The organism is Pseudenemella bisphenolivorans, from assembly GCF_051133435.1.
GTDB lineage: Bacteria > Actinomycetota > Actinomycetes > Propionibacteriales > Propionibacteriaceae > JAAYAO01.
This window is the reverse complement of record NZ_JBPGNY010000002.1, coordinates 228,988-285,686: the sequence shown is the minus strand read 5'-3', so window position 1 is coordinate 285,686 and position 56,699 is coordinate 228,988. Positions and strand designations below refer to the sequence as shown.

55 protein-coding genes (2 of these 55 only partly in view) are annotated in these 56,699 nt (G+C 67.8%); 30 read left to right on the top strand and 25 right to left on the bottom strand.

Annotated elements, in window-relative coordinates:
- The 6 genes from ACR4XW_RS06195 to ACR4XW_RS06170 all read left to right on the top strand — a co-directional run.
- Window positions 1-272: the end of a serine hydrolase domain-containing protein gene (locus ACR4XW_RS06195; RefSeq protein WP_434759662.1), read on the top strand. Its footprint begins 1,057 nt before the window's first position; 272 of the gene's 1,329 nt are visible here — the last part of the coding sequence; the start codon falls outside the window, past its left edge; the stop codon is at window positions 270-272.
- Window positions 273-302: 30 nt separating this feature from the next.
- Window positions 303-1,256 carry a glutaminase A gene (gene glsA / locus ACR4XW_RS06190; protein WP_434759661.1) on the top strand — a complete coding sequence of 318 codons (954 nt, stop codon included), beginning with the start codon at window positions 303-305 and terminating at the stop codon, window positions 1,254-1,256.
- A gap of 1 nt (window position 1,257) precedes the next feature.
- A complete protein-coding gene (locus ACR4XW_RS06185; RefSeq protein ID WP_434759660.1) occupies window positions 1,258-2,562 on the top strand; it encodes a DUF2254 domain-containing protein in 1,305 nt (434 codons plus the stop codon).
- A gap of 53 nt (window positions 2,563-2,615) precedes the next feature.
- Entirely contained in the window at window positions 2,616-2,999 is a 384-nt protein-coding gene (locus ACR4XW_RS06180; RefSeq protein WP_434759659.1) for a DUF3224 domain-containing protein, read from the top strand.
- A gap of 7 nt (window positions 3,000-3,006) precedes the next feature.
- Entirely contained in the window at window positions 3,007-3,369 is a 363-nt protein-coding gene (locus ACR4XW_RS06175) for an RNA-binding S4 domain-containing protein (protein ID WP_434759658.1), read from the top strand.
- Window positions 3,370-3,485: 116 nt separating this feature from the next.
- Window positions 3,486-4,361 (top strand): CPBP family intramembrane glutamic endopeptidase, encoded by an 876-nt coding sequence (locus ACR4XW_RS06170; RefSeq protein ID WP_434759657.1) that lies wholly within the window; start codon window positions 3,486-3,488, stop codon window positions 4,359-4,361.
- On the opposite strand, the gene ACR4XW_RS06165 is transcribed toward ACR4XW_RS06170, so the two are convergent.
- Window positions 4,310-5,116, bottom strand: a complete 807-nt coding sequence (locus tag ACR4XW_RS06165) for an SDR family NAD(P)-dependent oxidoreductase (RefSeq protein WP_434759656.1) — start codon at window positions 5,114-5,116, stop codon at window positions 4,310-4,312. The two genes, ACR4XW_RS06170 and ACR4XW_RS06165, sit on opposite strands and share 52 nt — an antisense overlap.
- A 104-nt stretch (window positions 5,117-5,220) precedes the next feature.
- Complete coding sequence (locus tag ACR4XW_RS06160) at window positions 5,221-6,156, bottom strand: aldo/keto reductase (protein WP_434759655.1); 936 nt, start codon at window positions 6,154-6,156, stop codon at window positions 5,221-5,223.
- An 83-nt stretch (window positions 6,157-6,239) separates the two neighbouring features.
- On the opposite strand from ACR4XW_RS06160, the gene ACR4XW_RS06155 reads away from it, so the two are divergent.
- Window positions 6,240-6,812, top strand: coding sequence for a TetR/AcrR family transcriptional regulator (locus tag ACR4XW_RS06155; RefSeq protein WP_434759654.1), 573 nt, complete (start codon window positions 6,240-6,242; stop codon window positions 6,810-6,812).
- A gap of 30 nt (window positions 6,813-6,842) precedes the next feature.
- Here ACR4XW_RS06155 and ACR4XW_RS06150 read toward each other — a convergent pair whose 3' ends face one another.
- Genes ACR4XW_RS06150 through ACR4XW_RS06135 form a run of 4 tightly spaced genes read right to left on the bottom strand, consistent with a single transcriptional unit; the run spans window position 6,843 to window position 10,315 of the window.
- Window positions 6,843-7,463: a response regulator transcription factor gene (locus tag ACR4XW_RS06150; protein ID WP_434759653.1), complete on the bottom strand. Its 621-nt coding sequence runs from the start codon at window positions 7,461-7,463 to the stop codon at window positions 6,843-6,845.
- Complete coding sequence (locus tag ACR4XW_RS06145; RefSeq protein ID WP_434759652.1) at window positions 7,460-8,605, bottom strand: sensor histidine kinase; 1,146 nt, start codon at window positions 8,603-8,605, stop codon at window positions 7,460-7,462. The genes ACR4XW_RS06150 and ACR4XW_RS06145 overlap by 4 nt, the downstream gene beginning before the upstream one ends.
- Before the next feature lie 23 nt (window positions 8,606-8,628).
- Entirely contained in the window at window positions 8,629-9,423 is a 795-nt protein-coding gene (locus ACR4XW_RS06140; protein ID WP_434759651.1) for an ABC transporter permease, read from the bottom strand.
- A 19-nt stretch (window positions 9,424-9,442) separates the two neighbouring features.
- Window positions 9,443-10,315: an ABC transporter ATP-binding protein gene (locus ACR4XW_RS06135; protein WP_434759650.1), complete on the bottom strand. Its 873-nt coding sequence runs from the start codon at window positions 10,313-10,315 to the stop codon at window positions 9,443-9,445.
- Window positions 10,316-10,422: 107 nt separating this feature from the next.
- On the opposite strand from ACR4XW_RS06135, the gene ACR4XW_RS06130 reads away from it, so the two are divergent.
- From ACR4XW_RS06130 to ACR4XW_RS06110, 5 genes are all read left to right on the top strand, one after another.
- The gene (locus ACR4XW_RS06130; protein WP_434759649.1) at window positions 10,423-11,664 is read left to right on the top strand and encodes an MFS transporter; all 1,242 of its coding nucleotides are present in this window, start codon (window positions 10,423-10,425) and stop codon (window positions 11,662-11,664) included.
- Window positions 11,665-12,144: 480 nt separating this feature from the next.
- Window positions 12,145-12,915 carry an SDR family NAD(P)-dependent oxidoreductase gene (locus ACR4XW_RS06125; protein ID WP_434759648.1) on the top strand — a complete coding sequence of 257 codons (771 nt, stop codon included), beginning with the start codon at window positions 12,145-12,147 and terminating at the stop codon, window positions 12,913-12,915.
- A gap of 4 nt (window positions 12,916-12,919) precedes the next feature.
- Window positions 12,920-14,173, top strand: a complete 1,254-nt coding sequence (locus ACR4XW_RS06120; RefSeq protein ID WP_434759647.1) for a sulfotransferase family protein — start codon at window positions 12,920-12,922, stop codon at window positions 14,171-14,173.
- A complete protein-coding gene (locus ACR4XW_RS06115; protein ID WP_434759646.1) occupies window positions 14,170-15,441 on the top strand; it encodes an alkyl sulfatase dimerization domain-containing protein in 1,272 nt (423 codons plus the stop codon). The genes ACR4XW_RS06120 and ACR4XW_RS06115 overlap by 4 nt, the downstream gene beginning before the upstream one ends.
- 6 nt (window positions 15,442-15,447) lie before the next feature.
- Entirely contained in the window at window positions 15,448-16,050 is a 603-nt protein-coding gene (locus ACR4XW_RS06110) for a TetR/AcrR family transcriptional regulator (RefSeq protein WP_434759645.1), read from the top strand.
- Here ACR4XW_RS06110 and ACR4XW_RS06105 read toward each other — a convergent pair.
- Together ACR4XW_RS06105 and ACR4XW_RS06100 are read right to left on the bottom strand one after the other, a co-directional pair.
- Complete coding sequence (locus tag ACR4XW_RS06105; RefSeq protein WP_434759644.1) at window positions 16,047-16,949, bottom strand: RNase H family protein; 903 nt, start codon at window positions 16,947-16,949, stop codon at window positions 16,047-16,049. The genes ACR4XW_RS06110 and ACR4XW_RS06105 overlap by 4 nt on opposite strands.
- Before the next feature lie 22 nt (window positions 16,950-16,971).
- Entirely contained in the window at window positions 16,972-17,409 is a 438-nt protein-coding gene (locus ACR4XW_RS06100) for a MarR family winged helix-turn-helix transcriptional regulator (RefSeq protein ID WP_434759643.1), read from the bottom strand.
- Window positions 17,410-17,493: 84 nt separating this feature from the next.
- On the opposite strand from ACR4XW_RS06100, the gene ACR4XW_RS06095 reads away from it, so the two are divergent.
- From ACR4XW_RS06095 to ACR4XW_RS06075, 5 genes are all read left to right on the top strand, one after another.
- Window positions 17,494-17,814, top strand: coding sequence for a hypothetical protein (locus ACR4XW_RS06095; protein ID WP_434759642.1), 321 nt, complete (start codon window positions 17,494-17,496; stop codon window positions 17,812-17,814).
- 48 nt (window positions 17,815-17,862) lie between these two features.
- Entirely contained in the window at window positions 17,863-19,071 is a 1,209-nt protein-coding gene (locus ACR4XW_RS06090) for a cutinase family protein (RefSeq protein ID WP_434759641.1), read from the top strand.
- Between the two features lie 56 nt (window positions 19,072-19,127).
- Window positions 19,128-19,949: an oxidoreductase gene (locus ACR4XW_RS06085; RefSeq protein ID WP_434759640.1), complete on the top strand. Its 822-nt coding sequence runs from the start codon at window positions 19,128-19,130 to the stop codon at window positions 19,947-19,949.
- A gap of 4 nt (window positions 19,950-19,953) precedes the next feature.
- A complete protein-coding gene (locus tag ACR4XW_RS06080) occupies window positions 19,954-20,808 on the top strand; it encodes a PfkB family carbohydrate kinase (RefSeq protein ID WP_434759639.1) in 855 nt (284 codons plus the stop codon).
- Window positions 20,809-20,945: 137 nt separating this feature from the next.
- Complete coding sequence (locus ACR4XW_RS06075) at window positions 20,946-21,455, top strand: 2,4'-dihydroxyacetophenone dioxygenase family protein (RefSeq protein WP_434759638.1); 510 nt, start codon at window positions 20,946-20,948, stop codon at window positions 21,453-21,455.
- A gap of 1 nt (window position 21,456) precedes the next feature.
- On the opposite strand, the gene ACR4XW_RS06070 is transcribed toward ACR4XW_RS06075, so the two are convergent.
- From ACR4XW_RS06070 to ACR4XW_RS06050, 5 genes are all read right to left on the bottom strand, one after another.
- A complete protein-coding gene (locus ACR4XW_RS06070; protein WP_434759637.1) occupies window positions 21,457-22,413 on the bottom strand; it encodes an AraC family transcriptional regulator in 957 nt (318 codons plus the stop codon).
- A 99-nt stretch (window positions 22,414-22,512) separates the two neighbouring features.
- Window positions 22,513-23,709, bottom strand: a complete 1,197-nt coding sequence (locus ACR4XW_RS06065; RefSeq protein WP_434759636.1) for an NAD(P)/FAD-dependent oxidoreductase — start codon at window positions 23,707-23,709, stop codon at window positions 22,513-22,515.
- The gene (locus tag ACR4XW_RS06060) at window positions 23,709-25,331 is read right to left on the bottom strand and encodes an ABC transporter substrate-binding protein (protein ID WP_434759635.1); all 1,623 of its coding nucleotides are present in this window, start codon (window positions 25,329-25,331) and stop codon (window positions 23,709-23,711) included. Before ACR4XW_RS06060 ends, ACR4XW_RS06065 begins: the two co-directional genes overlap by 1 nt.
- Window positions 25,332-25,453: 122 nt before the next feature.
- Window positions 25,454-26,278 carry a TauD/TfdA dioxygenase family protein gene (locus tag ACR4XW_RS06055; RefSeq protein ID WP_434759634.1) on the bottom strand — a complete coding sequence of 275 codons (825 nt, stop codon included), beginning with the start codon at window positions 26,276-26,278 and terminating at the stop codon, window positions 25,454-25,456.
- Between the two features lie 7 nt (window positions 26,279-26,285).
- A complete protein-coding gene (locus ACR4XW_RS06050; RefSeq protein ID WP_434759633.1) occupies window positions 26,286-28,613 on the bottom strand; it encodes an arylsulfatase in 2,328 nt (775 codons plus the stop codon).
- A gap of 176 nt (window positions 28,614-28,789) precedes the next feature.
- Here ACR4XW_RS06050 and ACR4XW_RS06045 point away from each other — a divergent pair, with 176 nt between their 5' ends.
- Window positions 28,790-29,395, top strand: a complete 606-nt coding sequence (locus ACR4XW_RS06045; RefSeq protein ID WP_434759632.1) for a TetR/AcrR family transcriptional regulator — start codon at window positions 28,790-28,792, stop codon at window positions 29,393-29,395.
- A 67-nt stretch (window positions 29,396-29,462) separates the two neighbouring features.
- Here ACR4XW_RS06045 and ACR4XW_RS06040 read toward each other — a convergent pair whose 3' ends face one another.
- From ACR4XW_RS06040 to ACR4XW_RS06030, 3 genes are all read right to left on the bottom strand, one after another.
- Window positions 29,463-31,076, bottom strand: a complete 1,614-nt coding sequence (locus ACR4XW_RS06040; RefSeq protein WP_434759631.1) for an ABC transporter substrate-binding protein — start codon at window positions 31,074-31,076, stop codon at window positions 29,463-29,465.
- Window positions 31,077-31,258: 182 nt separating this feature from the next.
- A complete protein-coding gene (locus ACR4XW_RS06035) occupies window positions 31,259-32,875 on the bottom strand; it encodes an ABC transporter substrate-binding protein (protein WP_434759630.1) in 1,617 nt (538 codons plus the stop codon).
- Between the two features lie 116 nt (window positions 32,876-32,991).
- Window positions 32,992-33,663: a hypothetical protein gene (locus tag ACR4XW_RS06030; RefSeq protein WP_434759629.1), complete on the bottom strand. Its 672-nt coding sequence runs from the start codon at window positions 33,661-33,663 to the stop codon at window positions 32,992-32,994.
- A gap of 78 nt (window positions 33,664-33,741) precedes the next feature.
- Between ACR4XW_RS06030 and aat the strand changes: the two genes are divergently transcribed.
- Window positions 33,742-34,416 (top strand): leucyl/phenylalanyl-tRNA--protein transferase, encoded by a 675-nt coding sequence (gene aat, locus ACR4XW_RS06025; RefSeq protein WP_434759628.1) that lies wholly within the window; start codon window positions 33,742-33,744, stop codon window positions 34,414-34,416.
- A 12-nt stretch (window positions 34,417-34,428) separates the two neighbouring features.
- Complete coding sequence (locus ACR4XW_RS06020) at window positions 34,429-35,304, top strand: Fpg/Nei family DNA glycosylase (protein WP_434759627.1); 876 nt, start codon at window positions 34,429-34,431, stop codon at window positions 35,302-35,304.
- Between the two features lie 60 nt (window positions 35,305-35,364).
- Here the strand turns inward: ACR4XW_RS06020 and ACR4XW_RS06015 are convergent, their stop codons facing one another.
- From ACR4XW_RS06015 to eccB, 5 genes are all read right to left on the bottom strand, one after another.
- Window positions 35,365-37,005, bottom strand: a complete 1,641-nt coding sequence (locus tag ACR4XW_RS06015) for a WXG100 family type VII secretion target (protein WP_434759626.1) — start codon at window positions 37,003-37,005, stop codon at window positions 35,365-35,367.
- Window positions 37,005-37,370 (bottom strand): hypothetical protein, encoded by a 366-nt coding sequence (locus tag ACR4XW_RS06010; protein ID WP_434759625.1) that lies wholly within the window; start codon window positions 37,368-37,370, stop codon window positions 37,005-37,007. Before ACR4XW_RS06010 ends, ACR4XW_RS06015 begins: the two co-directional genes overlap by 1 nt.
- Before the next feature lie 137 nt (window positions 37,371-37,507).
- The gene (locus tag ACR4XW_RS06005; RefSeq protein ID WP_434759624.1) at window positions 37,508-37,801 is read right to left on the bottom strand and encodes a WXG100 family type VII secretion target; all 294 of its coding nucleotides are present in this window, start codon (window positions 37,799-37,801) and stop codon (window positions 37,508-37,510) included.
- A 42-nt stretch (window positions 37,802-37,843) separates the two neighbouring features.
- The gene (locus ACR4XW_RS06000) at window positions 37,844-38,161 is read right to left on the bottom strand and encodes a WXG100 family type VII secretion target (RefSeq protein WP_434759623.1); all 318 of its coding nucleotides are present in this window, start codon (window positions 38,159-38,161) and stop codon (window positions 37,844-37,846) included.
- A gap of 174 nt (window positions 38,162-38,335) precedes the next feature.
- Window positions 38,336-39,691 (bottom strand): type VII secretion protein EccB, encoded by a 1,356-nt coding sequence (eccB, locus tag ACR4XW_RS05995; RefSeq protein ID WP_434759622.1) that lies wholly within the window; start codon window positions 39,689-39,691, stop codon window positions 38,336-38,338.
- Between the two features lie 106 nt (window positions 39,692-39,797).
- On the opposite strand from eccB, the gene eccE reads away from it, so the two are divergent.
- Both eccE and ACR4XW_RS05985 read left to right on the top strand, forming a co-directional pair.
- On the top strand, window positions 39,798-40,964 hold the full coding sequence (gene eccE, locus ACR4XW_RS05990) for a type VII secretion protein EccE (protein WP_434759621.1): 1,167 nt from the start codon (window positions 39,798-39,800) through the stop codon (window positions 40,962-40,964).
- The gene (locus ACR4XW_RS05985; protein WP_434759620.1) at window positions 40,961-41,668 is read left to right on the top strand and encodes a hypothetical protein; all 708 of its coding nucleotides are present in this window, start codon (window positions 40,961-40,963) and stop codon (window positions 41,666-41,668) included. The genes eccE and ACR4XW_RS05985 overlap by 4 nt, the downstream gene beginning before the upstream one ends.
- Window positions 41,669-41,670: 2 nt before the next feature.
- Here ACR4XW_RS05985 and eccD read toward each other — a convergent pair whose 3' ends face one another.
- Window positions 41,671-43,041, bottom strand: coding sequence for a type VII secretion integral membrane protein EccD (gene eccD / locus ACR4XW_RS05980; RefSeq protein WP_434759619.1), 1,371 nt, complete (start codon window positions 43,039-43,041; stop codon window positions 41,671-41,673).
- A gap of 42 nt (window positions 43,042-43,083) precedes the next feature.
- On the opposite strand from eccD, the gene eccCa reads away from it, so the two are divergent.
- From eccCa to ACR4XW_RS05940, 8 genes are all read left to right on the top strand, one after another.
- Entirely contained in the window at window positions 43,084-47,160 is a 4,077-nt protein-coding gene (gene eccCa, locus ACR4XW_RS05975) for a type VII secretion protein EccCa (RefSeq protein WP_434759618.1), read from the top strand.
- A 4-nt stretch (window positions 47,161-47,164) separates the two neighbouring features.
- Window positions 47,165-48,439 (top strand): S8 family serine peptidase, encoded by a 1,275-nt coding sequence (locus tag ACR4XW_RS05970; protein WP_434759617.1) that lies wholly within the window; start codon window positions 47,165-47,167, stop codon window positions 48,437-48,439.
- A 37-nt stretch (window positions 48,440-48,476) separates the two neighbouring features.
- Window positions 48,477-49,238: a hypothetical protein gene (locus ACR4XW_RS05965; protein WP_434759616.1), complete on the top strand. Its 762-nt coding sequence runs from the start codon at window positions 48,477-48,479 to the stop codon at window positions 49,236-49,238.
- A complete protein-coding gene (gene mptB / locus ACR4XW_RS05960; RefSeq protein ID WP_434759615.1) occupies window positions 49,235-50,812 on the top strand; it encodes a polyprenol phosphomannose-dependent alpha 1,6 mannosyltransferase MptB in 1,578 nt (525 codons plus the stop codon). The genes ACR4XW_RS05965 and mptB overlap by 4 nt, the downstream gene beginning before the upstream one ends.
- The gene (locus ACR4XW_RS05955) at window positions 50,805-51,659 is read left to right on the top strand and encodes a DUF2510 domain-containing protein (RefSeq protein WP_434759614.1); all 855 of its coding nucleotides are present in this window, start codon (window positions 50,805-50,807) and stop codon (window positions 51,657-51,659) included. Before mptB ends, ACR4XW_RS05955 begins: the two co-directional genes overlap by 8 nt.
- A gap of 9 nt (window positions 51,660-51,668) precedes the next feature.
- Complete coding sequence (pheA, locus tag ACR4XW_RS05950; RefSeq protein ID WP_434759613.1) at window positions 51,669-52,601, top strand: prephenate dehydratase; 933 nt, start codon at window positions 51,669-51,671, stop codon at window positions 52,599-52,601.
- A complete protein-coding gene (locus ACR4XW_RS05945) occupies window positions 52,601-53,596 on the top strand; it encodes a serine hydrolase (protein ID WP_434759612.1) in 996 nt (331 codons plus the stop codon). Before pheA ends, ACR4XW_RS05945 begins: the two co-directional genes overlap by 1 nt.
- Window positions 53,597-53,883: 287 nt before the next feature.
- A complete protein-coding gene (locus ACR4XW_RS05940) occupies window positions 53,884-54,399 on the top strand; it encodes a hypothetical protein (RefSeq protein WP_434759611.1) in 516 nt (171 codons plus the stop codon).
- A gap of 91 nt (window positions 54,400-54,490) precedes the next feature.
- On the opposite strand, the gene ACR4XW_RS05935 is transcribed toward ACR4XW_RS05940, so the two are convergent.
- The 3 genes from ACR4XW_RS05935 to ACR4XW_RS05925 all read right to left on the bottom strand — a co-directional run.
- Window positions 54,491-55,126, bottom strand: coding sequence for an LON peptidase substrate-binding domain-containing protein (locus tag ACR4XW_RS05935; protein ID WP_434759610.1), 636 nt, complete (start codon window positions 55,124-55,126; stop codon window positions 54,491-54,493).
- A 281-nt stretch (window positions 55,127-55,407) separates the two neighbouring features.
- A complete protein-coding gene (locus ACR4XW_RS05930; RefSeq protein WP_434759609.1) occupies window positions 55,408-56,310 on the bottom strand; it encodes a ketopantoate reductase family protein in 903 nt (300 codons plus the stop codon).
- A gap of 73 nt (window positions 56,311-56,383) precedes the next feature.
- On the bottom strand, window positions 56,384-56,699 hold the final stretch of the coding sequence (locus tag ACR4XW_RS05925; protein WP_434759608.1) for a bifunctional phosphatase PAP2/diacylglycerol kinase family protein. The gene runs 1,268 nt beyond the window's last position; 316 of the gene's 1,584 nt are visible here — the last part of the coding sequence; its start codon lies beyond the right edge, outside the window; its stop codon occupies window positions 56,384-56,386.

The following is a 56,699-nucleotide window of genomic DNA, read 5'->3' as shown; positions in this document are numbered from 1 at the left end:
TGGCCGAATCCGCCACCGCCCATGAGGTCACCGAAACCGAGGACCCCGGCTACGCCTCGGGCTGGTGGGCCAACAAGCTCCCCGACGGTTCGCTGGTCAACCCCGAACTGCCGGACGATGCCTACTGGGCCAGCGGTCACGACGGCCAGCGGATGTACATCGTGCCCTCGTCCGATCTGGTGGTGGTGCGGCTCGGGTTCAGCCCCGAACTCGAGGGCGACCAGATCCGCACCGATGAGTTGCTCGCCGAGGTGGTTGAGGCGGTCAAGTAGGCCGCGGCCACCGTCCGACATAATGCCGATATGACGACTCTCACCGCGGACCTGCTGAACGAGATCCTGGCCGAGGTGCGCGACGATCGGTCGGGCGAACTCGGTGCCCACCTGGCCGACTACGACCACCCGTGCCCGGACGCGTTGGCGATGGCGGTGTGTGACCTTGATGGCAACATCGTCTCCGCCGGTGACGACGACCGCCGCTTCGACCTGCAATCGGCGAGCAAACCCTTCGTCTACGCCCTGGCCCTGGGGATGCAGGGTGTCGCGGAGGTGCGCAAACGGATCGGGGTCGAGCCCTCCGGGGAGGCCTACAACGAGATCTCCCTCGAACCGGGTACCGGACGCCCCGCCAACGCGATGATCAACGCCGGGGCGCTGGTTGCACACTCCCTGGTCGGCGACCCGAAGGGGGACGGGTCGAAACGCTTCGAGAGCATCCGCCGGCTGATCAGTGAACTGGCCGGACGCGAGGTGCAGATCGACGAGGAGATCGCCGGCATCGAATCGCGCCTGGCACATCGCAACCTGGCGATCGCCCACCTGCTCGCCGAGGAGGGGGTGCTGGTCGACGACCCCCACGAAGTGGTCGAGGGCTACGGCAAACAGTGCGCGCTGGCGGTCGATGTGTGCGAACTCGCCACAATGGCCGCCGTGTTGGCGGGCGGTGGCATCCACCCGACCAGCGGGGAACGACTGATCGATCGCCAGGCCGTCCGCTATGCCACCAGCGTGATGTTCACCTGCGGCATGTACGACGATGCGGGTGACTGGGTCTACGAGGTGGGCCTGCCGGCCAAGAGCGGGGTGTCGGGCTGCCTGATGGCGGTTGTGCCCGGACGTTTCGGGGTCGCGGCTTATTCACCACGGCTGGACGAGCACGGCAACAGCGTGCGGGCCTCCCGGGCGATCGGGCAGTTGTCGCAACGGCTGCGCCTGCACGTCCTGGATTCGCGTGGTGACCTGATCGAGGAGCGTTGAGATGGGCCGGCTCAGCGCCTTTCTGAAGCGGATCCCGCAGCGGTTCTGGTTCATTCCCGCGGTCTACATCGCCGGGGCGGTGGTGTTGGCCCAACTGCTGGTGGGCCTGGACCGCAGCAGCCTGCCGGTGCCCGCCCCGGTGAAGGGCTTCCTGACCGATGTCGGTGTGGACGGCGCTCGCGCCCTGCTGTCGTCGGTGGCGACCTTCCTGGGGGTGGCCGGCACCGCCTTCTCGATCACCATCTCGGTGGTCAGTACCGCGTCCACCACATACGGGCCCCGGCTGGTGCGCAACTTCATGCGCGACCGCAAGAACCAGACCGTGCTGGGTGTGTTGGTGGCCACCTTCGTCTACACCCTGTTGGTGTTGCGCACGATCCACTCCGCGACCGACGACGGATCGGCCTTCGTGCCGCACCTGGCGGTGAACTTCGCGATCGTGCTGGGCGTGATCGACGTGATCCTGTTCGTCTGGTTCATTCACCACATCGCCGAATCGGTGCAGGTCGAAACCCTGTCCAGCAACGCCAAATACGACTTCGAACGGGCACTGTCGCAGAACTGGATCGACCCCGACGACGACCGCGCCGACCGCCGCGAACCACCGGTGGACGGCGGTACGCCGCTGACCCTGGGCCGCGCCGGCTACCTGGTGATGATCGACCGCCAGGCCCTGGCCCGCGACCTGGCCGCCTGCGGGGCACAGTTGCGGGTGCTGAAACGTCCCGGCGATCAGGTGATGGCCGAGGAACCGGTGGCTCTGGCCTGGCCCGAATCTGCCGCCGAGGACGCCCAACGCCAGATGCGCGACCACATTCATGTCGCCCAATCGCGCACCACCGATCAAGACCTGCGCTTCGCCGAACAGCAGGTCGTCGAACTCGCGGTGCGGGCCCTGTCCAGCGGCACCAACGACCCCTACACCGCGATCAACGCGATCGAGCAGGTCACCGCCGGCATCCTCACCGCCGTGTCCAGGTCGGAGTCGGCCAATGCGCTGTTGGACGACGACGGTGAGCCCCGGCTGTACCTGCGTCCGATACCGGTGCACGAGATCGTCAGCACGCCCTTCGACCACATCCGGCCCTATGCCACCGGGAACGCCCTGGTGCTCACCGCCCTGGTCGATCTGGCCGCCCGGGTGCGCGCCGCCGCGGTCGACCCGTCGGTGGCCGCGATCGCCGACCGTCAGGTCGACACCCTGCTCGAGGTCGCCGACCTCGACCCCCGCGAACACGAGGCGCTGACCGCACACATCAAGCTCAGCCGCGACCGCTCGATGTACGCGCCCCCGAGCCAACCCTGAGAGGTGGTGGAATGACCACACGCCACCGTCGAGACCACCGAAGGGTGACACCCATGACCACAGCCACCGGAACCTTCACCGTCGAGATGGCCGGGGCGGAGTCGCCCCTGACCGGCGCGATCCGGGCCGACCTGACCAAGACCTGGACGGGAGAGTTGGCCGGAACCAGCACCGGGGTGATGCTCTCGGCCGGGGACGCGAGCACCGGATCGGCAGGTTATGTGGCGATCGAGGTCTTCACCGGTTCGGTGCACGGAGTCGAGGGCGGCTTCGCCTTCCTGCAACTGGCCACGATGGACGGCGGCGTCCCGCAGATGTCGTACGTGATCTCGCCCGGTTCGGGAACCGGCGGCCTGACCGGAATCACCGGCACCCTCGACCTGGATGTGATCGACGGCGAACACCGCGTCAGCCTGGATTACCGGCTGGGCGGATAATGGGCGGATGGCCCGGTTGGACGTGTGGTTGTGGTCGGTGCGGTTGTTCAAGACCCGCACCATGGCCACCGATGCAGTGCGCGGCGGCCACATCCGGGTGAACGGCAAGCCGTCCAAACCGGCCCAGCAACTCAAACCCGGTGACCTGGTGACCGTGCGCCAGCCCGGCTGGGAACGCAAGTTCGAGGTGCGTCAACTGCTCACCAAGCGGGTGGGCGCGAAGATCGCCGAAGAGGCCTACCTCGACCACTCCCCGGAACGGCCCGCCCACCTGTCCACGCCGGTTGCCCGCCGCGACCGGGGTACGGGACGGCCGACCAAGCGCGAACGCCGCGAGATCGACCGGCTGCGCGGACGATCCTCGCGCTGAGGCCGACCCCGAGCGACCATGCGGGGTGACCCCCGGTCACGTCCGGGGTCAGGTCAGTGCCGCCGAAGGGAAACCATCGATAGTCCTGCGAGGCCCCGGCCGATGAGGCTGGAACCATGAACACTCAGCGCACCGCCACTCCCGCTACCGCCGGCACTCCCGCCACCGCCGGCACGCTCGCCGCAGCCACCAAGCTTGCCATCGGCCTCGCCTTCATCATGACAGGCACCCTTTGCGCGCTCTTCTTCGTCACCAACACCGAGGTGCCCACCTGGGTGATCCTGCTCGGACGCTGGATTCCGGCACTCGCCTCCCTGGCCGCCCTACTGATCGTCGGTCACCGCAAGGTCGCCGAGACCTGGCGGCTGCGACCAGTGTCGTTCCGCAACATCGCCACGTCCTACGGTCTCGCCCTGGCAGTGATGCTCGTGGTGCTCGCCGTCCCGGTGCTGGCCTCCTTGGCAGTCGGCGCCGACCCGATCGGGGCAGACCAACTGCTGTTCGCTCTGCCCCTGTTGCTGCTCGGCCCCCTGCTGTTCGGGCTGAGCACCCTGGGGGAGGAGGTGTTGTGGCGCGGACACCTGCTCTCGGCGTGGCGGCACTGGGGGTTCTGGCCGATGTCGTTGGCGATCGCCGGAATCTGGATGGCTTGGCATCTTCCGCTGCACGGTCTGATGTGGCATCAGGGCCTGCTCAGCACCACCGAGGCGCTCACCAGCACGATCGGCATCGCCTTCTGGTCACCCCTGCTGACCGCCCTGGTACTGCGCATGGGCACGGTCTGGCCGGCGGTCTTCGCGCACGCGGTGCCGGCCTCGTCACTGAACCTGATCACCGAAGCCGGAAGGGCCCACCCCCCGGCCTATTGGACGGTGGTGGTCGCCTCCTGGTTGGTGATGTTGCTGGCCACCGTGGCGATTCGCCGGCTGAGCAACCCGGTTCAGAAGCCGCCGCGCGCGGTGGTGAACCCGCCGTCCACCGCGATCGACTGACCGGTCACCCACTCCGATTCCGCAGACAACAGCATCACCGCCATACTCGCGATGTCGTCGGGCCGCCCCAACCGGCCCAGCGGGTAGTCGCGGGCATGAGCCTCGAGGTTCTGCCGGGCCGTGGCCGAGACATCGTCGGCTCCGGCCTTGCGGGCGTGCCGCTCGGCGGCCGAGACCAGCATCGGGGTCGGTACCTCGCCGGGGCAGATCGCATTGACCCGAATCCCGTCCGGCCCGTAATCCACCGCCAACTGACGGGTAAGCGACACCACCCCGCCCTTGGCGGCCGCATAGTGCGGAATCCCCGGCAACCCGACCAGCCCGGCGACGCTGGCGATGTTCACGATCGAGCCGCCGCCGAGTTGCTGCATTCCCTCGATCAAGAACTTCGAGGCCAGCCACACACCCTTGAGGTTGACCGCGATCATCTGGTCCCACTGTTCCTCCGGCATCTGCGCCGACGGGTTCCAACTCGAGATACCGGCCGAGGCCACCACGCCGTGCATCGGGCCGAGGGCCTCGGTGGCCTGCTCCGCGGCCCGGGCCATCTGCGCGAAGTTGGTGACATCGGCCTCCACCGCGAAGGCCTCGGAGCCGAGTTCCTGCACCCGCGCGGCGGTGTGCTCGGCCACCTCGAGGCGCTGGTCGAGGCAGGCCACCTTGGCCCTCTCGCGGGCACCCAGTTCGGCGGTTGCCGCTCCCAGACCGGAGCCCGCCCCGGTGATGAAGATCGCTTGTCCGTCGAGTCGAGCCATGTTTCCTCCCGGTGCTTGTGAGGGCGCACTGCGTCCCGGCACGGCCATTATGGTCACGCCGGTACGCACAGCGACCTCTTCGGCGACCCACCGGGACGGCCGGCTCACCAGGCCCGGCTGCCCACCCCGCCGTCCGGAGCGATCTCGGCGATCCGCTGCAGATCCTCGGCGGTGAGCTGCACCGCTGCCGCCGCGACGTTCTGGGCGACTCGGTCGGGGTTGCGCGAGCCCGGAATCGGGACGATGTCGGGGCGTTGGGCGAGCAGCCAGGCCAGCGCCACCTGGGCCAGGGAAGCGCCCTTCTCGGCGGCGAGACCGGTGAGCCCGGCGACGATCTCGAGGTTGGCGTCGAAGTTCTCCGGGGCCCACCAGCCGATGTGTTGGCGGAAATCATCGGCCCCGTACTCACTGCGCGGACGCACCGCACCCGACAAGAAGCCGCGCGCCAGCGGTGAGTAGGCCACCAGCCCGATGTCGAGCTCGTCCAGCACCCGCCAGAAAGACTCGGTCTCGCGGGCGAAGATCGAATACTCCGCCTGCAGCACCGAGATCGGGTGCACCGCATGGGCCTTGCGGATCTGCTCGGGGCCGGTGTTCGACAGGCCGAGGTGGCGCACCTTGCCCGCGGTGACGAACTCGGCCATCACCCCGACCACCTCTTCGACCGGCACCTGCGGGTCGTGCACGTGCTGGTACAGCAGGTCGATGTGATCGGTGCCGAGGTTGCGCAGGCTCGCCTCGACCACCTCGCGAATGTGCTCGGGCCGCGAATCGGGGGCGAAGGACGGGGTGAAGCCGAACTTGGTCGCGATCGTCACTTCGTCCCGAATCGGCGCCAGAGCCGTGCCGAGCAGTTTCTCGCCCGTGCCCCAGCCGTACATCTCGGCGGTGTCGAAGTGGGTCACACCGAGTTCGTGGGCCTTGCGGATCGCGGCGATCGACTCGCTGTCGTCGGCCGGGCCGTAGCCGACCGCGGTGCCCATCGAGCCGTAGCCGATGGCGCTCACCACGAGTCCTTGGCCGAGGGTGCGCTGTTCCATGATCATCTCCTGAGTCATACCAAACGGTTTGGTTTGACTCTAGTTGTTCCCGGGCCCGGACGGAACCCCCGTATCCTTCGGTCATGGCCACCGAACCCACTCGCGACCGCATCGTCGCCGCAGCGACCGCGGAGTTCGCCGAGCACGGCATCGCCGGTGCCCGGGTGGAACGGATCGCCGACACCGCCCGCACCAGCAAGGAACGGGTGTACGCCTACTTCCGCGGCAAGGGTGAGCTCTACCGCTTCGTCGTCGCCCGGGAACTCGCCGCGATGGGTGAAGCCGTGCCCCTGGACGCCGCCGACCTGCCCGGCTACGCGGTGCGGGTGCACGATCATCTGGTTGCCCATCCCGAGCGGCTGCGATTGATGCGCTGGGGTGAACTCGAACCGACCGCCACCCAGGATCCGGACGACCCCTACCGGGCGTTGATCACCGGCAAGGTCGAACAGATCCGCGCCGCCCAGGAAGCCGGCGTCCTCAACCAGGATTGGGATCCGTGGGATGTGTTGGTCTTCGTCAGCCAGCTCGCGACCGCTTGGGCAGGACAGGCCGGCACCTTCACCGCGAAGAAGCAGCGGGACGCCTTCCTGGCTGCCCGGCGCGCGGCAATCGAGACCGCGGTGCAGAGACTCTTCCCCCGCACGTCCGCCTGAAAAGACCGGATGAGACCCCGGATAAGGACCTCAGACCCAGCCGTTGTCGGTGGCGGTGCGCAGGGCCTCGGCCCGGTTGCGGGCACCGAGTTTGCCGATCGCGGCGCTCAAATAGTTGCGGACGGTGCCCTCCGACAGGTGCACCCGGGCGGCGATCTGCTCGGTGGAGGCCCCACCGGCCGAGGCCGCCAACACCAGCGCCTCGCGCTCCGACAACGGGCTCGACCCGATCGACAGGGAAGCCACCGCCAGTTCCGGATCGACCACGTGCATCCCCGTGGCGACCCCGCGGATGCCTTGGATCAACCGCTCCACCGGAGCGTCCTTGACCAGAAAACCGACCGCCCCGTTCGCCATCGAACGTTGCAGATAGCCGGGACGACCGAAGGTGGTCACCACGATCACCCGCGCTTCGGGGGCGGCCTGCAACAGGGCCGGAATCGCGTCGATCCCGTCCTCGGCGTCGAGACCGCCGTCGGGCATCTGCACGTCCAGCAACACCACATCGGGTTGGGTTTCGGCGCAGACCCGCACCACCTCGGCGCAGGTCGCGGCGCGGCCGACCACCGTCAGGTCGTCCTCCAGGTCCAGCGTCGTGGCCAGCGCCGACCGGATCAGCCCCTGGTCGTCGGCGATCACCACCCGGATCATGCCGTCACCTCCGCCCAACCGGCCTCGACATTGTCGTGCAGCACCGCCCGGATGGTGGTGCCACCCGAACCCGAATCCACCTCAAGGGTGCCACCGGCCTGTTCGATGCGCTCGGTCAGCCCGCGCAATCCCGTGCGGCGTTTGGTCCTTGCGAAGCCGTGTCCGTCATCAATCACCGCCACGCAGTCGTCGGCCACCTCGATGGTGCAGGTCGCGGCGCCGGAGTGCCGCACCACATTGGTCACCCCTTCGCGCACCACATAACCGAAGGCCTCCGAGCGAACGTCGTCCAGCACCGGCAGCGCGGACGGTACCCGGCATTCGATGCCGGCAGCCTGCAGCACCGAGCGGGCCGAGGCGATCTCGCTGGCCAATCGCACCTCGTGCATGCCCGAGGCGGTCGACCGCACGTCCGCCAAGGCCTGCCGGGCGACCTCGGCGACCTGCTCGATCTCGCTGCGGGCGTCCTCGTCGGAGCGACCGACCAGTCGGGAGGCCAGGTCGGCCTTCACCGCGATCGTGGTGAGCGAGTGACCCAGGATGTCGTGCAGATCGCGTCCGATCCGTTCGCGTTCGGCCGCCACCGCCAACACCGCGGTACGTTCCTCGGCCAGGGCCAGGGCCCGTTTCACCCGTTCGGATTCCAGCCCCGAGCCCAACCCCCAGCCCAGTGTGATCGCCATCAGGGCCATCACCACGCCGAACATGTCCATCCGCAGCACCGACAGTCCCACCGTCATCGACGAGGTGGCGATGATCACCATCCGGGCATGCCGCCAGGTGATCAGGTAGGCGGATATCGACGTGACGAAGGGTGCGAAGTAGTAGAACCGCGAGTGCGGGTCGATAAAGCCCATCGACATGATGGTCAAGCACAGTCCGAGCAGCCACAGCCAGCGCCGGGTCTCCGGCCAATGTGCCACCAGGGGTGACCCCAGATAGAACACCAGGATCGCCCCCGCACACAGGAACATCAGCGTCCAGGTGAGCGGGGTGTAGTCCTGGGCGAACAGCATCGGGACGAACACGAACAGCGAACTCGGCAGGATGTAGCCGGCTCCCTGGGCCAGTGCCCGGCGCCACCACGGCAGCCCGACGGCGTCGGGGTTGAAGGCCGGGGCGGTGGTGTCGGTCTGGATCACGATCACGTTCTTCGGCAGCAGGGTCAGCGGCGCGAGGTGCGCACTGCCTGACGGTATCCCAGCGTCGCGATCAACAGCAGCCCCAGCAGCCAGATGCCGATCACGAGCACCCCGCGCCAGGGGAAGTCGCCACCCAGCACCGGCCACAGGCCGATCTGCCCGGCCCAGTGGGTCGGCAACAGCTTGCCGATGAACTGCATCGTGGACGGCATCATGTCCAGCGGGAACCACAGCCCTCCGAGCATCGACAGGGCGAGCATGGTCAAGGTGGTGGCCGCCCCGGCCGCGGCCGGCTTCAGCCACAGGCCGAGCACCAGACCCAGCAACACCATCGGCAACAGGGTGACCACGATCAGCACCAGGGACGACGCCCACACCTGGGCGTCCAGCCGCACCCCGCGCAGGGCACCGGCCAGGTAGACGATGCCGATCGCCGGCACCACCACCCCGACCGCGGTGGTGATCTTGCCGATCAGGAATTGGGTGGGGGTCAGGGAGGTGAGCATCAACTGGCGGAACCAACCACTGCTGCGTTCGACTTGGATCTGGTTGCCCGCGCTCATCGCCGCGCCGAGTCCGCCGTAGGTGGCCATCGTGATCATCATCGCCGCGGCCACGCTGACCCCGCCGGCGGCCTCCTGGTCGCCGTAGATGCCGGAGAAGAACAGGTACATCGTGGTGGGCATCGCCACCACGAAGGCGATGAAGGTCCAATCCCGCAGGGTTTGCAGCAGGCTCTGGACGATGTAGTGCGCGAACGGGTTGGTGCCGCGGCGGGGTGCCTCGGGGCGGGTGATGGCGGTGTCCATGGCAGACATGGGGTGGTCCTTTCGGTGGTCAGGCGACCAGTTCGACGAAAGCGTCTTCGAGGCTGGGGGAGGTGATGTCGACGTCACGGACCTCCGGGTCGGTGAGCAGGGCCCGCAGGGCGGCATCGGAATCGGAGCAGTTCAGCACCCAGCCACCGTTCTCGGCGGCGACCGAGACCACGCCGGGCAGCTCGTCCCAGTTCCGGGCGGGCCCGTGGAAGCGGATGTGGCGGCCACCCACGATCGACTTGATCTCGTCCCCGGTGCCGTCGGCCACCACTCGTCCGGCGTTCATCACCACGATCCGGTCGGCGAAGTCGTCGGCCTCCTCGAGGTAATGGGTGGCGAACATGATGGTGCGGCCGCCGTCGGCGAGATCGTCCATCGTGGCCCAGAACCGGCGGCGGGCGTCGACGTCCATGCCCACGGTCGGCTCGTCGAGGATCAACAGCCGCGGGTCGGACATGATCGCCAGGGCGAAGCGGAGCCGCTGGGCCTGGCCGCCGGACAGCTTGCCCACACCGGAGCGCAGGATCGGCCCCAACTCGGCCCGTTCGATCACCTCGTCCATCGGCAATGGGTGGCGGTGCAAGCCGTGCATCAGGCGCAGCAGATTGCGCACCGAGGTTTCGGCCAGCAGGGTGCCGTTCTGCAACATCGCGCCGGTGTCGCCGCTGCGCACCGCGGCGATCGGCGAACTGCCGAAGACCTCGATCCGGCCGCTCTCAACCCCGGTGAGGCCGATCACCGCTTCGGTGGTGGTCGACTTGCCCGCCCCATTGGGGCCGAGCAGGGCCAGGATCTGGCCCGCCGGGACGTGCAGATCGAGGTCGTCGACGGCCACCAGGTCGCCGAAGCGCTTGGTGAATCCGGTGATGGAAATCGCAGGGGTGTCGTTCATAAGTCCAGTTTCGAACTTCGGCGGTATGCCGCGGTATCCCGCAACGTCACCAATCGGCGCTGACAACTGTCATGACCGCGGCGGCGAACGCTCTAGGCTGTCGGCTCATGACAAGTTCTTCCGCGCGCCCGGTGGCGGTGCTGATGGCCGGCAATGTGCTCGGCGGCATCGGCGTCGCCTCCGGTATCGCGGTCGGTGCCCTGCTGGTCGCCAGCGTCGGCGGCACCGCACTGGCCGGGGTGGGTCAGGCGGTCAGCGTGCTGGGCAGTGCGATCGCCGCGGTACCCCTGGCCCGGGTCGCCGCCACCCACAGCCGCCGCACCGCCCTGACCGGCGGCTACCTGATCGCGGTCATCGGCGCGATCGTGGTGATCTTCTCGGCCCTGGCCCAGGCGTTGATTCCGCTGTTGCTGGGGCTGGTGCTGTTCGGGGTGGCCACCGCCACCGGATTGCAGACCCGTTATGCCGCCGCCGACCTGGCCGAACCCGAAAAGCGCGGACGCACCCTGTCCCTGGTGGTGTGGGGCACCACGATCGGTTCGGTACTCGGCCCGAACCTGTCCACCGTCGGGGCCCGCCTCGGTGACCGCGTCGGGGTGCCGGAGTTGGCCGGACCGTACCTGTTCTCGCTGGTCGCCTTCGGTGCGGCGGCGTTGGTGATTCGCACCCTGCTGCCGCTGCCCCCGGTCGAGGAGCAGCCGACCGCCGACCACCACCACCACGGCCGGGGCGGCCCGTCCCGTCCGGTACCGGCCTGGGCCGCGCTCGGCTGGGCCCTGCGGCACCGGGTGGCCCGCTTCGCGCTGTTGCTGATCGCGATCGCGCATGCGGTGATGGTCGGGGTGATGTCGATGACCCCACTGCACATCGAGCACCACGGCCACGGCCTGAAACTGGTGGGCCTGGTGATCAGCCTGCACATCCTGGGCATGTACGCACTCAGCCCGGTGTTCGGTCTGCTCGCCGACCGCTGGGGTGCGATGCCGGTCGCCTTCGCGGCCCTGGCCACCCTGGCACTGTCCCTGATTCTCGGTGCTGTGGCCGGCCCCACCGGCAACATGACCCTGACCACGATCGCCCTGATCACCCTCGGGCTGGGCTGGTCGATGGCCCTGATCGCGTCGTCGGCATTGTTCGCCGGCGTCGATTCCGGTGAGGTGCGGGTGCCGCTGCAGGGCGCCACCGACGCGCTGATGAGTTACGCCGGCGCTGCCGCGGCGGTGATCGGCGGACCTTTGCTGGCCCTGCTGGGGTATGCCGGGCTGAACCTGGTGGCGATGGTGCTGTTGATACCGGCCACCGTCCTGGGCTTCCTGGCCCTGCGCACCCGTCCGCGAACCCGAAACTGAGACGGCGGGCCGCCGAGCCGGAGGTTTGTCGCAGTGGCGGGCGCGCAAACCAGCCACTCGGGTACCCAAATCCCCAACTCACACCCCGGATTCGGGCTGACAGCCGCAAATTGGCGAGGTGAGTTGGGGGTTTTGGTACCCGGAGTCGGGCTCGGAGCCGGGGGTGAATTCCGGATTCACCCGTGCGGGCCCGCTCGAATCCGTGACCCGGAAATCCTGACCCCGGCTCCTGCTGCCGAACTCTGCTGTGGCCCGGCTGCTGCAACTGGCCCGATTCTTGGCAGCAAAGCTGTATGCGGTGACGGCGGGCCAAGATCAGGCGGTTTGCAGCAGCAGTGGTGGGGTTTTGGTGTGAGGTTGCGCGACGCAGGCCCGGGCCGAGGTGAGCTGGAGGTTTGGGTGCCGCAGGCGCTCGCACCTTGTTTCCGCTCACCGGGAACGATGCTGAACGGCGTTCACTTTGTGGTGAGGCTGTAGAGCATGAGCGAAGCAGCCAACCCTGACCTGCGTCCCACTGTTGCCTACGACTTCACCGGGCGACAGGTGCTGGTGACCGGCGGTAGTAACGGAATCGGACTCGAAATTGCCCGAGCCTTCGCCGATGCCGGCGCCACGGTGACCATCACCGGACGCAAGGCGTCCGCCGACGAATACGACCACGACCTGTCGGCCTTCCGTTATGCGCAGTGCGACATGTCCGACAACGACCAGATCGACGCGCTGGCGGCCGGTCTCGACGCCCTCGACGTGCTGGTCAACAACGCCGGACAGAACCTCGCCCGCGAGAACGAGTGGGAGCCGGAGAACTTCGACCGGATCCTGCAGATCAACCTGTCCAGCGTGTTCCGCCTGACCAACGCGGTACTGCCGCTGCTCAAAGCCAGTGACCTGCCCGGCGGCGGCAATGTGATCAACACCGGCTCGATGACCTCCTACTTCGCGATCAGCGTCACCCCCGCCTACGGGGCGACCAAGGCCGCGATCGTGCAGCTCACCAAGACCATGGCGGTCACCTGGGGTGCCGACGGGGTGCGCGCCAACGCGGTGGCCCCCGGCCTGGTCGAGACCAACATGACCCGCCCGATGATCACCCGGGGGATGAGCGAACCGACCGTGGACCGCACCCCGCTCGGCCGGGTCGGAGCCCCCGACGACCTGAGCGGCGTGGTGCTCTTCCTGGCCAGCTCGGCCGCCAAGTTCGTCACCGGCCAGACGCTGCTGGTCGACGGCGGCTTCAGCGTGCAGGGCTGAGGCGATGAGCAACCGGATTCGCATCGACGACCTGCGCGATCCCGTCCTCACCGAGGAACAGAAGGCCATGGAGGCGCATCTCCAGCAGAAGCCGGTCGAACTCAGCGTGGACGCGGTGCTCGCCGCAGCCCGGGAGCAGACCGGGCTGGACGACTTCGGCCCGATGGACTTCACCGAGCGGCTCGCGGTGATTCTGGCCGGGGTGGACGGCGACCCGAACCGCACCGCGGTCTCCCGCGCCTCACTGTTCGGCAACTGCGTCAACTACGCGGCCAACCGGCTGAAGGTGATGGACCTGCTGAAGCGGCATCCGGAGATTCACGATGTGCAGATCACCGCCCCGGTGATCGTCGTCGGACTGCCGCGCTCGGGCACCACCCACCTGGTGAACCTGCTGGCCGCCGACAGCCGCTTCCGCTCGCTGCAACTGTGGGAATCCCAGGAGCCGGTGCCGGTACCCGGCGAAGAGCCGGTGGACGGGGTCGACCCGCGCTACCTGCGCAGCGCCAAACGCTGGGAGCACCTGCAGGCCCGCAGCCCCCTGGTGGCGGCGATGCACCCGATGAACCCCGACCACATCCACGAAGAACTCGAGCTCACCAGCATCGACTTCGCGAGCTACAACTTCGAGTGGCTGACCAGCCTGCACCCGACCTGGCGCGACTACCAGCTCAGTCACGACCAGCGTCCGCACTACGAGTTCACCAAGCTGATGTTGAAGGTGTTGCAGTGGCAGCGCGGCCCGGAACGCTGGGTGCTCAAATGCCCCCAGCACCTGGAACTGCTCGGCCCGTTGATGGACACCTATCCCGACGCCACGGTGGTGATGACCCACCGTGACCCGGTCTCGGTGGTGCAGTCGGCGGTCACCATGAACGGTTACGGCGCCCGGATGCAGTTCAAGAAGGTCGACATCGACGCCCTCTTCGAATACTGGGCCGACCGGGTCGACCGGCTGCTCACCGCCGGCACCCGCGACCTGACCACGATCCCGCCCGAGAAGCGGATCGACGTCCACTTCGGCGCGTTGATGGACGACGACTGGGGCACCGTCGAGGAGATCTACCGCCGCATCGGTCTGGAGTTCACCGAACAGGCCCAAGCCGAGATCCGGCACTACCTCGACACCCACCCGCGCGGTAAGCACGGCCAGGTCGTCTACGACCTGCGGGGCGACTTCCACGTCGAACCCGCCGACCTGCGGGCCCGCTACCGCCATTACCTCGAAGCCTTCGACGTGCAGGAGGAAGTCACGTGATCACCGAAGCCGACATCCGGGCCGCGATCGATGCCCGCACCAAGGAACTGCTGACCCCCGAGTACCTCGACGAGCCGATCGAGGTCTCCGAGGGCCTGTACATGTCCCCGGGCAACACCGCGGCCTACCTGCTGGCCACCGACAACGGACGGGTGATCATCAACACCGGCCTGGGCTACGAGGCACCCTTCCACAAGCACGTCTTCGACAAGATCTCGGACGCCCCGACCCGCTACATCATCACCACCCAGGGGCACACCGACCACGTCGGTGGGGTCGCGACCTTCCGCGAACCCGGCACCCGATACGTCGCCCACGAGAACAACCCCGCCGCCCAGGACGACGACAAGCGGGTGTTCGGACGGATGCGGCAGTGGGCGCCCACCTGGTTCACCCCCTCGGCCGAGCACATGAAGAAGCTGTCGGCCACCTACGGTGACGAGCCCCCGGTACAGGACCGGCCGACCCCCGACGTGATGTTCCGCGACACGATGACCCTGCGGGTCGGCGGGGTCGAGATGGAACTGCACCACGGCGTGGGGGAGACCACCGACGGGGCGATGGTGTGGTTCCCGCAACGCCGACTGCTGGTGGTGAGCAACCTGCTCGGCCCGCTGTTCGGCCACTTCCCGAACATCAACACCATCCGCGGCCAGAAGCACCGTTTCGTGTTGCCCTACCTGGAGACCATCCGCCGGATCCGCGACCTGCGCCCCGAAACCGTCCTGACCGGACGCGGCGAGCCGATCCACGGTGAGGAACTGATCGACGCGGTCTACCGACGCCAGTACGAGGCGGTCTCGCACATCCATCAGGCGACCCTGGACGGGATCAACGCCGGCAAGGACGTCGAGACCCTGATGCGCGAGGTCACGCTGCCCGAGGAGCTGTACGTCGGGCAGGGCTACGGCCGGGTGTCGTGGGGTGTGAAGACGATCTTCGAGAGCTACCTGGGCTGGTTCCACCAGCGCTCGACCACCTCGCTGTACCCGATCGAGCCCGAAGCCACCCAGGCCGCACTGGTCGAGCTGGCCGGGGCCGAGCAGGTGCTGACCAAGGCCGCCGCCGAGTTCGACGCCGGCCGCGCCGAACAGGCCACTGCCCTGGCCGAAGCCGTCCTGGCCGCCGACCCCGACCATGCCGGGGCGCGGGAACTGTTGCTGAAGACCCACCGGGCGTTGTTGGAAGACCCCATCACCGCCGACAATTTCTGGCACTCTGGGTGGCTGAAGTACCGCATCGGACAGTTGGAGGCGGAGGAGGCCTAGACCCCCGTGACGAGTGCAGCACCCCGCGCCGAAGCCTTCGGCGACCCGGAGGAACGCGCCAAGGCCATTTTGGCGGCGGCCTCGGAACTGCTCGCCGAAGGTGGCTACGAACACCTCACGATGCGTGCGATCGCCCGGCGTTCGGGGATGAGTGCGGGGCTGATCTACCGGTATTTCGCCGACAAGCGGGACGTTTTCGCGACCCTGTTGCACAACAGCCAGATCGAACTCAGCGAGGTGCTGCGCACCACCCATGCCGACAGCGTGGAGGAGTTCCTGGTGACGGTGGCTCCGGCGATTCTCGACCAGTGGGTGTTGATCGGACGGATGGCGGTGCCCTTCGTCGACCGCGACCGTCCGCTCACCTCAGCGCTGGCGGCGCTGCACCAATCCACCCAGGAACAGTTTGCGTGTCTGGAGGAAGGTCTGCGCCGGTCGGCCGAAGCCCAGGGCTGGCAGATCGATTCGTCCCCGATGGCCATCCGGCACGTCTGGGTGAGCCTGATGGGGTTGGCCGAGTCCCTCAGCGTCGGCTGGTCGGAGAAACACGACACCGACGAGCTGGTGCGTTTCACCGCCCGCGCGCTCGCCAAGGGGATTCGGGTCTAGGTCTCCGGGGTGCCCTGGTGGAAGCGCTGCCGCCACCGGCCGCCCTGACGTTGCCAGACCGACGAGCGCAGGGTCTGCCCCGAGGCGGCGACCGCGCGCCACACCAGCACCACGATGTCGTCGCTCAACCAGTGCAGCGACACCGGATCGAGCTGCGGCACATCGTCCAGGGGTGCGATCACCGACAGCATCTCGGCGCGGCTCCACACCCGTCCCGAGGCCCCGATCTCCTGCCAATCGGGATGCAACAGTTCGGCGACCCGGGCCGGGTCGGCGCGTACCTCGTCCGACAACAGATCCTCTTCCAGGCCGATCACCGCATCGCGATCGCCCAGATCGGTCGCCTCGTCCAGCAGTGAGAGCAGGTCGGGTTCGGTCTCGACCGAGCCAGGCAACTCCTGGGGGGCGGGCACTCCGGCCACCCCGCCGGGGAATCCCGGGCCGGGGTTGGGGTCACGGCCGTCTCGGTAGGCCTCCGCGGCAGTACGGGCGCGCAGGTCGGCGGCCTCGTTCATCCGGTGCCCGGCGTGGCCCTTGACCCACTCGAAGGTCACCGCGCGTCCGGCCATCGCCTCGTCCAGGGCCTTGACCAGCTCGACGTTCTGCACCGGCTTACCGTCGGCCTTCTTCCAGCCCTTGCGTTTCCAGCCCGGCGTCCACTTGCTGATCACGTTGATCGCGTACTGCGAATCGCACAGCACCCGCAGCTCCCGCTCGGGCTGATGGGCGGTCTGGCGCAGCAGATCCAGCACCGCCATCAACTCGCCCATGTTGTTGGTGCCGTGCGCCCAGCCCCCGGCGGCCCAGCAGTCGTCGTCGATGTACCACGCCCAACCGGCCGGGCCGGGATTGCCCAACGCCGAGCCGTCCGCGGCCGCCACCAAAGGTCCGGTACTCATGAGAGCCAACCCTAAGGGGTGTTCAGGACGCCGGTGATTCCCTGCCCGTCCAGCCCAGGTTCGCCGCCATCGCCTGCAGCGTGCTCATCGTGGTCTGCCAGTCCTGGTCACTGATGCCGCGGGCGACGCGCTCGCGTTGCCGGTCGACGCTGGCGCGGATCTCGGCGGAGGCGGCCGTGCCGTCCGGGGTCATCGACACCTGCTGTTCGGTCACGCTGATCCAGCCGATGCGCTCCAGATCGTCCAGGAAGGGGGCGCTGGCACCCCGCACCCCCAGGAAGGGGGCCAGGGCGATGTCGGTCTCCTCGACCGTGCGTGAACCGCTGCCGATCAGGTTCAGAATCTGCCAGTGCCGCCGCGACAAACCGGATTCTCCGAGGGTCTCCAGAAAGGCGGCATCCAGCAGGTGATCGACCAGTTTCAACCAATAGCCGATCGGCCGGCCCTGCTCATCCAGCATGATTCCTCCTCGAAATGCGGTGGTCCCAGTGTGACCGACGAAGCGAGTGGGAACCAGACCGGGGGCCCCGACGTCGTTGTGGGTATGACTGCCCAAGACCGTGATCGCGTCACCACTTCGCCCCACGGGGTGGGCGGCCTGCCCTGGTGGGCGACCCTGACGATCGCCTTGGTGGTGCTGGTGCCCTCGACCTTCGTGATGAGCCTGCCGGCTCTGGTGGGCGCCATGTTCTTCGGCGACTCGGTCGTCTACCTGTGGCTGATCATGACGCTCGGTACCTTCGGCACCGTGGTGGGCACCGTGAACTCGGCCCTGTGCAAGGCCTACGGCTGGTGGCCGGTGCCGGTCGCCCTGGTGTTGCAGCTCGCCGTAGCCGGTGTGCTGACTCCTTTCCTGTACGCCTGACCCGCTCGAAGTGGCACCGACTTGGTGCGGTGGGCTTCACTTGATGTCGTGCATTCGGTAGTGCGAGCAGCTCTGGTGGGGCTGGCGGCCGTGACCCTGGTCGCCGGCCCCACTGCTGTGCCCGCAGCCGCCGACACCGGTCTGACCTGGCCCGATCAGCCCGCCCGCAGCGCCGGTGGTGAGTGCGGCGATGTGTTGTTCATCGGGGTGCGCGGCTCGGGCGAGGAGTGGCCCTACGGCCCGACTGTCGAACGCATTCGCCAGGTGCTGGTCGATCGGACCTCCCAGGTCGACGGCGACCGGCCCAGGTCCCGGGTGCGCGAGATTGCGCTGGATTTTCCGGCGGCCTCGCCCTACACCCTGACCGACATCGGGGTGGAGAAGCTGATGTTCAGCGAGGAGATGCCCGACAACGACTACCAGCGTTCGGTCGATGCCGGACGGGCCGAACTGCACCGCGTGCTGGACGATGCGGCCGCCCGGTGCCCGGGCGAACGATGGGTGCTGGCCGGGTTCTCCCAGGGCGCCCAGGTGATCACCGAGACCCTCGCCGAACGCGGGGAGGCACCCCAGTTGGCCGGTGCCCTGCTGTTCGGCAACCCGCTGCACTACCCGTCCCAGCAGGTCACCGAGTTCGGCAACGGGCCCGATACCGCGGTCGGGCTGGTGGCCGCGGTGCACTATCTGCGCGAAACCGCGCAGGTGGCGCGCGATGACGAGGACAAGATCGGGTTGCGGGCGGTGATTCGCACCACCCTGGCGATGAGCGAGGGTGATGTGGCGATGACCCGGATGCACCGGGTGGCGCGGTACCACCGGATGGAGATTCCCGAAGCGCTGAAACACCGGGTGGTGTCGGTGTGCAATGCCGGCGACATCATCTGTGACGCCGGCTCGCCGCTGGCCCGGGTGATGCTCGGTGCGTCCACGATCACCGTCGAAACCGACCGGGCCCGGCCGATTCATCAGGGTTACGACGAGCGGATCATCGCCGAATCCGCCGAGATCCTGATCGGGGACCTGCTGGCCAACCTGCCCGAGAAACCGGACGGGACGACCCGGCCGGAAGCCGATGCGGCCACCCGGATGCCGGTCGAAGCGATCGGCGCGATCGCCGGGGGTGGGTTGTTGTTGGCCGCCGGGGCCGCGTCGGTGCTGCGCCGCCGCCGACACCAACTGGAAGACACCGACTGGCATCTGCTCACCGAGGACGAGGACGACGATCAGCGCCCCGGTCGTAGCGAACTGAGTGCTTGAGAACGGAGTGCCTGAGCTTTGTAGGGTGGACGACATCGTCGTCCAAGGAGAGTGCCGTGTCCCCTGTCGCCCTGGTCACCGGAGCCTCGTCCGGTTTCGGTGAACTCACGTGCCGCCGCCTGAACGCGCTCGGGTGGGAGGTGTACGGCGTCGCCCGGCGCACCGACCGGCTCGCGGAACTGGCCGCCCTCGGCGTGCACACCTTCGCGATGGACGTCACCGATGATGCCTCGATGACCGCCGGGGTGGAACGCATCCTGGCCGAACAGGGCCGCATCGATGCCCTGGTCAACAATGCCGGCTACGGCTCCTACGGGGCGGTCGAGGACGTGCCGCTGGACGAGGCGCGCCGCCAGTACGAGGTGAACGTCTTCGGGGCGGCCCGGCTGATCCAGTTGGTGACCCCGTCGATGCGGCAACAGGGTCGCGGCCGGATCATCAACATCACCTCGATCGCCGCCGAGATCTATCAACCCCTGGCCGGCTGGTACCACTCCACCAAGGCCGGCCTGGAGCTGCTGTCGGACTGCCTGCGGATCGAACTGAAGCCTTTCGGGATCGACGTGGTGATGGTCGAGCCCGGCCCGGTGGAAACCGAATGGACCGAGATCGCGCATGCCTCGCTGATCGAACGCTCCGCCGGCACCGCCTATGCCGAGCAGGCCCGCAGCGTGGAGAAGGTACTGAACGCGATGGTGAAGCCGCCGTTCACCGTCAGCCCCGACACCGTGGCCGCCACCATCGTGAAGTCGCTCACCGCGCCGAAGCCGAAGCCCCGCTACCCGGTGGGGGTTGTCGCCGCGACGGTGATGAACTTCCGCCGGATCGCCCCCGACCGGCTGGTGGATGCGATCACCCGGCTGGCCACCAGCCGCTAGGCCGATGCGTCGGGGAGTGTTCGTCGGGCTGGCGACCTTGGACGTGATTCACCGGGTGAGTCATCGGCCCGGTGCCGACGAGAAGGTCACCGCCTCCTGGCAGGGCTGGGCCGCGGGCGGGCCGGCCACCAATGCCGCGGTCACCCATGCCGCCCTGGGCGGCGAGGCCACCCTGGTCACCGCCCTGGGACGGGGGCACCTGGCCCGACTCGTCGCGGCCGAACTGGCCGACCACGGGGTGCGGGTGGTCGATGCCACCCCCGATCTCGACCTGGATCTGGCCGTCTCGGCGATCACCGTCCAGGAGGGCACCGGGGAGCGGGCCGTGGTCTCCCGGGACGCCGCCGCCCACCGGGCCGCGGTACCCGACGGCTTGGCCGAGCTGCTGGACGGGGCCGACACCCTGCTGCTGGACGGCCACCACCCCGACCTGGCCGTCGGAGCCGCCGAACTCGCCCGCCGCGCCGAAGTGGAGGTGACCATCGACGCCGGACGGTGGAAGCCGGTCTTCGCCAACCTGATGCCACTGGCCGATGTCGCGATCTGCTCCACCGGCTTCCGCTTTCCCGACCACCCCGAGGCCGCCGACACGGCCGCGCACGGGCTGCAACTGGGGCTGCGCATGGTGGCGATCACCCACGGTGCCGGCCCGGTGCGCTGGTGGCGGACGGATGATTCCGGCGAAGTGCCGGTGCCGGAGGTGACCGCGGTCGACACCCTCGGCGCCGGGGATGCCCTGCACGGTGCCTGGTGTTACGCCGAGGGCTCCGACCCCGAACGGCTTGCCTTCGGTGTGGAGGTCGCGGCCAAGCGGGTCACCCGGGTTGGGCCACGGGAGTGGTTGACCCTGCTGGGGTGAGCCGAGGTGCCGGCGGGCTCGTGCCGGAATCGGACAGCACGCCGGGCAAAGAAGGCAAAAGTCGGATAGTTCGGTACGAGGTCGAATCCTAGAGTGAAGTCCCACATTACGAATTCATTCTCCGGAGGAGATTTCTCATGGAACAAGTTCTCGACAAATACATCGGTGTGGAACAACGCCTGGATGAGGTTCGGGATCAATTCGCGCTGGTGGAGGGGCATTACGATTCGTCGGAAGAAACTTCGCCGTGGATTCCGTTCATTCCCAATATCTGGTTGCGCCACCTGACCTTCGACGTCCGCAACGGTGTGTCGGTGCACATCATGCGCGCCGACAAGGGTGGCTCACTCGGCCGACACCGGCACCGCGCCACGGTGACCGGTTTCGTGCTCAAGGGCAGTCTGCGCTACCTGGAATACGACTGGGTCGCCCGCGCGGGCGATTACATTCACGAAAGCCCCGGTCGCACGCACACCCTGCACTCCGACGAGGGTATGGAGACCCTCTTCCATTTGGGTACCCCGATCGAATTCCTCGATGAACAGGATCGCATCGTCGAGATCGTCGATGTCTTCTGGATGATCGACCATTACTTGAGCTATTGCAAAGAGAATAATCTGCCGGTCAACAAATCAATGTTCATCTGAATCAGCCGGAGCCGGTGACACTCGGCAATTCCGCGAACCGGGCCCGGTAATAGGCCGAGAAGCGCCCCAGGTGCGTGAAGCCGTGCTCCAGTGCCACCTCGGTGACGCTGGAGCGCGGCTCGGCCAGCAGACGGCGCCGGGCCGCGTCCAGGCGAAGGTTGCGAACCCAGGTCATGGGTGATTCGCCCAGGTGGCGCCGGCACAGGACGTGCAGTGCGCGCTGGCTGAGCCCGGCGGCCGCGGCCAGATCGGCCAAGGTGATCGACGCGTCCAGATTGCCCAGGACGTGAGCCTGCGCCTGCCGCAACGGGGTCGGCATGGGTCGGGACAGACCACCGAGCTCGATCGGTTCGTCCGGTGGCAGGGGCTCGCCGGTATGGCACAGCAGAAACAGTGCGAGGCCACTCTCGACATGACGCAACCAGGCCGGGTGGGTCGACGGGGCCAGCTCCAGAAGTTGTTGGATCAGGGCCAGCCATTGGGCGGCCTGGCGACCGACCAGCTTGCCGGCAGGAGCGAGCCCGCCGGCGGCGTCCTGCGGGGACAGGCCGTCGAACAGCGCATGCGGCACCTTCACGATGAGTTGTTCACAACCGGTGTGCCACAGCGTGCGCACCTCCCGGCGTGGTGACACGATCGCGACCTCACCCGGGCGGATCAGCATGGTCCGTCCGTCACTGATGAACTCGGCCACGCCCCGCAGGGGCATCTGCACCAGGCTGAACCCCTCGAAGCTCTCGGCGTGAATCTCCACCTCGGCCCCATAGCCCAGCGACATCACACTGACGTGATTGATGGTGCGCCGAAACAACGAGGTGTTGACCGGCCCGCGTCCCCACGTCAGATCGTGACTGGAAATGGTGTGGCGGAGGTCGCGATGGGACGGAACCGGCAGGCGGGAGCGGAGCACCGGGCTGCGATACAGGCCCGACAGGTCCAGTGCAGTGGCAGCCCCCATGCCGCACCCCCGATCCCAAGTGGAGAAGCGGGGGCCAGTGTAGGCACCTCGGCGGGTGTCGTGTAAAGGGTTTCCGCTGGTTCTGGGCCGCTGCGTGGCTCAGCGGAACCGGGGCGTGAACACATGCGCAGGCAAGGAATCGCGCCAGATTCCGTACCGGGCCAGATCGGCGGCGAGCCGTCCGAGTTCGTCGGCGACGGTGACCCCGTGATCGCCCTCGGTGAGCACCACCATCCGCTCCCCGACGTGGCCGACGTAGGGAGTGTTGGCGTGGTTCATGCTCGCCAGGCAGGGCCGGGTGACGGTGGAACGCACCTGCACCCCCGGCAGAAGCTGCTGCAATGCGCCGATCATCGCCGCGGCACCCTCGCCGTCCCCGCCGGCAGCCAACCACTCGGTGGCTTCGTCCTTCGAGGACAGAATCCGCAGCCCACCGGTGCCGGCCAGCTTGAGGTACAGCTTGCCGTCGGGGTAGCGCAGTGGGGGCACGATCAGGCCCGAGTAGGGATGTGCCGAGGTGGTGTCGGTGTACATCAGGGTGGGGAAGGACTCGGTGTCCTCGTCCACCTCGAACAGGGCGATCGTGATGCCGAGCACCGTGGTGTCGAGTGGGCGGGGCAACAGACCGTCCAGGTTGATGTGGGCACCCGCGGCCAGCACCACCTGTTCGGCGCGCACCTCGTCCCCGCCGGCCAACCGCACGCTCACCCCGTCGGCTTCTTCGGTGATCGAGATGGCGTGATCGAGCACCCGACCGGCGCCGGCCCGTTCGGCCAGGGTCTGTTGGGCCTCGACGTAACGCCGCGGGTTGAGTACCAGCCCGTCGGCGTGGAAGAGCCCGAAATGCCCCTCGTTGAAGCGCAGTGCGGGGTACCGCTCGGCGAGGTCGTCGGCCTCGATACGTTCCACCTCGATGCCGATGTCGGCGGCGTTCTGCATCAGGGTGGCGATGTCGAAGTGGGTGTCTATCTCGATGCCCGGGGTGCGTTCCGACCGCGGTGCCCCCGAGACGGTGAGCGAGGGGTTGGCGGTGCTGAACTGCACCCCGGAGCGGGCTTCGAGATCGCCGAACCGGGCCCGGGAGCGCTTGGCCAGGATTGCCGACACCAGCGGTAGATCCACCGCGTGGAACATTCGGCTCTCGTCGCTCCAACCGCTCCAGGGCTGGTTCGGGTCGACGTCGGCCGGGTCACCGGGCCCGATCAGCACCACCGAGGCACCGGCCTCGGCCAGATAACGTGCTGCGGTCGAGCCCAGTGGCCCGGCGCCGACGACGGCGAACTGTGCCGTGGGCATCAGTTCGACAGCCACGCCTTGTCGAAGGCGAGCATCGCGTCGTTGCTCGGCACGATGCCATGGACGTGGTCGTTCCAGGCGACGTAGGCCGGAGCACCGGACAGGATCACGTACGGCATCTGATCCATCAGCCGGGCCTCGATCCGCTGCAACACGTCCTTGCGCTCGTCACCCTCGGTGGTGCGCAACTCGTCGACCAGGGCGTCGAACTCCGGATCGGCGTAGCCCGAGCTGTTCGTGGGCGACTTGGAGTGCATGTTCGCCTGCAGTCGCCAGAACGGGTCGGCCTCTTCCATCGACAGCGCGCTGCGGGCGAAGTCGTAGTTGCGTTCGATGTAGATCTTGTTGGTGATGTCGGCGATGGTGCGCACGAAGTCGTTCTCGACGGTGAAACCGACCGCCTCCAATTGGGCCTGCATGATCATGCTCTGTTCCCGCGAACCCGGATCGGCGCTGGCGGTGAGCACGATCTTGCCGTCGAAGCCCTCGGCCTTGGCCTCCTCGAGCAGCTTCTTGGCCTTCTCCGGGTCGTGTTCCGGTGCCGGGGCGTCCTCGTTGTGCCACTTCGACTCGGGGCCGAAGACGTGCTTGGACGGCTTGCCCAGTCCGTCGAAGGCGCGCTGGTAGAGGTCCTGCTCGTCCAGCGCATGGCCCAGGGCCTGACGCACCTTGAGGTTGGTGCCGGGGCGACCTTCGGCCATGTTGATGTTGATCACGTTGCCCATGCCCTCGAGCTTCACCCAGCCGGACACGTCCGCTTCACGACCCTGCTTCAGCAGCTCGATGCTGCGGATCAGGGCGGTGTCGACCTGCCCGCTGGTCAGGCTCTCGTACTTGGTCTCGTCGGCACCCACCCAGACGAAGCGCAGCTTCTCCAGGTGCGGCTTGCCGTCCCAGTGGTCGGGGTTGGCGGCCAGGACGAGTTCTTCCTGGGGCTTGTAGGACTCGTACTTGAAAGCGCCGGCGCCGATCGGCTGGAAGCCGTCCTTGCCGTCCTTGATCGCGGCGGGGGCGACGATGAAGCCCATGCCCTTGCCCAGGGCGAAGGGGAAGGTGGCCCAGCCCTGACGCAGCGTCACCTTGACGGTCTTCTCGTCGACCGCCTCGGCGCCGCCCCAGAACGGCCCGACGACAGCGGCGTCGTAGCCCTTGTTCTGCAGGTAGTAGTTGAACGATCCGACCACCGCGTCGGCGTTGACCGGGGTGCCGTCGGAGAACTTCACACCGTCACGCAGGGTGATCGTCCACTCGGTGTATTCGTCGTTCGGCTCGACCTTCTCGGCCAGTCGGTACTCCAGGTCCTGCTCGCGCTCGTTCCACCGCACGAGCTGGTCGTAGACCGCCACCAGCGAGGTCCCGCCGGAATACCCGGTCGCGATGGTGGAGGTCGGATCCAGGCTGCGGGTCTCGGCGTAGTCGGCCATGGTCAGGGTGCCGCCGTCGGTGGGTTCACCGGGGGCTTCCTTCTCGAAAATACCGGCCGTGTAGTAATCGCCGGCATCGCCCTTTTGGCCGCCGTTGTTGTCATCATCGGGGTCATCCCCGGAGCGGGCGCAGGCTGTCAGGGCCAATGCGCAGGCCGCTGCAACCGCCGCAAAACGGGACAGTCCGGAACGCTTCACTAGTTACTCCCCAGTCAGTATGAAATTCTTCTGGTCCGGACACAGGCAACACGGCACCGGAAAGAAAAGCACCCGCGTTCCCGTTCAATGGAAGCCGGTTTCCGAACCGTGATCCGGGCGCCTCAGAGGTCGGCGGGTGGCATCGGCCGTTCTTGTTCGATCACCGCTCGGTGCATCCGGCGCCGTCCGGAGTAGTCGGCCACCGCGTAGTGCTGGGTGCAGCGGTTGTCCCACACCGCGATGGCGCCGGGTGACCAGGTGAAGCGCACCTGGTAATCGGGTGAGCGGACGTGGTCGGTGAGCAGGCTCAGGAGGTATTCGTTCTCGCGGTCGGTGACGCCTTCCAGTCGGGTGGTGAAGGTCTTGTTCACGAACAGGGCCTTGCGTCCGGTCACCGGGTGGATTCGCACGACCGGGTGGGACACCGGCGGGTAATCGGCACTGGCGGCCTGACTGCGGTGGCTGACCGAGTTCGCCGCATCGTGGATCGCGGTCATGTCGCCGATCAGGCGCTGCACCTTGTCGGACAGACCCTCGTAGGCGGCGTACATCGACGCCCACAAGGTGTCGCCGCCGACCTCCGGCAGGAGTACCGCACGCAGGGCCGACCCCAGCGGCGGGTGCTCCAGGAAGGTGACGTCGGAGTGCCAGATATCGGCGTTGTAGGTCGGTCGGCGGTTCGAGCCGTCGACGTCCAGGACGTGCACCTCGGGAACTTCCTCGGTGGCCGGCGGCAGGAACCGGAAGAGGTGCAGCGGGCCGAAGATGGACGCGAAATCGCGGTGGGCCGCGTCGTCCAGGTGCTGGTCGCGGAAAAACAGCACCTGGTGGCGGTGGAAGGCGTCCAGGATCTCCGCGGTGGTCTCCCCGCTCAGGGGTTGGCTCAGGTCGACACCCGAGACCTCCGCCCCGATGGCAACTGTGCTGGGTTGAATCGTGATGGGCATGGCGAACCTACTGCGTCTTCAGGTAGCCGTGCGCCAGCCCGACATCGGCGAGGGTGGCGGCGTCGTCGCCCCGCTCGATCGTGATGTGTCGGATGGTGCCGGCATAGGGGAAGCGGGGACGGGGGTAGTCGGTGGTGACCGGGGTGCCCCGGTCGACGCCGACGTTCAGGGTCTGGTCGAGGGAGAAGAAGTACGGGACGGTCTTGTCCACCCGTCCCTCACCGATGAGCTTGTCGTCGGCATGAATTCTCAGCAGGCCACCTTGACCCAAGCCGCCACCGTCGTAGGCGAAGTCCGCGATCAGCTTCCGGGGAAGCTCGGTCAATGGTTCGTCGGCTCGGATGTGCGTCAGGTCCCGGCCCACGTAGTTGTAGGCGAAGACCGGACGCCCGTCCAATAGGTAGAACGACCAACCGGAGAAGCCGCCACCCTGGGCGATCAGCACGCCATCGGCGAGCGAATCCAGCGCCGCGGTGATCCGGAAGGAGGTGTTCTTGAGGTTCGGCACCGCATCCTCACGCAGGAAACCGTCCCGGGGTCCGAGTCGCATCCGGGTGATCGGCACCCGCACCCGACCCGCAAGGTCGGCGTTCATCCGATTGCGGGTGGTGCCGTCGTCGATCGGGAAAACCCGGTTTCGACGGGCCTCGGTCTCGAACAGGGCGCGCAGCTCTTCGAGGATCTCCGGATGCTCGTCGGCGAGGTTCTCGGCCTGCGACCAGTCGGTGGTGGTGTCGTACAGCTCCCAGGTGTCATCGGCCAGCGGGGTGCTGGGGCGCTTGATCAGGTACGGGCTGCGGTGATAGGTCACCGCCGTCCAGCCCTTGTGGTAGATGCCACGGTTGCCGAACATCTCGAAGTACTGGGTGTGATGGGTTTCCGGTGCCTCGGCGTTGTCGAAGGCCTCCCGGAAGGAGACCCCGTCCAAGGGATCCTGGGTCACGCCGTCCACACTCTCGGGGACGGGGATCCCGACCGCGTCGCAGATGGTGGGCAGCACGTCGTTGACGTGGTGCCACTGGTGGCAGGCCCGACCGACCTCGGCGGTTCCGGCGGGCCAATGCACCACCATGCCGTTGCGGGTGCCGCCGTAGTGCGAGGCGACCTGCTTGGTGTGTTGGTAGGGAGTGGCGAGTGCCTGGGCCCAGCCGGTCGGGTAGTGGGGGTAGGTCTTCGGCCCGCCCAGATCGTCCAACTGATCGTGAATGCGCTCGGCGGTGTCCTCGACGTGGTTGAAGCGCATGGTCTCGTTCAAGGTGCCGTTGAAACCACCCTCGGCGGAAGGGCCGTTGTCACCCAGGATGTAGAGGATCAGGGTGTTGTCCAACTGACCCGTTTCGGTGAGGTGCTCGATCAGCCGCCCGACCTGGGCGTCGGTGTGCTCGGCGAATGCCGCATAGAGCTCCATCAACCGTTCGGCCACGGTGCGTTGCTGTTCGCTCAGGTCGTCCCAACGCGGGATGTCCTCCTGCCAGGGGGCCAGGGCGGTGTCGTCGGCGACCACACCGAGCGCCTTCTGCCGGGCCAGAATCCGGTCGCGTTCGGCGTCCCAACCGTGCGAGAACTCACCGCGGTACTTGTCCCGCCAGGACTCGGGGACGTGCAGCGGCGCGTGGGTCGCGCCGAAGGACAGGTAGGTGAACCAAGGCTTGTCGGACTGCTGCCGCAGCGAGGTCAACCAGTCGATGGTCTGATCGACCAGATCCTCCGACAGGTGGTAGCCGTCGGCGGCCTCCTTCGGGGGATCGATGAAGTTCGTGTTCCGCACCAGGGTCGGTTCGTAGTGGCTGGCCTCGCCGCCGAGGAAACCGTAGAACTGGTCGAAGCCCTCCCCGGTCGGCCACCGGTCGAAGGGCCCGGCCGCGGTCTGCTCCCACGGCGGGGTCTGGTGCCACTTGCCGAAGCAACCGGTGGCGTAGCCGTTGTGGCGCAGGATCTGTGCCACCGTGGCGGCGGACCTGGGGCGAATCCCGTCGTAGCCCGGCGCACCGGTGGAGAGCTCCACCACCGAGCCCATGCCGATGGCGTGATGATTGCGCCCGGTCATCAAAGAAGCCCGGGTCGGCGAGCACAGCGCCGTGGTGTGGAAGCGGGTGAACCGCAGACCGTCCTCGGCCAGTCGGTCGGCCACCGGCATCCGGCACGGGCCGCCGAAGGTGGACGGGGCGCCGAACCCCATGTCGTCGAGCAGAATCACCAGGACGTTCGGCGCACCCTCGGGGGCCGTGACCGCAGGACGCTGCGGCAGTGCGGCCTCCTGCTCGCGGTAATCCTCGACAGCCGTGTACTGCGGGAAGTCGGTATGAATCGGTAGGTGCTTGCGATCGAGGCTCACTCGTTGTCCCTCCAGGCTTTGTCCAGGTAGGCCATGGACGATGTCGTGCTGCGGTCCATGTAGGTATGCGCGAGCACCGAGTCGAGGTTTAAGTCAGGATGACTTAGAAGCTAGAACCCCTCATGGGAGGTGTCAATGACCTTTCCGGTCGTGAGGATTCGGGCAGACTGACAGACGTGGACACCAGAGAACGCATCCTGCTCGCGGCCGAGAGATTGTTCGCCGAGCACGGTGTGGATCATGTGTCCCTGCGCCAGGTGGGCGAAGCCGCCGGGCAGCGGAACAACTCGGCGGTGCAGTATCACTTCGGCGACAAGAAGGGCCTGATCCAGGGCCTCTACGACCTGCGGATGGTGCCGCTCAACCGGAGTCGGGGGCAACTGCTGGCCGAGATGACGGCCGACCCCTCGACCACCGAGATCGTGCGCGCCTATGTCATGCCGCTGGCCGATGCCGTGGTGTCCTCCCGGGGGAGCTGGGCCTATGCGCGCTTCATCGATCGCTACCTGGGTCGCGGCAAGGCGTTCGAACCCTTCGACGATCAACACAACAGCAACTCCCAAGAGGTGATGCGGTTGCTGTCGGAGCGGATGCCGGACGTGGGTGAGGACGTTCGCGAGGAACGTCGTCGCATGGTCGTGACGTTGACGACTCGTACCCTCGCCGACCTGGAACGCCGCCTGGAGCACGAGAAGCTGGACGATGCCGCAGCGGCCTTCACCGTCGAATGCCTGATCGAGGCGATGACCGTGCTGGTCGAGGCGCCCTCCCACCTCGGTTAGTCGACCGGACGGCGAAGGGGGAGACCCCGGCCGAGCCGGAGCCTCCCCCTGGAATGCCTGGTGCGACTCAGTTCGCGATCCAGGCCTTCTCGAAGCCGACCATCGCATCATTGGTCGGCTGCACGCCGTGCACATTCTGCTGCCAGGCGATGAAGGTGACGTTGCCGGCGAAGGTGATCGCCGGGAGGTCGGACAGGAACCGCTCCTCGACGCGCTTGAGCACATCGGCCCGTTCGTCGACCGGGGTGGCCTGCAGTTCTTCGAGCAGGGCGTCGAACTCATCGTCGGCGTAGCCGTAGGCATTGGCCGGCGACTTGGAGTGGAAGCCGCTGTACAAGCGCCAGTACGGGTCGGCGTCATTGATCGCCAGCGCAGTGCGGGCGAAGTCGAAGTCGCGCTCGATATGGATCTTGGTGGTGATGTCGGTGACGGTGCGCACGAAGTCGTTCTCGACCTTGAAACCGGCGGCCTCGAGTTGCGCCTGCAGGGTGAGCCCCTGATCACGCGAGATCGGATCGGCCAGGCTGATCATCTTCACCGTGCCGTCGAAGCCGTTGCCCTTCGCTTCTTCCAAGTACTTCTTGGCCTGCTCCGGGTCGAACTCCGGGGCCTCGACGTCCTCGTTGTGCCACACCGAACCGGGCGGGAAAAGTCGCTTGGTGGGCAGACCCAAACCGTCGAAGACCCGGTCGTAGAGTTCCTCCTCGTTGATCGCATGGGCGATGGCCTTCGACACGGCCGGATCACTGCCCGGACGGCCCTGGGCCTGGTTCACCTGGATGATGTTGCCCAGCGACTCGATGGTCAGCCAGCCGGAGTGATCGGCCTCGCGGGACTGCTTGGTCATCCGCAGGTCGCGGATCACCGCCACCTGGACGCTGTTGGAGGTGAGACTGTCGTACTTGGTTTCATCGGCCCCGACCCAGACGAAGCGCAGCTTGTCGAGGTGCGGCTTGCCCTCCCAGAAGTTGGGGTTGGCGGCCAAGACGAGTTCTTCCTGGGGCTTGTAGGACTCATAGGTGAAGGCACCGGCGCCGATCGGCTTGAAGTTGTCCGGCCCGCCCTCGATCGCCGCCGGGGCGACGATGAAGCCCATGCCCATGCCGAGCGCGAAGGGGAAAGTCGCCCACGATTCGCGCAGCTTCACCTTGACCGTGGTGTCGTCGACCTTCTCGGCGCCACCCCACTTGGAACCGACCACACCCAGGTCGAAGCCCTTGTTCTGGATGTAGTAGTTGAACGAGCCGATCACCGCGTCGGCATTCACCGGGGTGCCGTCGGAGAACTTCGCATCCTTGCGCAGCGTGATCGTCCACTCGGTGTAGTCGTCGTTCGGCTCCACCGACTCGGCCAACCGGTTCTCGAAGGCCTGGTCACGCTGGTTCCAGCGCACGAGTTGGTCGTAGACCGCGATCAGGGACGAACCGCCCGAGTAGCCGGTGGCGATCGCCCGGCTGGGGTCCAAGGTGCGGGCTTCGGCGTAGTCGGCGACGGTCAGGGTGCCACCGTCGGTCGGTTCTGCGGGGGCGTCCTTCTCGAAGAAGCCCGGCTCGAAGACCGAGTTGGTGCCCTGGGCGGGGTCGTCGGGTTCGGCGGGTGGTTCGGCGCGGGTACAGGCGGACAGGGCGATGGCGCCGGCTGCCGCGAGAGCGGTGAGGGCGGTGAGTCTGGAACGCTTCATGGGTCGAAATCCCCCGGTTTGTCTTGCGAGTGTTGCCGGAGAGAACAACACAGGAAACCGCTTGCTCAGCGTTCCGCTCTCGATGGCCGGTAAGCGTTATCTAACGATTCGGTAACGCGCTCGGACGCGAAAGGGGGCCCCGGCCGAAACCGGAGCCCCCTAGATGTTTCGCGAAGTGCGGATCAGTTGGCGATCCAGGCCTTCTCGAAGCCGAGCATCGCGTCGTTGGTGGGCTGCACCCCGAACACGTTGTTCGACCAGGCCACCATGTTGGCGTTGTTGGCCAGGCTGATCGCGGGCAGGTCCTCCAGGAACTTCTGCTCGATCTTCTTCACGATCTCCTCGCGATCGTCCATATCGGTGCTGCGCAACTCGTCGACCATGGCGTCGTAATCCTTGTCGGCGTAGCCGGAGGAGTTACTTGCCGCCGTGGAGTAGAAGCTGCTGTACAGCCGCCAGAACGGATCGGCCTCGGTCACCGACAGCGCGCTACGGGCGAAGTCGTAGTTGCGCTCGATGTAGATCTTGTTGGTGATGTCGGCGATCGACCGCACCAGATCGTTCTCCACCGTGAAGCCGGCCGCCTCCAACTGGGCCTTCAGCACCATGGCCTGGTCGCGCGAGATCGGGTCGGCGCTGGAGGTGAGCACCACCTTGCCGTCGAAGCCCTCGGACTTGGCCTCCTCGAGCAGCTTCTTGGCCTGCTCGATGTCGTACTCGGGAGCCTCGGCGTCGGCGTTGTGCCAGCGGGATTCCTTGCCGAAGATGTGCTTGGTGGGCAGCCCCTCGCCGTCGTAGATCCGGTCGTAGAGCGCCTGCTCATCGATGGCGTGGGCGATCGCCTTGGCCACCTTCGGGTTGGCGCCGGGCCGGCCCTCGGCGTGGTTGACGTTGATCATGTTGCCCATGTTGTCCAGCGACACCCAGCCCGAACCGTCGGCCTCACGAATCTGCTTCACGATGCGGATGTCACGCACCACCATCGCCTGCACGGCATTGGACTGCAGGGATTCGTTCTTGGTCTCGTCGGCACCCAGCCACACCATGCGCAGCTTCTCCAGGTGCGGCTTGCCATCCCAGTATTCCGGGTTGGCGGCCAGGACGAGTTCTTCCTGCGGCTTGTAGGACTCGAAGGTGAAGGCACCGGCGCCGATCGGCTTGAAGTTGTCCGGTCCGCCCTCGATCGCGGCCGGGGCGACGATGAAGCCCATGCCCATGCCGAGCGCGAAGGGGAAGGTGGCCCACGCGGCGCGCAACTTCACCTTGACGGTTTCGTCGTCGACCTTTTCGGCACCGGCCCACAGCGGCCCGACCACGGCCAGGTCATAGCCCTTGTTCTCGATGTAGTAGTTGAACGAGCCGATCACGGCGTCGGCATTCACCGGGGTGCCGTCGGAGAACTTCACATCCTTGCGGAGCTTGATCGTCCACTCGGTGTAATCGTCGTTCGGCTCCACCGATTCGGCCAACCGCGGCTCGAACTCCTGCTCGCGCACGTTCCAGCGCACCAGTTGGTCGTAGACCGCCACCAGCGAGGTGCCGCCCGAGTAGCCGGTGGCCACGGTCTTGGACGGGTCGAGGCTGCGGGTTTCGGCGTAGTCGGCCAAGGTCAGGGTGCCACCGTCGGTCGGCTCCCCGGGGGTTTCCTTGTCGTACACCCCGGGGGTGTAATAGTCGGCGGTCTTCTCGTCCGGGCCCTTTTCGCCCGGCTCTCCCGGTTCATTGCGCGCGCATGCGGTGAAAGCCAGCGCGCACGCGGCCAGCAAAGCGGCGGCCGTGGTGAGTCTCTGTCGCTTCATTGCGATTCTCCTGCGTCGGTGGCATGCCACGGTCGGGCTGCCGTCCGCCGAATCTCAACAACAGAGGGGGACCTGCGAGAAATTCCTTTCCCGCCCAGTGGGAGCGGTAAAGCCTCTCAGCGCAGGGCGCGGCGGGCCACGAAGGCTTCCTTGGCGTACTGCCCGAGCCGGTGGGTGGCGTACCCGTCGACCACGGCGCCGACCCCGCCACCGAGCAGGGGGACGCGCTTGCCGGCCAGGACGGTCAGCCGCTTGCCGCTGCTTTGGGAGAACAGCCCGGCCAGCACCAGTTGGGCGACCTTGTGATCCAACTCGGGGTCGAACACCGGCGCGGTCGCCACCGCCATCGGTGAGGACGGCAGGTGCTCGTCGTTGATCAGCGAACCGATGTCGTCGCCGAGCAGGCACATCACCACCGCAGTACGCACCCGGGAGTCACCCACGTCGTAGCCACGCAGGTGGGCGATCGCGGCCAACATGCGCACCTGCACCACGGCCAGCCCGACAATGTTCGCCGGCAGGGTCACCGCAGTGGTGATGATGCCGCCGATATTCGTCGCGAAGCCCTGGGCGCTGGCCAACCCGGTGTGGGTCAGGATCAGCCGGTCGATCGCCACGTCGACATCACGGGACCGGCCCAAGTGGCCGGCGGCGGCGGACTTCGCGGTGGGCAGGGGGCCGGCGCCGTCGATGCCGGCTTCCAGAATGCGGCGCAGCGTCTTGGTCACCGGTGACGGGGCGATCCTCGCCAACGGGACCAGAGCCAAGTTGTGCATGTCGTTGGCCATGGGCCCCTCCTGAGTTATGAACATCCCCAGAGTACGCAGGCCCACCAACCCGAGCCCGGGACGGGGCACAATCGGTGCGTGTCCATCTTCGGTGACCCCGAGTACTGGCCGGACGACGATCTGATCGGCTGGTCGGAAGAGCCGACCCCCGAGATGCTGGTGGCCGGCTACCGGGAGGGGGTCTTCCCGATGCCGATCGAGGACGTCTTCGGCTGGTTCTCCCCGCTGAACCGGGCCATTGTGCCGTTGCACGGGATGCACATCTCCCGCTCCCTGCGGCGATCGGCCCGCAAGTACACGATCAGCTCCAACCGGGCCTGTGCCGAGGTGATCCGCCGTTGTGCCGACCCGACCCGTCCGGGTTGGTGGATCAGCGACGACATCACCCGGCTCTACCTGGAATTGCACCGGCTGGGGTTCGTGCACTCGATCGAGGTGTGGGATGAACAGGGCCGGCTGGCCGGTGGCCTGTACGGGGTGCGGGTCGGGCGGTTGTTCGCGGGCGAATCGATGTTCCACGACCCCGAGTACGGCACCGACGCCTCCAAGGTCGCGCTGATGGCCCTGGTGTTCACGATGCAACGGATCGGCGATGTCCTGCTGGACGTGCAATGGCAGACCCCGCACCTGGAAAGCCTCGGGGCGATCGAGATGCCCCGCGAGATCTATCTGCGCGCCGCCGCCCACGCCGCCGCCCGGCCCGGCGGACCCTGGCCGGCGCAACCACCCTGGACCGGTTCGCCGCCCGGGTGACACGATGGCGATATGCCCGAACTACCCGAGGTCGAGGCGTTGCGTTCCCACCTGGCCGAGCGATGCGCCGGCCGGACGGTGACCCGCGCCGACCCGGCGGCGATCGCGGCGCTGAAAACCTACGACCCACCCCTGACCGCGCTGATCGGCGGCACGGTCGACGAGGTCTGCCGGTTCGGCAAGTTCCTGGCCTGGTCGGTGCTGGTGGACGAACAACCGCACTGGTTGGTGGTGCACCTGGCCCGCGCCGGCTGGGTGCGTACCGGGCCCACCCCGGCCAAACCGCCCCGCCTCGGTGGCAAGGGTCCGTTGCTGTTGCGGATCGGTTTCGACGACGACACCTGTGTCGAGATCACCGAGGCCGGTACCCAGCGGCATGCCGCGATCTGGGTGGTGCACGACCCGGGGGAGATTCCGCTGCTCGCCGAGTTGGGCCCCGACCCGCTGGCCGACAGCTTCGACGCCGATGCGCTGGGCGAGATTCTGGCCGGGCAGGGCCGCACCCGGATCAAGACCGTGCTGCGCGACCAACGCTTGATCGCCGGCATCGGCAATGCCTGGTCGGACGAGATTCTGCACACCGCCAAGATGAGCCCCTACACCCCGGCCAACAGCCTCGATGCCGGCGGGGTGGAACACCTGTGGACGGTGCTGCGCCAAGTGCTGCAGGAGGCCGCCGACCGTGCCGACGGGGTGGAACCGACCGACCTCAAGGACACCAAACGCAGCGGGATGCGGGTGCACGGACGTACCGGAGAGGCCTGCCCGGTGTGCGGGGACACCGTGGCCGAGGTGTCGTTCAGCGACTCGTCCTGGCAGTACTGCCCGACCTGCCAGACCGACGGCAAGCCGCTGGCAGATCGGCGAATGTCCCGGCTGCTGAAATAGCACCCAGATGCCAGTGGCCCGCCCCGACTGATTCGGGACGGGCCACTGGTGCGGTTGAGGTCAGCGGATCACCGGCGGGGGAGCGGATTGACCGTCACCCCACACGCTCTCCTCTTCCTCCAGCCACACGCCCTCGGTCTCGTCGACCTCTTCTTCCTCGTCCTTGCGCTGGTTCTGGCGGCGACCGGCCATCGGGGCGCCACCGCCCATGCCGGAACCACCGCCGCGTCCGGCACCGTCGCCACCCGAACCCGAACCGGCGATGTTTCCGGTCGAGCCGGGGTTCACCGTCGCGCGGCCGGCGCCGTTGACCTGGAAGCTGGTGCCCGGGGAGCCTGCCATCGCACCGCCACCCATCATTCCGGCGGCCATCGGGCTGCCCATCGCACCGATGCCACCCGGCTGCGGGGCCGGGGAACCGGTCATCACCGCACCGGTCGGAGCCGGCGACCCGACCGGGCCACCGATCCCGCCGAGACCGGCCGGAGAGGTTCCGGGGTCACGCTCGCCGATCGGGCCACCGGGAGGCTCGATCGGTCCACCCGGCGGATCACCGATCCCACCGGGAGGTTCGACGATCGGGACTTCGGGAGCCTCGATGATCGGCCCGCGGGGCGGGTCGTCCACGATGGGCACCTCGACAATGGGCCCCTCGGGCGGGGGTCCGACCCAGCCACCGGGCGGGTCGTCGATCGGGCCACCGGGCGGAGGCATCGGCACCGGGCCTCCGCCACCGCCACCACCGCCACCGGGCGGAGTGGTGCTGCCGCCACCACCGCCACCGCCGCCGGGGGGAGTCGTGTCGCCTCCGCCACCGCCGCCGGGCGGAGTGGTGCTGCCACCGCCGCCACCACCGCTGCCGCCGCCACCGCCGGGGGGTGTGGGCGCCGGCGGAGCAGGGGTGTCGGTCTGCTTTTCGCTGTAAGCCCCACCGCGATACTCGAAGGTGGGGAAGTCATCGGGCTGGTAGTCCGACATCGCCGTCTCGACCGACAGCGCGGCGCCCTGCACATTGCTGTGCGGTGTGTCGTTGAGGTGCACCCACTCGAGCAACCGGTCGAACTGATGGGTCAACCGGGTCACCGGCGACGACACGGCCTGGAAGATCAGCGGGGGCGGGAGGTCGGGGTTCGCCGCCAGCGCGGAATCCCACTCCGGCTTCGGAACGGTCTTCACGATCGCTTCATTGCCGTCGACGACCTCGGTCGGCGCGTTGGCCTTGGCTTCCTCGTAGGCCTCGTCCTCACCGGTGAAGAACTCGTCGAACTTGCCGAAGATGCTCTGGTCGACATGCTGCCGGCGGGTCTTCCATTGGGTCTGCACATCCCAGGGGATGTTGTTCTGCTCGGCGGTGCGCCAGGACGTCGAGATCGCGCCGGTGACCGGGGACAACTTCTTGGCGTAGTCGTCGGCGGTGTCCTCCAGTGCGGTCAGATGACGCACCAGATCGTCGGTGATCATCGTCCGGTAGGCCTCCGCGCCGGCCCCGGTCCAGCCGCCCTCGGCGGTCAACCGGTCGAGCCGCTGGATGATCAGCTCGCGGATCTGCCCGGCCCGGGTGGAAACGTCCTTCCACATGTCGTGGGCCTCGTCCAGCGTGTTCAGGGCGGGGGAGGCGACATAGGCCAGCAACTCGCGCTGGGTGCGGCCGTACAGGTTGGAACCGCCGCCACCGTCGTGAATCCTCGTATGCGGCTGCATCAGGCCTCCTTGACGGGTTGGTTCAGCGCGGTGGTGATCTCATTGGCCCGGGTGCCGTTCAACGCCGACAGGTTTGCGTACTGGCGGGCGAGTTCGTCGGTACCGTGCACGAGTTCTTCGGTGCGTCCGGCCAGGGTGCGGACGTTCTCGTGAGCCTTCTCGGCCAAGGTGAGGTGCCGCGACTGGGCACCGGAGCTGGTCTGGAATTCACCGAAGTCAACTTTCTTCACCCCGGTGGCGAAGGGCTCCAGGCGGTCTTCGATGTCGCGGATCTCGTCGAGCATCTCGTCGAGAAAGGTGGCAAAAGCAGCAATGCTCCCGGGGTCGACTGTGACGTTGGATTTGATTCGGGAGTCGTCGGTCACGGATTGCTCCATTCGGGGGTGACGCCAAAGGTGTGGTGGGCCGCGATGCGGCCCCGGACGGCCGAAACGGTGGGCGCGTCAACCGTAGTCGACACACCCACCGTGGGCGGGGTGCTGATCCGCACGTCAGAGAGGAATCAGGCGCCCCAAGAACCCTGGATGGCTCGCTCGTTGGAGTCGTAGTTCTCGGAGATCTGGGTCATCACCTGCTGCATCTTGGCGATCACCTCTCCCATGTGGTTCGCGGCACCGTCCCATTCGGACTTGGCGGCGCGGTAGGCCTCACGGGCGGCGCCGTCCCACTGGGCGAGCGAGGAGTTCAGCTGGCCCTCGAGGGTCGACAGCTGCTCGGTGAGGGCCTTGTAGGCGGTGTTCAGGTCGGCGATGCCCTGCTGCATCGCACCGGCGTTTACCGAAGTGAAGTCAGACACTGTGCTCTTCTCCTAAATGATCTGTGGTTGATGGGGTGGTGGTCAGCCGTTGAGGATCGCGGAGATCGCGTTGGTCGACTGGGCCTGCTCTTCTTCGGTGCTGCTGTACTTCATCTGGGTCGACGAGAGGTTCTCGTGGATGCCGACCAGGGCCTGCTGTACGCGGGCGAACTGGCTGTCGAAGTCGGTGAAGGCGTTCAGGAAGGCCTGCGCGGCGTTACCCTGCCAGCCCGAGCCGATGAGGCCCTGAACGCGGCTCTGCAGGTTGCGCTGCACGCCGTCGATAGCGTTGGCGGATTCTTCGATCTGGCCGGCCGCCTTGGCCATTTCTGCGCGGTCAACAGAGGTGTTACCCGACATGATGATGTCCTCCAAGTAGTTTCGGGCTGACGCCCGCTTACGTGTGAACCTGACGCGCGTTGTCGCATCCGGCGTTCCATCTGGTGTTCGACACTAACGGCCCTATGGGTCAGTGTTTTCGTCCGATTTCGGCATCCGGCCGAAATTGAGTACGGGTGCTCAGACGAGCTGTGGTCACCGGCCCACCGGTTGCAGGGCCGCGTCCTTGGACAACATCAGACCCGGGTCCAGGCCCTCGGGAATCAGCGTCAGAATTGCGGTGGGAATGCGTTCGGGGGTCAACTCCCCGTAGCCCAGCGCCCCCCGATCCTCGTCCGAGGCGATTCCGAAACGCTTCGACTCGGTGACCAGAATCGCGGTGTCACCGGATTCGGCGGTGACCAGCGCACCGTGCAGGGTCGGCATCACCACCACATCGGCGGCCTGGACGGTGCTGGCCGCGGTGCCCGCTTCGGGGGTGTCGACCGCCAGGGCCAGCCGGGGTTCGGAATCGGCATCGGGCCAGGAGGCACACACCGCCACCGAACTCGGGTCGGCCACATTGCGGTCGGGTTCGGGCAGGGTGCGCGGTACGTCGGGTTTGGAGATCTGCTCGGTACCGATCACCCGGGCCGCCTCGGCGGCGCTGATCGGGGTGCTCTCGATGTCGTGCTCGGCCGCCAGCACCGCACTTTCCAGGGGTGCGATCTCGGCCAGGCCGTCCTCGAGCAGGACGTAGTAGGTGGTGGTGGCCCCTTCGACATGGAACAGCGAACCGATCTTGGTCGAGCCCGCATTGGGCGGACGCACCGACTGCTCACCGAACTTCGGGATGTCCAGGGCTTCCAGCGGGCTGCCGGCCGGCAGCGTGTTCAGGAACCGGTCACCGGGCTCGACCACGGTGTTGAAGCCCAGGAAGGACAGCACCGGGGGAATGCTGCTGCCCTCGGGAGTGGGCACCGGGTGGGCCCGGCCGTTCACGATCAAGTACACCTCACCGGAGGAATCCCGGGCCGCGAAGGTGGCGTTGCCGTCGGGGACGTCCCCGGCGCCGACCTCCAGGGTGGTGAAGCGCTGATCCTTGTCGTCGGGGGCGGTACTGCACACCCGCAGCGGGTAGGCCCCCATCGACTTGGGGTCGGGCAACTGCTTGGGCGCACCCTCGATACCGATCGGGTTCTGCTCCGGAAAGCCCCGCAGCGAGCGCGACTTCAGCTTCTTCAACTCGGCCCCGCCGGTGGCCAGCTTGGCCGAGGTGATGTTGCTGGCCGGGTACAACTCACCGGCCAGGTAGGCGAACACCGCCCCCGTCTCGGAGTTCACGATCACGTGGTCCTTGTCCTGCCATGAGGTGGACGTGCCGCCGCGCACCAACCCGACCACACCGAAACCGGCGGTGATCAGCACCCCGATCATCACCGAAGCGAACAGCCCGGTACCCAACCGGCGCAGCGGCCGTTCGGCATCATCGGGGCGGCGGCTGACCAGGGCGGCCTTGAGCCGTTGGGTGACGAACGCGTGGGCCTTGAGGAGGTCCTTGCGCGTTGCCATCGCTGTCGGTTCCCTTCGCCGCGTCGGTCGGATCGGTGTTCGTCGGACAGCCTATGGTCCGACTGCCCATAGAGTATGTGCCGTCCGAGGTCACAGGAGGGGACAGATGGCCGACCAGCTCGCGGCGCATCCGCAACGCCACGGCGGGTTGCGTGGTGTCGGGCGCTGGCTGGTGCTCGAAATCGCCCTGCTGGTGGCCCTGTTGTGTTTCCTCACCCGTCAGCCGATCGGCTATGTGGTGGGTGCCGCGGTGGTGGTGATCACCGCCGTGCTGTTCATCCCGGTCGGGGGCCGCTCCCTGCTGGCCGCGATCCGGGCCCGGTTGGCCTACGGCCGACGCACCGGGCAGCGGGCCGACACCGCCGGGGTGCCCTACGACCTGGTGCCGCTGGCCCAATGGGTGCCGGGGCTGGCGGTCAGCCAAACCCTCACCGGACGAGGCGACGAGGTCGGCGTGATCACCGACGGCACCGCCTGGTCGGCGGTACTGGCGCTCACCTCCGACGAACATTTGTTGGCCGACAAGGGCGAGGAGTTGAACCTGGCCGCGCTGAGCGGGCTGACCCGGCAGGACGATGTGGTCTTCGAGGGCGTCCAGGTGCTCACCTACACCGTGCCCGCCCCCACCACCGCCCTGCTCGCCCCGAACTCCCCGGCCGCCCGGGCCTACCGCGAAGTGACCGAGGGGCAGGTGCCGCCGACGGTGCAACGCACCTGGCTGTGCCTGCGGCTCGACCCGCGACTGTGCGTCCCGGCGGTGACCCGCCGCGGAGCCGGCTCGGACGGGATTTACGCCACCTTGCGGTTCGGCCTGCACCGGGTGCAGACGGTGCTGAAACGCCAGGGCATCGAAACCCGGGCCCTGAACCCGGTGGAGATCTACGAGGTGCTCGCGCTGACCTCCGGTTCGGGGCCGGACGCCTATGCCGAACGCTCCCGCGAGGACTGGCAGCACTGGACCTGCGACGGGTTGCTGCACACCGGCCGGGTGATCACCGGTTGGGGGGCCAGCGCCTCACTCGGGTACGGACGGCTGCTCCAGGCGGTCGCCTCGGCCCCGGTGTTGTTCGCGATCACGTCCTACACCCTGTCGCCGAAGCACCCCGCCACCGGCGGCATCCGGCTGGTCACGCCGAACGAGGCCAGCGCCGGCCCCGCGGTCGACCACGTCACCTCGGTGATGTCGGGTGAGGTCAGGTTCGGTGCCCCCGGGGGAGCCCAGGTGCCGACCATGCTGGCCACCGTGCCACTCGGACGGGGGGCGGTGGCATGACCCAGGACTTCAGCGGTTGGGACCTGCCCGAACAGTCGGGCGAGAACGCCGGCACCGAGTGGGTGATGCCGGCGGCCGCCCCGGTGGAGAACCCGGTGGTACGCACCGGCCCGTCCGGAATGGTGCTCGGTGAGGGCAGCAACAAGGGGCCGGTGACGGTGCGGCTGTTCCGCTCCCAGCCCACCCGGGTGCTGCTCGCGGTGCCGCAGTATGTGACCTGGCTGTTGACCTTCCGGGCGATCTCGCTGGGCGCCCACGTGTCGATCTTCGCCAACGACCCGGGCTCCTGGCAGAGCCTGGTCGACCGGATCAGTGCCTGCGGCGGCACCGCCGAGCTGCTCGGCCCCGATTCGGTCGCCCCCGGCGCCGGCCGTCCCTATCGTCCGTCGCTGATCGTGGACGATGCCGACTGGTACGAGGGAGTGCAGGAACAACTCGGCCCCTGGCAGGCGATGCTGATCACCGCCGACGCGGCCCATTCCGGTTCGGTGTTCGCGCTGCGGTCGTGCGATCTGGCGCTGGTCTCCCCGGTTGACGGGCGCACCTCCGACAACCTGCGCCGGGCCTACGCGCTGAACCAGGCCCAACTGCGCACGGTCACCGATCTGGCCGAATCCGAAGTGGCGCTGGCGATGCCACGCCGACTGCTGCGGTTGGCGGTACCGCCGACCCAGACCGAATACCAGCTCCTGTTCGGCGGCTGATTTCAGCCGCTCAGGCCGTAGGCCCACATGTAGAGGTTCAGCACCTGCAACACCAGCGGCACCATCGCCAACAGGGCGAGCCATTCGAAGATGTCGCCGAAGCGGCCCCACTGGGGGCTGATGATGACGTTGTACATCGACGACGCGTAGACCCCGAGCAGCATCGCGGCGAGCACCAGCAGCCCGGTGACCAGCGCGGTGCGCATGATCGACGGTTCGCTGGTCCACACCCAGAAGCCCGCCGTGGCGAAGGTGACCAGGATTCCGGCCACCAACAGCGACAGCCGCTGGGACAGGCCGACGAAGGCCCGGGCCCGCAACATCAGGGCCAGGCCGGCCGCACCGGTCAGGGCCAGACTCGCCCAGCGCCCGTCCAGAATCACCGGGACGGCCAGCACCACGGCCAGCACCGAGGAGGCCAACAGCAGCGAGCTGAGCAGTTTGTCGGCGGTCACCGCGCGCACCACGATGTCGGCCTGCACCGGCTCGTCGTCGGCCATCAACTGTTCGCTGGTGGTCGGCAGGTTCGGCATCGCCACCTGGGCCAGGGCGAAGCACAGCGAGGGCAGCAGCGGGGTGACGGCCAACACGAGTACCAGCGTCACCGCCGAAACCTGGACGGCCTTGTCGGTGGTCAACACGATGATCATCGTGACCACCACCAACACCAGCGCGGTCACCGCGACGGCCATGAACTGATAGGTGTGCACCTGGGCGCCGAGGGCCATGGCGCCGGCCAACACCAACACCACCGCCGACGCGGTGAGCAGGGCGATCGGTAACTCGGCCGGTAACAGGAAGAACCCGCCGAGCCCGGCCAGGGCCACCGCCATCCACGCCATCGAGGCCGCGACCTGAGCCTTGCCGAAGGCCCGCGACAACAGCACCGCGGTGATGCCCAGGGACACCGAAATGGTCAGCGCGATCACCGCCGAGGCCAACGAGCCACTGGTCAGCAACAACAGGGCCGGGACGCCGACCACCAGCCCGGCCAGCACCAGCAGTGCCACCCGCCGACTGTGGCGGGGCTGCCAGGCCGGCTGGGTGGTGGTGGCGGTCGCCACCGCGTCCACCACATCGTCGAAGGCCGCGTCGGGCATCGAAGCATCGCGCTGCCGCAGATGCAGGGTTTCGCCGTCGCGAATGTTCAGCGACGACACCAATTTGGTCGGGTCGAGCGGGTCCTCACCGAAGCGCTGCAGCACCCAGGTGTGCACCGCCTCGTTGGCGGTACCGCTCTCGTAACCGGAGAACCGGATGATGTTCGGCAACAACTCGCCCAGGGTGGTACTTCCGGGCAGGGCAAGGTCGATTCTCCGAGTGGGTGAAATCACCGTCACCCGGGCCAGATCCTCACCGGTGGTTGTGCTCACAGTGCTGAAGCGTACCGACCCGTGGGCCATCACTCTGCTTACATGTCCTTCGTGGGAGTGATCACCTTCAACCGGCCCAAGCGGGCCCAGCCGCCGCCGCACCCGCGCGGCGACCTGTTGTTGGAGTCCCCTCCCGAGGTTCCGCCGCCCGCCACCGGACGCAACTTCGGCGCGATCCTGCGGATGCTGCCGATGGTCGCCGGTGCCGGCGCGATGGCGATGATGATGATGAGCGGTTCCCGTGGCGTGCTCGGCGGCGTGATGGGCGGTATGTACGGCATCTCGATGCTCGGCATGATGCTGTCGCAGACCGGCCGCGGCAACGACGATCAGGCCCAACAACTGGACGCCGCCCGCCGCGACTACTTCCGTTACCTGGGGCAGACCCGCAAGAAGGTGCGGGCCACCGCCGAGGCCCAGCGCAAGGCCACCCTGTGGCGACATCCCGCCCCCCAGGATCTCTGGTCACTGGCCGGGCACCGGCGGATGTGGGAACGCCGGGTCGATTCCGACGACTTCGCCTCGGTGCGAATCTCGGTCGGCCCACAGCAGTTCGCCCAGCGGATCACCCCGCCGGAATCGAAGCCGATCGAAGACCTCGAACCGCTCACCACCGGTGCCCTGCGCCGGTTCATGCGCACCCACCGCACCGTCCCGGGAATTCCGCTGGCGCTCAGCCTGAAGGGCTTCAACTACGTCCAACTCGTCGGCGATGTCGAGGCCGAACGCCGACTCGCCTACGCGATGCTGGCCCAGGCGGCGGCCTGGCACGCCCCCACCGACCTGGCGGTGATCGTCTGCGCCGCCCCCGAAGTGGTCGACGAGTGGAAGTGGGTCAAGTGGTTGCCGCATCTGCAGCACCCGACCCGCACCGACGGGGTCGGCCAAACCCGCATGTTCGCCACCGACGCCACCCAGTTGGCGCAGGTCACCGAGGGGTTGACCAGCCAACTCGACTCGGTGCCGTCCCAGATCGTGTTGATCGTGGACGGGGTACCGGGCGTGTCGGCCGATTCGCTGTCCACCCCCAGCAGTCACGTCACCACCATCGAGGTGACCCGCCTGCGAGAACGTCCGAAGCGGATCGAGGCCGGCGTCGCGGTGCTGGACGTGCACCCCGAGACCCTCACCCTGCACCGCCGCGCCCAATCGGTGCAGGTGGCCAGCACCCCGCTGGGCAAACCCGACCAGTTGCCGATGGTGATGGCCGAGATGCTCGCCCGTGGCCTGGCCCCGTACCGGATGCCGACCACCCAGACCGCCGAGGACGATGACACCGAGGGCGAGGAAGTCGTCTTCGAGCCCCCCAAGGACTACCCGGCCCAGGTCGGGGTGGGTGACCCGCTGACCATCGATGTGCGCCAGGCCTGGAAACTGCGTCCGGTGCACCAGCGACTGCGGGTGCCGATCGGTAACGGTGAGGACGGCCGTCCGGTCGAGTTGGACATCAAGGAGGCCGCCCTCGGCGGCTGGGGCCCGCACGGCCTGTGCATCGGCGCGACCGGTTCGGGTAAGTCGGAGTTCCTGCGCACCCATGTGCTCGGCCTGGCGATGACCCACCCGCCCGATCAGTTGAACTTCGTGCTGGTCGACTTCAAGGGTGGTGCGACCTTCCTCGGTCTGGACGAGTTGCCGCACGTCAGCGCGGTGATCACCAACCTCGAGGGTGAACTCACCCTGGTCGACCGGATGCAGGACGCGATCGAGGGTGAGATGGCCCGCCGCCAGGAGGTGCTGGCCTCCTCGGGCAATTACAAGAACCGTGAGGACTACGACGAGGCCCGCCGCGAGGGTGCCGATCTGGCGCCGATGCCGAGCCTGTTCATCGTGGTGGACGAGTTCTCCGAGATGCTGACCGCCCGGCCCGAGTTCCTCGACACCTTCATGATGATCGGACGAGTCGGCCGGTCGCTGGGCGTGCACCAGATGCTCGCCACCCAGCGGCTGGAGGAATCCAAACTCCGCGGCCTGGACACCTACCTGTCGTACCGGATCGGTCTGCGCACCTTCTCGCCGGCCGAGTCGCGGATCGTGCTCGGCGTGCCCGATGCCTACGAACTGCCCTCGGCACCCGGTAACGGCTACCTGAAATACGAACAGTCGATGGTGCGGTTCAAGGCCGCCTACGTTTCCGGCCCCTGGCGCGGATCGTCCCAGGAAGTAGCCGGCCCGTCCGGTGGTTACGGCGAACCCGGTGCCCTGGTGACCACCAATGCCTGGGTGCCGCCGGTGCTGGAGTTCGTCCCCGAGTACGTCGCCCCGGTCGAACCCCCCGAACCCGAACCGGAACCGATCAGCGTCGAACCGGCCGCCGAGCGGCCCGAACCCGAGCCCGAGCCGAAACCGTCCGAGGACGAGGAGCAGGAGGAGGAAACCCTGCTCGACATCGTGGTCGACCGGCTGCGCGGCAAGGGGTGGCCGGCCCACCAGGTGTGGCTGCCGCCACTGGACGATCCGCCCACGATGGACCAGCTCATCGGCGGCGAACTGACGGTCGTCGAGGGCCGCGGTCTGACCACCGCAGACCCCCGGGCACACGGCATCCTGCAGGCCCCGGTGGCGCTGGTCGACCGACCCCGCCAGCAGCGCCGCGACCCGATGTGGGTGGACGTGTCCGGTGCCGGCGGCAACGTGGCCATCGTCGGTGGCCCGCAGTCGGGTAAATCGATGGGCGTGCGGGCCCTGATCGCCGGGATGGCGCTCACCCACACCCCGCAGGAGGTCGGCTTCTACTGCCTCGACTTCGGTGGTGGCGCGCTCGGGTCGCTGCGCGACCTGGCCCACGTCGGTTCGGTCGCCTCCCGCCTCGACGTCGACAAAGTGCGCCGCACGATCGCCGAAATCACGTCCCTGCTGCAGAACCGCGAAGTCGCCTTCGGCGAACAGGGCATCGACGGTATGCCCACCTACCGACGCGGCCGGCGGGACGGGACGATCCCGGCCGACCGGTTCCCGACCGATGTGTTCCTGGTCATCGACGGCTGGATGACGCTGCGCCAGGAGTTCGAGGAGATGGAGTCGCAGATCACCAATCTGGCGGCCCGCGGCCTCGGCTTCGGCATCCACGTGGTGGCCACCAGCAACAAGTGGTCGGAGTTCCGGGTCGGCATCCGCGACCTGCTGCAGAGCCGGATCGAGCTGAAACTCGGCGACGCCTTCGAATCGGAGCTGAACCGCAAGCTGGCCGCCCTGGTGCCGGCCGGACGTCCGGGCCGCGGCCTGTCGCCCGACGGGCTGCACATGCTGATCGGCCTGCCACGGATCGACTCGGTCGAATCGGCCGAGGACATCTCCGACGGGGTGAAGCACTTCGTCGCCTCGGTGAACGGCGCCTGGCAGGGCCCGCATGCCGCCCCGGTGCGCTTGCTGCCCGACAACCTGCCCTTCCACGAACTGCCGGCGGTGGCCTGGGACGGTCAGGACCGCCGCTTCCCGTGGGCGATCGACGAACTCGAACTGTCGCCGGTGTGGATGTCGCCGATGACCGAACCGCACTTCGTGATCTACGGCGCCCCCGAATGCGGCAAGTCGACCGTGTTGCGCACGATGCTGGCCGGCATCGTCAGCCGCTTCAACCCGTCCGAGGCCCGGATCGCCCTGCTCGACTACCGCCGCTCACTGCTCGGTGCGGTACCCGACGAACACCTGATCGGGTACGCGGCCTCGCAGACCGCGGCCACCGACCTGATGAAGAACTGTGCCGACGCGGTGCGCAGCCGGTTGCCCGGCCCCGATGTCACCCAGCAGCAGTTGCGCGACCGTTCGTGGTGGAAGGGCATGGACCTGTTCATCGTGGTCGACGACTACGAACTGGTCGCCACCAGCATGGGCAACGCCCTGCAACCCTTCTTCGACCTGGTCTCCCAGGCCGGTGACATCGGCCTGCACATCATCGTCGCCCGTGGCATGGGCGGCGCCGGCCGGGCCGCTTTCTCCGACCAGATCCTGGCCCGGATGAAGGACGGGGCGAACCCCGGCCTGATCATGAGCGGCACCCGGGACGAGGGCGCGTTGCTGGGCAATATCAAGCCCTCCCCGCTGCCACCGGGCCGCGGCACCCTGGTGACCCGATCCGGGGCAGTACTCGTACAGGCGGCGAATCTGCCGCCCAAGGAGTGAGCCGGTGAGTTTCGGGAAACGGGCCCGGGCCCGGCTGTGCGCCGGATTGCTGGCCGGGGCGGTCGGCTCGGGTGTGCTGCTCGCGCCCCCGCTGCAGGCCCACGCGATCGAACCCGGCGAGCCCTACGACACGAAGATGTGCCGCGACTGGGCCAGCGAACCGGCCGGCAAATCCTGGCAGGTCGAACGGATGAAACCCGAGCAGGCCTGGTCGCGCAACCAGGGTGAGGGCGTCACCATCGCGGTGATCGACACCGGGGTGGACACCGACGGGGTGCCGATGTTGGAGGGCGCCGACGTAACCACTGTGAACTTCACCGGCTTCGAGTTCCGGGAGAAGAACGAGGGCATGGACGACTGCGCCCACGGCACCTCGGTGGTCGGGTTGATCGTCGGCCAGCCCGACACCGACCCGAACACCAACATGGTCGGGATCGCGCCACGCGCCAAGGTGATCGCGATGCGCACCCTGCAGGTGAGCGTGTGGGATCCCGAGGAGGGCGAGCCCGAACTCGAACCGCTGGAGCCGACCATCGCCGCGATCGAGGAGGCGGTCCGCCTGAAGGTGGACATCATCAACATCTCCCAGCAGGGCAGTGACACCCCCGCCTACCGGGCCGCGATCAAGAAGGCCATCGACAACGACATCGTGGTGATCGCCGCCGCCGGCAACAAGGGCTCCAGCTCGGAACTGCCGTACCCGGCCGCCTATCCCGGGGTGATCGCGGTGGGCATGTCCGGCCCCGGTGACCTGCCCAATGAGCTGTCCCAGTGGCATCGCGATCTGCGGGTGTCGGTGGCGGCACCGGCGGTGGAAATCCCGGTGGTGCGCCCCTCGGGCAGCGAGTACGGGGCTGCTTATGCCCTCGAATCCGGCACCTCTTTCGCCGCCCCCCAGGTCACCGGGACGGTGGCGTTGATGCTCTCGGACAACCCCGACCTGACCCCGGACGAGGTACAGGCCCGGCTGGAACTGACCGCCGATCCGCCCCCGATGGCGGTTCCGGACAAGCAACTCGGCTACGGCATCGTGAACCCGCAACGGGCGGTCACCGGTGTGGTGCCCCGCGATCCGGAGCCGCCGGCGTCCCCACCGCCGGGCACCCCGGCACCCGACCCCGATGACCGGGTCCGTCCCGATACCACGATGCGCAATGTCGCCCTGGCGCTGAGCGGGGCCGGCGTGCTCGGGCTGGGGCTGGCCGCGGCGCTGGTGCTGTCGGCACCGTCGGGACGCAAGCGCCGATGGCGTCCCGCGGCCCCGCGCGACGACCACTGACGCGCGCGGCGACCGAGTTGTTGGCTAGCCTGTGCCCATGTCCTTGTCGGGTGCCTGCGTAATCCCAGCCCGTGACGCGGTGCACGCCATCGCCGACACGGTGCAGGCCGTCCGCGCCCTGCGCGGGGTGGACGTGGTGATCGTGTGCGACGACGGTTCGGCCGACGAGACCGCGAAGTACGCCGCCGGGGCGGGGGCGATCATCGTCACCCACCAGAAACCACTCGGCCGGGCCCGCAGCATCGACTCCTCGGTGAACGCCCTGGGCATTCTGGAAACCCGCGACAACCTGAAACGGGCCGGTTTCGTGTTGATCGCCGAGGCCGAGATGGGTGCCGATGCGCAACGCCTCGGGGCGCTGGTCACCCCGGTGCGCGAGGAGGAGGTCGACCTGGCCACCGCCGTCCCGACCGGGGAACACAAGCCCGGTGTCGCCGAGGACCTGGCCATTCGCGGCATCGACGAACTCACCGGGTGGCGGCCGAAGGCCCCGCTCACCGGCCTGCACTGCCTGACCCGGGACACCTTCGAGGTGGCCAGCCCGCTGGCCGCCGGGTGGGGTGCCGATGTCGGCCTGTTGCTCGATGTCACCGCCGCCGGGTTGCGGGTGCGCGAGGTCGAGGTGGACCTGCGTCCGGACGACCGGGACGGTTCGTTGGCCGCGTCGATGGAACGGGCCCGCACCCTGACCGATGTCACCCGGGCACTGGCCGGACGCGGCCTGAAGGCCGAATCCTTCCTGCCCGAGGGTGGCCTGTCCGGCCTGCTGCGGCGAGGCCCGTGGAGCCGCGGCTCGTGACCGACCCCGAACCGTCCCGTCCCGGACCCTGGCCCTGGCACCGCAACCCACACCTGGGGTTGGGGTTGATCATCGCCGCCACGGTGCTGACGTTGTTCGTCGGTTTTCTGGGCCCGTCCGCGGTCACCTTGACCCTCGGGCCCCGCGACGGATCGCTGCTGCCGCCCTGGTATCTGCCACCGGACACGATCGGCCGTCCGAACGAATGGTTCGTCTCCGGGCTGGTCGCCCTGGTGATCGCGATCGGTGCGGTCGGGTTGGGCCTGACCCTGCGCGGGGTCGCGGCGGGCTGGCAACCGAACCTGAAACGGCTCTTCGGCATCGGCCTGGGGCTCAACCTGGTCACCATCATGGTGCCGCCGATGACCTCGGCCGATGTGCTGATGTATGCCGCCTACGGACGGCTGCAACGGCTCGGGCTGAGCCCCTACGACATCACCCCCGCCGAGGTGTTCCGCAGCCAGTACGACGAGGTGTTGCGCTGGGTGGAACGTCCCTGGCACGACACCCCCAGCGTCTACGGCCCGCTCAGTTCGTGGACCCAGTGGTTCGCCAACCTGCTGGGCGGCAACAACATGCACGACATCGTGTTCTGGCTGCAGGTGTCGACGGTGCTGCCGTTCATTCTGTGCTGTATCGCGGTGATCTGGCTGGCCCACGGGGACGCGAAACTGCAGGCCCGCGCGATTCTGCTGACGATCGCAAACCCGTTGATGATCTGGTCGGTGGTGGCCGGGGCGCACAACGAGGGCTGGGCGATCATGTTCGCGATCATCGGGGTGCTGTTCATGCGCCGCAGCGCCTTCGGGGCCGGGGTGATGATCGGGCTGGCGGGCTGCTTCAAACTGAGCATCGGCCTGTACGGGTTGGCGATGCTGTGGGGTTACCGCAAGCAGCCGCGCAACCTCGTCCTGCTCTGCCTGGGCACCCTGGTGCCGATGGGTATCGCCTACGGGCTGTGGGAACCGCGGGCCCTGGTGCAGGTACTGCGCAACACCACCTATGTGTCGGTGGGGTCGTGGGTGCAGCCGCTGTACCACCTGCTCACCTGGCCGCTGTCGGTGCCGACCACGAAGCTGATCCTGAACGTGGTGGCCCTGGTGCTGCTGGTGGTGATCGCCTGGATGCTGTCGCGGGTGCTGCCCTGGCGGGCGGTGTCGGGGCTGTCGACCTCGGTGCCGGCCCAGGACGACCCGATCACGATCACCGTCCGCACCGCCCTGCTGTTGTCGATGGCCTGGCTGACCACCTCGCTGTACACCCTGGCCTGGTACGACCTGATGGTGTGGGCACCGCTAGCGCTGCTCGGTGCGACCCGGTTGGACAAGCTGTTCGTGTGGCGCGGGGTGTTCCTGTCCCTGTCATATGTGCCCGGACGAGCGGTGGAGATGAGTGCGGAATTGGAGTTCGTGACGAGCCGCATTCGTGACACGATTTCCCCGATCGTGCAGATCGGGGTGCTGGTCGCCATCGTGCTGTGGTGGTGGCAGCAGTGGTATCGGCCCCGACGCGATCGACGACGTGCCGAAAGGGCGGCCGCGGACGAGCCGGTGGGGGTGAGCGAGGGTGGCTGAGAAGGCCGGTTGGTACCCCGACCCGGGGGAGCGTCCCGATGTCTACCGCTGGTGGACCGGACGCGGCTGGACGAACTGGTTGGCGGATTCCGACGACGGCCCGCCGCCGGAGGGTCACGACAACCCGCGGGTCACCGCAGTGGTGGTGCCGCGCGGTGACCGGCAGGTGTCGCTGGCCGCCCGCACCATGGTGATCGGTGTGGTCGTGCTGCTGGTGCTGCTCGGCCTGGCCGCAGCCGGTGGCGCGGCGACCAACCGCAACACCACACACCCCGATTTCGCACCCACCCCCAGCGGACTGACCGAGCCGCCGGCCACGGCCGACGCGAAGTTCTCGGGAAGCACGGAGACCCTGCAGGCACGCTTCGGCGATGTGGCGGTGACCCTACCGCCGGGCAACGCCAATGACCGGGGCGTGAATCGGGGGCTCGAGCCGGTATTGCTCACTCAAAGGCCCGTGCGCCAACCCAGTGGGGCCGATAACGCCTACTCGCTGGTGATGTTCGGTGGCTACGCCGGCCCGCCCAGGGTCGATGGAATCGACTACGCCGACTACCTGTTGGCGTATCTGGCGAAGAACCTCTTCGGTGAGGAAGCCGCCCGGATCACCGACGTCGAGGACGCCGACGTGAGCGATCTGCCGGAGGGCCGGGCGGTGGGTAGGACCGCGGTGCTGCGGTACGAGCCCGCGGCACCCGGTGATTCCGGTTTCGACCGTGTCGAGGTGATCGTCATCGAACTCAACTCCGCCCAGCGTGCGGTGTGGGTGTCGATGATCCCGGACAATGCCGAGCAGTCACTGATCGACGAAGTTGCGGCGAGCCGGGCGAGTCTGAAGGTGAACTAGGCTGTTGCGGTGGCCAGTTATGCATATCTGGGGCCGGCGGGAACATTCACCCACGAGGCCCTGCAGTCCGTCCTGAGCGAGGGCGACACCGAGATTCCGCACTCGTCGGTGATCACCGCCCTGGAAGCGGTGCGCCGCGGTGAGGTGGATGCCGCCTTCGTGCCGATCGAGAACTCGGTCGAGGGTGGGGTGAGCGCCACCCTGGATTACCTCGCCAACGGGCACCTGTTGATGATTCGGCGTGAGGTGTTGCTGCCGGTGCAGTTCACCCTGTTCGGCCGGCCCGGTACGTCCCTCGACAATGTGCAGGTCGTGTTGAGTCATCCGCACGCGGTGGCGCAGTGCCGGGGTTGGTTGGCCCAGAACTTGCCCGAGGCGACCGTGATCGAGGGCGGATCGACCGCCGCAGCCGCCGCCGAGGTGGCCAACCCCGACTCGCGCTTCGATGCCGCGATCAGCGCCAAGGTCGCCGGCGAGATGCACGGCCTGGACGCGTTGGCCTCCGAGATCGCCGACAACACCTCGGCGGTGACCCGGTTCGTGGTGGTGACCCGTCCCGAGGCGCCGCCACCGGTGACCGGTGCGGACAAGACCACCCTGGTCGCCTACATGAAAGTCGATCGCTCCGGTGCGCTGTTGGAGATTCTGGAGCAGTTCGCCGGACGTGGGGTGAACCTGACCCGGATCGAATCGCGTCCGACCAAGACCCAGTTGGGCAACTACTGTTTCTCGATCGATGCCGAGGGGCACATCGCCGATGCCCGGATGGCCGAGACCCTGATGGGTCTGCGCCGGATCTGCGGGCGCGTGGTCTTCCTCGGCTCGTACCCGCGCGCCGACCGGGTGCGTCCGGTGGTCGAGGAGGGGTTCACCGACCACGACTACGCCGCAGCCCGGGAGTGGCTGGACGAGATCAGCAACCCGGGTAGCGCCGGCGACTGATGGCCTCGAACGCGCGGACGGCGGTGCTGGCGGCCCTGGTCACCGTCCTGCTGTTCGCGGTCGGGCTGACCGTGACCCTGCTCGTCGCGGGGCGTCCGGGGCCCGATGCCTCGTCGGGGGTTTCGCCCCGGCCGTCCGGTAGCGGGGTGCCGACGAGTCCCGCACCTTCGAGTTCCGCGCCCTCGAGTGTTGGGCCCACTACCGACGTCCCGCCTTCGCGCGAGCCGACTGAATCGGCGGAGCCCGAGCCGAACACGGCTGCGCCCACCCGGGCACCTCGGGATTGCCGGCAGGTGTCGTTGGCCGGGCCGTCCGCAGTCGATCCGGCGGCCGACCTGACCGCGGTGGCCGAGGAGTACGGGGTGGACTTCGAGGCGAGTTGGTACGACCCGGGATCGGGGGTGCAGAGCGTTGGCGGTTTGGCGGAGTTGCCGGCCTGGTCGACCGCGAAGGTGCCGTTGGCTCTGGCGGTGATCCGGTCGGGTCAGGGGGCGGAGTACGCGGAGGCGATTTCGGCGGCGCTGCGGGTGTCGGACAATGAGGCTGCCGACCGGTTGTGGCGGGCGCTGGGCCCCGATGATGCTGCCCGGGCCGAGGCCGTCCGTGAGGTTTTGCGCGAGGCCGGGGACGAGGGAACCTCGGTGCCGAGCCGTCGGTTGCGTCCGCCGTACAGCGTTTTCGGGCAGACCCGGTGGGCCACGGCCGATCAGATCGGGTTCCTGCGGCAGTTGCCGTGCTTGGAGGGTGCCGATCAGGTGATCGCGCAGATGCGGCAGGTGTCCGCGGAGCAGTCCTGGGCTCTGGGCACGATGCCCGGGGCGGCCTTCAAAGGCGGCTGGGGGCCGACCGGTTCGGGGTACCTGGTGCGTCAGTTCGGTTGGTATGAGCGGGCCGATGGTGAGCGGGTGCTGGTGGCGATCGCGGTGCAGGCGGAGTCGTTCGAGGACGGGGTTCGGGTGCTGAACGCGCTGGTGGGAGCATTCGGCCGACCCTGACGAGGACGCGGAAATCGCGGGCCTTATACTGAAGTAAGCCGAATCTTCTCATCCCCCGGGGGTCGAGGAGCCTTGCCATGTCCGGTCCACAATCCAGTCCGCAACCACCACCGTGGAGAGCGCAGCAGCCGGGCCATTCGGGCGCGCAGCCCCAAGGTATGTCGCCGGGGCCGCCACCCGGGCCGCCGCCGGGTCACGCGCAGCCGCCATGGGGCCAGGGCCCACCACCGCCGCGAAGTCCGTCCGGTTCCGGTGGAGGCGGTAAGGGCGTCGCGATACTGATCGGGGTGCTCGCGGGCCTGCTCGTGGTGGCCATCGGTTTGGTGGCGTTCTTCCTGCTGCGTCCGGAGCCGCAGACGACAACGGTGGCTCCCCAACCGACGACCCCTGCACCGGAGCAAACGTCGCCGTCCGAGGCCCCGTCCGAGACGAAGGCTCCGAAGAATGAGGTACCGCAGACGCAGGTTCCCGAACCCGAGAGACCGAAGAAGCAGGCACCCCCGGAACGTCAGGCGCCCCCGCCGCCTCCGCAGGAGCAGGAGGAGGATCCGATGTATGAGGAGGATTGGCCGCCGGGTGGCACCAAGTTGTGCGGTGACCCGGACGTGGCGGTGAACTCAGTCACCAGCTGTCAGTTCGCTTATGTGGTTCGGCAGACCTACATCGATCAGGGGCCCGGCACCTACGACGTGTACAGCCCGGTCACCGGCAAGGAGCACCGGATGACCTGTGAGCCGCCGGAGGGTAATGCGGTGCGCTGCACCGGTGGAACCAACGCGTTGCTGTGGTTCTGGTGGTACTGACTGCTCGCTGTGGCCGTCTCCTGCTCCCGGTCGGGCCATATGCGTGCGAGCCCTTCGGAACTCCCGCCAATGCCCTTCTCCTTGCGCCCGGTCAGGCCGGGTCGGGCTCGTCCGGGAGTTGGAGCGGGAGTAGTTCGATCGCCTCGGTGGTGAGTCGCTCGATGCCGTCGAGCAGTTCGGCCACCGAGGTCGATCCGAGCAGGGTTTGCTGATCGAGGGCGCCCACCGGGGCGATGCCGGCCAATTGCCAGGCCGCAGCGAGCCGACCCCGCGACAAGGGAGTGTCGGAGGGCCAGGCGTGGGTGTTGTATTCGCTGGCGATGGCCAGGGCTCGGCGCACGGTGGCCTCCACTTCGTCGATCCGAGGTTGGTCGGCGTCGAACCATTCCAGTTCGGGTAGCAGGCGAACCTCGGCCTGCGGGTAGGGATCGTCCGGGAGCCACGATTCGACCTCGAAACGTTGGGTGCCGCGGGCGATCAGCCGGATCTGGCCGCCGGACATCTGGCGGGTCAGTTCGAGCTCGGCCACCGTGCCCAGGGTGAAGCGGGCGTCACCGCCACCGACCTCGAAGCCGCGCTCGATCAGCACGACTCCGAAGCGTTGTTCGTCGGCCTCGATGTGCTCGAGCATCATCCGGTAGCGCGGCTCGAAGATTTGTAGGGCCAGCGGCATGTTCGGAATCAGCACTGACCCCAGCGGAAAGATCGGCAGCGTGGTGGTGGTCACCCCACCAACTTCGCACATGCTCGAGGTGTGTGGAAGGACTGGGTTGCGGCTGTTCCCGGCTCTTCTCGTTGGGCCATGGATGAAAACGCACCCCAGGGTCGGGTAGGCGACGCTTTTGTGCCTTATCGGTGGCTGTGGGGTGCGTTTTCATCCATCCGGCGCGAGTACTCGGCGATGAAGTGGCTGTGCTCGCCGGAAGGCGGCTCGGTGCTCGGGGCCGGCGACCGTCTGCCGATCGATGGGTGCGGCTACCGGTCGCGGCTTCGCGGCCCCCCCAAAGGTCAGGGCAGAATCCAGCGCATCGCCTGGTTGTACGGCGTCGGGATCCCATGTTTGGCGCCGAGTTCGATCACCCGTCCGGCGAAGATCTCGACCTCGGTCGGCCTCCCGGCCATCACGTCCTGATGCATCGAGGTGACTCCCTGATCGGGCTGACCGGCCAAAACTTCACTCCACGTGGCCACATCCGACTCATCCAGATGCACCCCCTCGGCCGCCGACACTGCGAGCACCTCGTCAATCAGAGCCATCATCAACGAGCGCGGATGGCCCTCGGCCTTGAAGGCCCCGTAGGGCGCACGCAGCACCGCCGATGCCTGGTTCATGCCGACGTTCACCATGAACTTCCACCACAGCTCATGGCGCATGTCCTCGGGAACCCGATACGCCAAACCGGCCCGATCCAGCGCCGCACACACCGGTGCCACCCGCTCGGCGGCCCCCAGGGCTTCGGTCGGCCCGAAGGTCAGTCGGCCCGCCTGCCGAAAGGACACTGCCGACGCCGAACGTTCGGCATCCATCGCCAGGGCGATACACGGCAGCACCGCCTCGCGCCCGAAGCGCGCGGCGATGGTCTCCTCGCTGTCCAGTCCGTTCAACACCGACAAGAACGTCGTCTCGGTGGAAACCACAGGCGCGACCAGCTCAACCGCCTCGGCCAACTGTTGATGCTTCACCGCGACAAGCACCAGATCGGCCACTCGCCCCGAAGCCTCCTCAGGATCGACCACCTCGGCGGTCAGCGGCTCCCCGTTCACGGTCATTCCCGACCGCAACCGCTCGGCGCGCTCCCCGGTGGCGACCAGCCAGGTCTGCAAACCACCGGCAACGAAATGCGCCGCGTACATCGCACCCATGGCCCCGGCGCCGACCACCGCCACAGTACGGATCTCAGCTGAACTCACGCGATCAACCTAACGCCGTGAACGCGCCGAAGCCACGCGAAAGCGAGACCACCCGAAACCGAGCCCGAGCGAGCTACATCCGCAACTGCAAGGCCCCCGGGTGAATCTCGAACTCCAACTCCCGTGCCGTGCCGCGCGTATCGCCGTCCAGTTGGTAGGCGTCGGGGTGTTCGGTGCGCAACACGATCCGCTTCGCCTTGAAACGATCGAGCCGCTCATCGGTGCGGCGCTGCCGGGTCATCACCCGGGTCACCACCTTGACCCAATCGCGCGCCGAGCTAGGCGAGGCCACCAACAGATCCATCAGTCCGTCGTCGGGAGCGGCATCCGGAATCAACGGAATACCGCCCTGCAGGTTGCCGACATTGCCGACCAGGACGACGCTGGCC

Bases quoted from the DNA above. Each gene is read 5' to 3' on its own strand.
- eccE (WP_434759621.1), top strand. From the start codon at position 39,798: ATGGCCGACCAGCTCGCGGCGCATCCGCAACGCCACGGCGGGTTGCGT.
- ACR4XW_RS06030 (WP_434759629.1), bottom strand. From the start codon at position 33,663: ATGGCCAACGACATGCACAACTTGGCTCTGGTCCCGTTGGCGAGGATC.
- ACR4XW_RS06160 (WP_434759655.1), bottom strand. From the start codon at position 6,156: ATGGAACAGCGCACCCTCGGCCAAGGACTCGTGGTGAGCGCCATCGGC.
- ACR4XW_RS06130 (WP_434759649.1), top strand. From the start codon at position 10,423: ATGACAAGTTCTTCCGCGCGCCCGGTGGCGGTGCTGATGGCCGGCAAT.
- ACR4XW_RS06015 (WP_434759626.1), bottom strand. From the start codon at position 37,005: ATGCAGCCGCATACGAGGATTCACGACGGTGGCGGCGGTTCCAACCTG.
- ACR4XW_RS06175 (WP_434759658.1), top strand. From the start codon at position 3,007: ATGGCCCGGTTGGACGTGTGGTTGTGGTCGGTGCGGTTGTTCAAGACC.
- ACR4XW_RS06105 (WP_434759644.1), bottom strand. From the start codon at position 16,949: ATGAGTACCGGACCTTTGGTGGCGGCCGCGGACGGCTCGGCGTTGGGC.
- ACR4XW_RS06070 (WP_434759637.1), bottom strand. From the start codon at position 22,413: ATGGGGGCTGCCACTGCACTGGACCTGTCGGGCCTGTATCGCAGCCCG.
- ACR4XW_RS06150 (WP_434759653.1), bottom strand. From the start codon at position 7,463: ATGATCCGGGTGGTGATCGCCGACGACCAGGGGCTGATCCGGTCGGCG.
- ACR4XW_RS06170 (WP_434759657.1), top strand. From the start codon at position 3,486: ATGAACACTCAGCGCACCGCCACTCCCGCTACCGCCGGCACTCCCGCC.
- ACR4XW_RS06000 (WP_434759623.1), bottom strand. From the start codon at position 38,161: ATGTCGGGTAACACCTCTGTTGACCGCGCAGAAATGGCCAAGGCGGCC.
- ACR4XW_RS06080 (WP_434759639.1), top strand. From the start codon at position 19,954: ATGCGTCGGGGAGTGTTCGTCGGGCTGGCGACCTTGGACGTGATTCAC.
- eccCa (WP_434759618.1), top strand. From the start codon at position 43,084: ATGTCCTTCGTGGGAGTGATCACCTTCAACCGGCCCAAGCGGGCCCAG.
- glsA (WP_434759661.1), top strand. From the start codon at position 303: ATGACGACTCTCACCGCGGACCTGCTGAACGAGATCCTGGCCGAGGTG.
- ACR4XW_RS06125 (WP_434759648.1), top strand. From the start codon at position 12,145: ATGAGCGAAGCAGCCAACCCTGACCTGCGTCCCACTGTTGCCTACGAC.
- ACR4XW_RS05965 (WP_434759616.1), top strand. From the start codon at position 48,477: ATGTCCTTGTCGGGTGCCTGCGTAATCCCAGCCCGTGACGCGGTGCAC.
- ACR4XW_RS06185 (WP_434759660.1), top strand. From the start codon at position 1,258: ATGGGCCGGCTCAGCGCCTTTCTGAAGCGGATCCCGCAGCGGTTCTGG.
- ACR4XW_RS06020 (WP_434759627.1), top strand. From the start codon at position 34,429: ATGCCCGAACTACCCGAGGTCGAGGCGTTGCGTTCCCACCTGGCCGAG.
- ACR4XW_RS06120 (WP_434759647.1), top strand. From the start codon at position 12,920: ATGAGCAACCGGATTCGCATCGACGACCTGCGCGATCCCGTCCTCACC.
- eccB (WP_434759622.1), bottom strand. From the start codon at position 39,691: ATGGCAACGCGCAAGGACCTCCTCAAGGCCCACGCGTTCGTCACCCAA.
- ACR4XW_RS06135 (WP_434759650.1), bottom strand. From the start codon at position 10,315: ATGAACGACACCCCTGCGATTTCCATCACCGGATTCACCAAGCGCTTC.
- ACR4XW_RS06095 (WP_434759642.1), top strand. From the start codon at position 17,494: ATGACTGCCCAAGACCGTGATCGCGTCACCACTTCGCCCCACGGGGTG.
- ACR4XW_RS06035 (WP_434759630.1), bottom strand. From the start codon at position 32,875: ATGAAGCGACAGAGACTCACCACGGCCGCCGCTTTGCTGGCCGCGTGC.
- ACR4XW_RS05945 (WP_434759612.1), top strand. From the start codon at position 52,601: ATGGCCTCGAACGCGCGGACGGCGGTGCTGGCGGCCCTGGTCACCGTC.
- ACR4XW_RS06180 (WP_434759659.1), top strand. From the start codon at position 2,616: ATGACCACAGCCACCGGAACCTTCACCGTCGAGATGGCCGGGGCGGAG.
- ACR4XW_RS06055 (WP_434759634.1), bottom strand. From the start codon at position 26,278: ATGCCCATCACGATTCAACCCAGCACAGTTGCCATCGGGGCGGAGGTC.
- ACR4XW_RS06065 (WP_434759636.1), bottom strand. From the start codon at position 23,709: ATGCCCACGGCACAGTTCGCCGTCGTCGGCGCCGGGCCACTGGGCTCG.
- ACR4XW_RS06100 (WP_434759643.1), bottom strand. From the start codon at position 17,409: ATGCTGGATGAGCAGGGCCGGCCGATCGGCTATTGGTTGAAACTGGTC.
- ACR4XW_RS06165 (WP_434759656.1), bottom strand. From the start codon at position 5,116: ATGGCTCGACTCGACGGACAAGCGATCTTCATCACCGGGGCGGGCTCC.
- ACR4XW_RS06155 (WP_434759654.1), top strand. From the start codon at position 6,240: ATGGCCACCGAACCCACTCGCGACCGCATCGTCGCCGCAGCGACCGCG.
- ACR4XW_RS06040 (WP_434759631.1), bottom strand. From the start codon at position 31,076: ATGAAGCGTTCCAGACTCACCGCCCTCACCGCTCTCGCGGCAGCCGGC.
- ACR4XW_RS05985 (WP_434759620.1), top strand. From the start codon at position 40,961: ATGACCCAGGACTTCAGCGGTTGGGACCTGCCCGAACAGTCGGGCGAG.
- ACR4XW_RS06140 (WP_434759651.1), bottom strand. From the start codon at position 9,423: ATGTCTGCCATGGACACCGCCATCACCCGCCCCGAGGCACCCCGCCGC.
- ACR4XW_RS06075 (WP_434759638.1), top strand. From the start codon at position 20,946: ATGGAACAAGTTCTCGACAAATACATCGGTGTGGAACAACGCCTGGAT.